Annotated in this window: 58 protein-coding genes and 2 tRNA genes (1 of these 60 running past the window's edge); 25 read left to right on the top strand and 35 right to left on the bottom strand. The window is 68.2% G+C overall.

The annotated features are described in order from the left end of the window. The 7 genes in view from ACZ5IK_RS15895 to ACZ5IK_RS15865 are tightly spaced (each overlapping or abutting the next) and all read right to left on the bottom strand, a layout consistent with a single transcriptional unit that may run on beyond the window. A protein-coding gene (locus tag ACZ5IK_RS15895; protein ID WP_465488316.1) for an SDR family NAD(P)-dependent oxidoreductase crosses the window boundary here: on the bottom strand, positions 1–6 show its start. Its footprint begins 753 nt before the window's first position; 6 of the gene's 759 nt are visible here — the first part of the coding sequence; the start codon lies at positions 4–6; its stop codon lies beyond the left edge, outside the window. Beyond that, a complete protein-coding gene (locus ACZ5IK_RS15890; protein ID WP_465488315.1) occupies positions 3–1424 on the bottom strand; it encodes an aldehyde dehydrogenase family protein in 1422 nt (473 codons plus the stop codon). The genes ACZ5IK_RS15895 and ACZ5IK_RS15890 overlap by 4 nt, the downstream gene beginning before the upstream one ends. Beyond that, complete coding sequence (locus ACZ5IK_RS15885) at positions 1417–2187, bottom strand: ABC transporter ATP-binding protein (protein WP_174720488.1); 771 nt, start codon at positions 2185–2187, stop codon at positions 1417–1419. Before ACZ5IK_RS15885 ends, ACZ5IK_RS15890 begins: the two co-directional genes overlap by 8 nt. Next, positions 2184–2930, bottom strand: a complete 747-nt coding sequence (locus tag ACZ5IK_RS15880) for an ABC transporter ATP-binding protein (protein WP_465488314.1) — start codon at positions 2928–2930, stop codon at positions 2184–2186. Before ACZ5IK_RS15880 ends, ACZ5IK_RS15885 begins: the two co-directional genes overlap by 4 nt. Next, positions 2927–3739 carry an ABC transporter permease gene (locus ACZ5IK_RS15875; protein WP_465488313.1) on the bottom strand — a complete coding sequence of 271 codons (813 nt, stop codon included), beginning with the start codon at positions 3737–3739 and terminating at the stop codon, positions 2927–2929. The genes ACZ5IK_RS15880 and ACZ5IK_RS15875 overlap by 4 nt, the downstream gene beginning before the upstream one ends. Next, positions 3739–4683: an ABC transporter permease gene (locus tag ACZ5IK_RS15870; RefSeq protein WP_465488312.1), complete on the bottom strand. Its 945-nt coding sequence runs from the start codon at positions 4681–4683 to the stop codon at positions 3739–3741. The genes ACZ5IK_RS15875 and ACZ5IK_RS15870 overlap by 1 nt, the downstream gene beginning before the upstream one ends. After that, positions 4680–6170 carry an ABC transporter substrate-binding protein gene (locus tag ACZ5IK_RS15865; RefSeq protein WP_465488311.1) on the bottom strand — a complete coding sequence of 497 codons (1491 nt, stop codon included), beginning with the start codon at positions 6168–6170 and terminating at the stop codon, positions 4680–4682. Before ACZ5IK_RS15865 ends, ACZ5IK_RS15870 begins: the two co-directional genes overlap by 4 nt. Positions 6171–6230: 60 nt before the next feature. On the opposite strand from ACZ5IK_RS15865, the gene ACZ5IK_RS15860 reads away from it, so the two are divergent. Then, the gene (locus tag ACZ5IK_RS15860) at positions 6231–6974 is read left to right on the top strand and encodes a FadR/GntR family transcriptional regulator (RefSeq protein WP_465488310.1); all 744 of its coding nucleotides are present in this window, start codon (positions 6231–6233) and stop codon (positions 6972–6974) included. 54 nt (positions 6975–7028) lie between these two features. Continuing rightward, positions 7029–8075: a patatin-like phospholipase family protein gene (locus ACZ5IK_RS15855; protein ID WP_465488309.1), complete on the top strand. Its 1047-nt coding sequence runs from the start codon at positions 7029–7031 to the stop codon at positions 8073–8075. A 252-nt stretch (positions 8076–8327) separates the two neighbouring features. Here ACZ5IK_RS15855 and ACZ5IK_RS15850 read toward each other — a convergent pair whose 3' ends face one another. From ACZ5IK_RS15850 to ACZ5IK_RS15835, 4 genes are all read right to left on the bottom strand, one after another. Continuing rightward, a complete protein-coding gene (locus ACZ5IK_RS15850; protein WP_465488308.1) occupies positions 8328–8927 on the bottom strand; it encodes a class F sortase in 600 nt (199 codons plus the stop codon). A gap of 3 nt (positions 8928–8930) precedes the next feature. Continuing rightward, positions 8931–9596 carry a hypothetical protein gene (locus ACZ5IK_RS15845; RefSeq protein ID WP_465488307.1) on the bottom strand — a complete coding sequence of 222 codons (666 nt, stop codon included), beginning with the start codon at positions 9594–9596 and terminating at the stop codon, positions 8931–8933. A 451-nt stretch (positions 9597–10047) separates the two neighbouring features. After that, complete coding sequence (locus ACZ5IK_RS15840) at positions 10048–10380, bottom strand: hypothetical protein (RefSeq protein ID WP_465488306.1); 333 nt, start codon at positions 10378–10380, stop codon at positions 10048–10050. Between the two features lie 18 nt (positions 10381–10398). After that, positions 10399–11439 (bottom strand): trans-sulfuration enzyme family protein, encoded by a 1041-nt coding sequence (locus ACZ5IK_RS15835; RefSeq protein ID WP_465488335.1) that lies wholly within the window; start codon positions 11437–11439, stop codon positions 10399–10401. Between the two features lie 72 nt (positions 11440–11511). Here ACZ5IK_RS15835 and ACZ5IK_RS15830 point away from each other — a divergent pair, with 72 nt between their 5' ends. After that, complete coding sequence (locus ACZ5IK_RS15830) at positions 11512–12423, top strand: oxidoreductase (protein ID WP_465488305.1); 912 nt, start codon at positions 11512–11514, stop codon at positions 12421–12423. Here the strand turns inward: ACZ5IK_RS15830 and ACZ5IK_RS15825 are convergent. Continuing rightward, on the bottom strand, positions 12420–15656 hold the full coding sequence (locus ACZ5IK_RS15825) for a penicillin acylase family protein (RefSeq protein ID WP_465488304.1): 3237 nt from the start codon (positions 15654–15656) through the stop codon (positions 12420–12422). The genes ACZ5IK_RS15830 and ACZ5IK_RS15825 overlap by 4 nt on opposite strands. A gap of 141 nt (positions 15657–15797) precedes the next feature. Between ACZ5IK_RS15825 and ACZ5IK_RS15820 the strand changes: the two genes are divergently transcribed. Further along, positions 15798–16172, top strand: a complete 375-nt coding sequence (locus tag ACZ5IK_RS15820) for an FKBP-type peptidyl-prolyl cis-trans isomerase (protein WP_465488303.1) — start codon at positions 15798–15800, stop codon at positions 16170–16172. Between the two features lie 193 nt (positions 16173–16365). On the opposite strand, the gene ACZ5IK_RS15815 is transcribed toward ACZ5IK_RS15820, so the two are convergent. Next, a tRNA-Leu gene (locus tag ACZ5IK_RS15815) sits at positions 16366–16448 on the bottom strand. A 130-nt stretch (positions 16449–16578) separates the two neighbouring features. On the opposite strand from ACZ5IK_RS15815, the gene ACZ5IK_RS15810 reads away from it, so the two are divergent. The 7 genes from ACZ5IK_RS15810 (at position 16579) to pknB (ending at position 26093) form a co-directional block, all read left to right on the top strand. Then, positions 16579–17847, top strand: a complete 1269-nt coding sequence (locus ACZ5IK_RS15810; protein ID WP_465488302.1) for a DUF3662 and FHA domain-containing protein — start codon at positions 16579–16581, stop codon at positions 17845–17847. Between the two features lie 159 nt (positions 17848–18006). After that, positions 18007–18474 carry an FHA domain-containing protein FhaB/FipA gene (locus ACZ5IK_RS15805; RefSeq protein ID WP_007030429.1) on the top strand — a complete coding sequence of 156 codons (468 nt, stop codon included), beginning with the start codon at positions 18007–18009 and terminating at the stop codon, positions 18472–18474. Further along, entirely contained in the window at positions 18471–19868 is a 1398-nt protein-coding gene (locus ACZ5IK_RS15800) for a PP2C family protein-serine/threonine phosphatase (protein WP_101611621.1), read from the top strand. Before ACZ5IK_RS15805 ends, ACZ5IK_RS15800 begins: the two co-directional genes overlap by 4 nt. Further along, entirely contained in the window at positions 19868–21346 is a 1479-nt protein-coding gene (locus ACZ5IK_RS15795) for an FtsW/RodA/SpoVE family cell cycle protein (protein ID WP_465488301.1), read from the top strand. The genes ACZ5IK_RS15800 and ACZ5IK_RS15795 overlap by 1 nt, the downstream gene beginning before the upstream one ends. After that, positions 21343–22806: a peptidoglycan D,D-transpeptidase FtsI family protein gene (locus ACZ5IK_RS15790; RefSeq protein WP_101611619.1), complete on the top strand. Its 1464-nt coding sequence runs from the start codon at positions 21343–21345 to the stop codon at positions 22804–22806. Before ACZ5IK_RS15795 ends, ACZ5IK_RS15790 begins: the two co-directional genes overlap by 4 nt. A 3-nt stretch (positions 22807–22809) precedes the next feature. Further along, positions 22810–24120, top strand: coding sequence for a protein kinase domain-containing protein (locus tag ACZ5IK_RS15785; protein ID WP_465488300.1), 1311 nt, complete (start codon positions 22810–22812; stop codon positions 24118–24120). Then, entirely contained in the window at positions 24117–26093 is a 1977-nt protein-coding gene (gene pknB, locus ACZ5IK_RS15780; RefSeq protein WP_465488299.1) for a Stk1 family PASTA domain-containing Ser/Thr kinase, read from the top strand. Before ACZ5IK_RS15785 ends, pknB begins: the two co-directional genes overlap by 4 nt. A 99-nt stretch (positions 26094–26192) precedes the next feature. Here the strand turns inward: pknB and ACZ5IK_RS15775 are convergent, their stop codons facing one another. From ACZ5IK_RS15775 to ACZ5IK_RS15765, 3 genes are read right to left on the bottom strand one after another with little or no spacing between them, the layout of a single operon-like run. After that, positions 26193–26837: a hypothetical protein gene (locus ACZ5IK_RS15775; protein ID WP_465488298.1), complete on the bottom strand. Its 645-nt coding sequence runs from the start codon at positions 26835–26837 to the stop codon at positions 26193–26195. After that, a complete protein-coding gene (locus ACZ5IK_RS15770) occupies positions 26825–27637 on the bottom strand; it encodes an ATP-binding cassette domain-containing protein (protein WP_465488297.1) in 813 nt (270 codons plus the stop codon). Before ACZ5IK_RS15770 ends, ACZ5IK_RS15775 begins: the two co-directional genes overlap by 13 nt. Then, entirely contained in the window at positions 27634–28278 is a 645-nt protein-coding gene (locus ACZ5IK_RS15765; protein WP_465488296.1) for an aminodeoxychorismate/anthranilate synthase component II, read from the bottom strand. Before ACZ5IK_RS15765 ends, ACZ5IK_RS15770 begins: the two co-directional genes overlap by 4 nt. Before the next feature lie 111 nt (positions 28279–28389). On the opposite strand from ACZ5IK_RS15765, the gene ACZ5IK_RS15760 reads away from it, so the two are divergent. Next, on the top strand, positions 28390–29709 hold the full coding sequence (locus ACZ5IK_RS15760; RefSeq protein ID WP_101611613.1) for an FAD-dependent oxidoreductase: 1320 nt from the start codon (positions 28390–28392) through the stop codon (positions 29707–29709). Between the two features lie 339 nt (positions 29710–30048). Here the strand turns inward: ACZ5IK_RS15760 and ACZ5IK_RS15755 are convergent, their stop codons facing one another. Further along, positions 30049–30702, bottom strand: coding sequence for a response regulator (locus tag ACZ5IK_RS15755; protein ID WP_465488295.1), 654 nt, complete (start codon positions 30700–30702; stop codon positions 30049–30051). After that, positions 30642–32492, bottom strand: a complete 1851-nt coding sequence (locus tag ACZ5IK_RS15750; RefSeq protein WP_465488294.1) for a sensor histidine kinase — start codon at positions 32490–32492, stop codon at positions 30642–30644. The genes ACZ5IK_RS15755 and ACZ5IK_RS15750 overlap by 61 nt, the downstream gene beginning before the upstream one ends. A gap of 132 nt (positions 32493–32624) precedes the next feature. Here ACZ5IK_RS15750 and ACZ5IK_RS15745 point away from each other — a divergent pair, with 132 nt between their 5' ends. From ACZ5IK_RS15745 to ACZ5IK_RS15735, 3 genes are all read left to right on the top strand, one after another. Further along, entirely contained in the window at positions 32625–33335 is a 711-nt protein-coding gene (locus ACZ5IK_RS15745; protein WP_465488293.1) for an ABC transporter ATP-binding protein, read from the top strand. A gap of 15 nt (positions 33336–33350) precedes the next feature. Beyond that, positions 33351–34085 (top strand): ABC transporter permease, encoded by a 735-nt coding sequence (locus ACZ5IK_RS15740; protein ID WP_465488292.1) that lies wholly within the window; start codon positions 33351–33353, stop codon positions 34083–34085. A 111-nt stretch (positions 34086–34196) separates the two neighbouring features. Beyond that, complete coding sequence (locus ACZ5IK_RS15735; protein WP_465488291.1) at positions 34197–34589, top strand: SCO5389 family protein; 393 nt, start codon at positions 34197–34199, stop codon at positions 34587–34589. Here ACZ5IK_RS15735 and ACZ5IK_RS15730 read toward each other — a convergent pair. Genes ACZ5IK_RS15730 through ACZ5IK_RS15720 form a run of 3 tightly spaced genes read right to left on the bottom strand, consistent with a single transcriptional unit; the run spans position 34586 to position 36644 of the window. Next, complete coding sequence (locus tag ACZ5IK_RS15730) at positions 34586–35563, bottom strand: LLM class flavin-dependent oxidoreductase (protein WP_465488290.1); 978 nt, start codon at positions 35561–35563, stop codon at positions 34586–34588. The two genes, ACZ5IK_RS15735 and ACZ5IK_RS15730, sit on opposite strands and share 4 nt — an antisense overlap. A 2-nt stretch (positions 35564–35565) precedes the next feature. After that, positions 35566–35721, bottom strand: a complete 156-nt coding sequence (locus ACZ5IK_RS15725; RefSeq protein ID WP_101611606.1) for a hypothetical protein — start codon at positions 35719–35721, stop codon at positions 35566–35568. Beyond that, positions 35721–36644 (bottom strand): class E sortase, encoded by a 924-nt coding sequence (locus ACZ5IK_RS15720; RefSeq protein ID WP_465488334.1) that lies wholly within the window; start codon positions 36642–36644, stop codon positions 35721–35723. Before ACZ5IK_RS15720 ends, ACZ5IK_RS15725 begins: the two co-directional genes overlap by 1 nt. 343 nt (positions 36645–36987) lie before the next feature. Between ACZ5IK_RS15720 and crgA the strand changes: the two genes are divergently transcribed. After that, complete coding sequence (gene crgA / locus ACZ5IK_RS15715) at positions 36988–37254, top strand: cell division protein CrgA (protein ID WP_101613637.1); 267 nt, start codon at positions 36988–36990, stop codon at positions 37252–37254. Between the two features lie 118 nt (positions 37255–37372). Beyond that, positions 37373–37750 (top strand): PH domain-containing protein, encoded by a 378-nt coding sequence (locus tag ACZ5IK_RS15710; RefSeq protein ID WP_465488333.1) that lies wholly within the window; start codon positions 37373–37375, stop codon positions 37748–37750. On the opposite strand, the gene ACZ5IK_RS15705 is transcribed toward ACZ5IK_RS15710, so the two are convergent. From ACZ5IK_RS15705 to ACZ5IK_RS15695, 3 genes are all read right to left on the bottom strand, one after another. Next, the gene (locus ACZ5IK_RS15705; RefSeq protein WP_101613636.1) at positions 37735–38223 is read right to left on the bottom strand and encodes a hypothetical protein; all 489 of its coding nucleotides are present in this window, start codon (positions 38221–38223) and stop codon (positions 37735–37737) included. The genes ACZ5IK_RS15710 and ACZ5IK_RS15705 overlap by 16 nt on opposite strands. A 100-nt stretch (positions 38224–38323) precedes the next feature. After that, positions 38324–39286: a rhomboid family intramembrane serine protease gene (locus ACZ5IK_RS15700; protein WP_465488289.1), complete on the bottom strand. Its 963-nt coding sequence runs from the start codon at positions 39284–39286 to the stop codon at positions 38324–38326. Between the two features lie 52 nt (positions 39287–39338). After that, positions 39339–39899, bottom strand: coding sequence for a peptidylprolyl isomerase (locus ACZ5IK_RS15695; protein ID WP_465488288.1), 561 nt, complete (start codon positions 39897–39899; stop codon positions 39339–39341). 89 nt (positions 39900–39988) lie between these two features. On the opposite strand from ACZ5IK_RS15695, the gene ACZ5IK_RS15690 reads away from it, so the two are divergent. Beyond that, positions 39989–40696, top strand: a complete 708-nt coding sequence (locus tag ACZ5IK_RS15690) for a hypothetical protein (RefSeq protein WP_465488287.1) — start codon at positions 39989–39991, stop codon at positions 40694–40696. Positions 40697–41120: 424 nt separating this feature from the next. Here the strand turns inward: ACZ5IK_RS15690 and ACZ5IK_RS15685 are convergent, their stop codons facing one another. Together ACZ5IK_RS15685 and ACZ5IK_RS15680 are read right to left on the bottom strand one after the other, a co-directional pair. Beyond that, a complete protein-coding gene (locus ACZ5IK_RS15685) occupies positions 41121–41573 on the bottom strand; it encodes a DUF6918 family protein (RefSeq protein ID WP_101611601.1) in 453 nt (150 codons plus the stop codon). A 168-nt stretch (positions 41574–41741) separates the two neighbouring features. Further along, positions 41742–42266: a DUF2020 domain-containing protein gene (locus ACZ5IK_RS15680; protein WP_465488286.1), complete on the bottom strand. Its 525-nt coding sequence runs from the start codon at positions 42264–42266 to the stop codon at positions 41742–41744. A 119-nt stretch (positions 42267–42385) separates the two neighbouring features. Here ACZ5IK_RS15680 and ACZ5IK_RS15675 point away from each other — a divergent pair, with 119 nt between their 5' ends. The 3 genes from ACZ5IK_RS15675 to ACZ5IK_RS15665 all read left to right on the top strand — a co-directional run bounded on the left by ACZ5IK_RS15675 (position 42386) and on the right by ACZ5IK_RS15665 (position 45111). Then, the gene (locus ACZ5IK_RS15675; protein WP_465488285.1) at positions 42386–43093 is read left to right on the top strand and encodes a hypothetical protein; all 708 of its coding nucleotides are present in this window, start codon (positions 42386–42388) and stop codon (positions 43091–43093) included. Between the two features lie 3 nt (positions 43094–43096). Then, complete coding sequence (locus ACZ5IK_RS15670) at positions 43097–43738, top strand: pyridoxine/pyridoxamine 5'-phosphate oxidase (RefSeq protein ID WP_465488284.1); 642 nt, start codon at positions 43097–43099, stop codon at positions 43736–43738. A gap of 95 nt (positions 43739–43833) precedes the next feature. Then, complete coding sequence (locus ACZ5IK_RS15665) at positions 43834–45111, top strand: M14 family metallopeptidase (protein ID WP_465488283.1); 1278 nt, start codon at positions 43834–43836, stop codon at positions 45109–45111. Between the two features lie 3 nt (positions 45112–45114). Here the strand turns inward: ACZ5IK_RS15665 and ACZ5IK_RS15660 are convergent, their stop codons facing one another. After that, the gene (locus ACZ5IK_RS15660) at positions 45115–46299 is read right to left on the bottom strand and encodes a DNA glycosylase AlkZ-like family protein (protein WP_465488282.1); all 1185 of its coding nucleotides are present in this window, start codon (positions 46297–46299) and stop codon (positions 45115–45117) included. A 54-nt stretch (positions 46300–46353) separates the two neighbouring features. On the opposite strand from ACZ5IK_RS15660, the gene ACZ5IK_RS15655 reads away from it, so the two are divergent. The 4 genes from ACZ5IK_RS15655 (at position 46354) to ACZ5IK_RS15640 (ending at position 49141) form a co-directional block, all read left to right on the top strand. After that, on the top strand, positions 46354–47358 hold the full coding sequence (locus ACZ5IK_RS15655) for a helix-turn-helix transcriptional regulator (RefSeq protein WP_465488281.1): 1005 nt from the start codon (positions 46354–46356) through the stop codon (positions 47356–47358). A gap of 9 nt (positions 47359–47367) precedes the next feature. Continuing rightward, positions 47368–48219: an ADP-ribosylglycohydrolase family protein gene (locus ACZ5IK_RS15650; RefSeq protein ID WP_465488280.1), complete on the top strand. Its 852-nt coding sequence runs from the start codon at positions 47368–47370 to the stop codon at positions 48217–48219. Between the two features lie 205 nt (positions 48220–48424). After that, positions 48425–48715 carry a hypothetical protein gene (locus ACZ5IK_RS15645; RefSeq protein WP_465488279.1) on the top strand — a complete coding sequence of 97 codons (291 nt, stop codon included), beginning with the start codon at positions 48425–48427 and terminating at the stop codon, positions 48713–48715. Between the two features lie 27 nt (positions 48716–48742). Further along, positions 48743–49141: a helix-turn-helix domain-containing protein gene (locus ACZ5IK_RS15640; protein ID WP_465488278.1), complete on the top strand. Its 399-nt coding sequence runs from the start codon at positions 48743–48745 to the stop codon at positions 49139–49141. On the opposite strand, the gene ACZ5IK_RS15635 is transcribed toward ACZ5IK_RS15640, so the two are convergent. The 8 genes from ACZ5IK_RS15635 to ACZ5IK_RS15600 form a co-directional block, all read right to left on the bottom strand. Then, entirely contained in the window at positions 49056–50516 is a 1461-nt protein-coding gene (locus ACZ5IK_RS15635) for an MFS transporter (RefSeq protein ID WP_465488277.1), read from the bottom strand. The two genes, ACZ5IK_RS15640 and ACZ5IK_RS15635, sit on opposite strands and share 86 nt — an antisense overlap. Next, positions 50513–50680 (bottom strand): hypothetical protein, encoded by a 168-nt coding sequence (locus tag ACZ5IK_RS15630; protein ID WP_465488276.1) that lies wholly within the window; start codon positions 50678–50680, stop codon positions 50513–50515. The genes ACZ5IK_RS15635 and ACZ5IK_RS15630 overlap by 4 nt, the downstream gene beginning before the upstream one ends. Beyond that, positions 50677–52008, bottom strand: coding sequence for an amidase (locus tag ACZ5IK_RS15625; RefSeq protein ID WP_465488275.1), 1332 nt, complete (start codon positions 52006–52008; stop codon positions 50677–50679). Before ACZ5IK_RS15625 ends, ACZ5IK_RS15630 begins: the two co-directional genes overlap by 4 nt. Before the next feature lie 84 nt (positions 52009–52092). Then, entirely contained in the window at positions 52093–52590 is a 498-nt protein-coding gene (locus ACZ5IK_RS15620) for a YbaB/EbfC family nucleoid-associated protein (RefSeq protein ID WP_465488274.1), read from the bottom strand. 9 nt (positions 52591–52599) lie between these two features. Then, complete coding sequence (locus ACZ5IK_RS15615; protein WP_465488273.1) at positions 52600–53640, bottom strand: hypothetical protein; 1041 nt, start codon at positions 53638–53640, stop codon at positions 52600–52602. 8 nt (positions 53641–53648) lie between these two features. Then, entirely contained in the window at positions 53649–54023 is a 375-nt protein-coding gene (locus ACZ5IK_RS15610; RefSeq protein ID WP_465488272.1) for a hypothetical protein, read from the bottom strand. A 167-nt stretch (positions 54024–54190) separates the two neighbouring features. Beyond that, positions 54191–54263 (bottom strand) — tRNA-Ala (locus tag ACZ5IK_RS15605). Between the two features lie 37 nt (positions 54264–54300). Next, positions 54301–54489 carry a DLW-39 family protein gene (locus ACZ5IK_RS15600; RefSeq protein ID WP_465488271.1) on the bottom strand — a complete coding sequence of 63 codons (189 nt, stop codon included), beginning with the start codon at positions 54487–54489 and terminating at the stop codon, positions 54301–54303. Between the last annotated feature and the right edge of the window lie 68 nt (positions 54490–54557).

Genomic DNA, 54557 nt, shown 5'->3' with positions numbered 1-54557 from the left:
ACTCAAGGTCGCAGCACCGCCATCCTCGTCACGGTCAGTTCTTCGACCGCGAACCGCGGCCCTTCCCGCCCGATCCCGGAGTCCTTCACGCCGCCGTACGGCATGGTGTCGGACCGGAAACCGGGCACCTCGTTGACCACCACGCCGCCGACGTCGAGCTCGTCGAGCGCACGGAACGCGGTCTTCAACGACGTGCTGAACACAGAAGCGTGCAAGCCGTAGCGCGACGCGTTGACCGCCTCAAACGCTTCATCCACAGAGGACACTCGACGGATGCAGACGACCGGGCCGAAGATCTCCTCGTCCCAGCATTCGAGGCCGTCGGGCACGTCGAGCAGCACCGTCGGCCGCAGCACGGTGCCGTCGACACCGCCACCGAACAACCGCGCCCCCGCCGAAGTCGCCTTGCCGACCCACTCCTGCACGCGCCTGGTCGATCCGGGGTCGATCAGCGCCGAGACCCGCGTCTTCTCGTCGCGGGGATCACCGGCGACGACCTCGCCGAGCCTGGCCAGCACACGTTCGGTGAACTCCTCGGCGACGGCGTCGACGACCAGCACCCGCTGCACCGAGATGCACGCCTGGCCGGACGCGTAGAACCCGCCACGCAGCACGGCGTCCGCGGCCGCGTCGAGATCGGCGTCCTCCGCGACCACCAGCGCGGCGTTGGAACCCAGCTCCAGCAACGTCTTCGTGGGTGCGGCGTCGCGCGCGATCCGGTGCCCGACCAGCGCGGATCCGGTGAACGACACCGCGCCCACCCGCCTGTCCGTGGTCAGCGCCGAGCCGACGGCCGCGTCCCCGGTGACCAGCTGGACCATCGCGGGCAGATCGGTCAGCGAGCGCACGAGGTGCACGAGCCACAACGTCGCGAGCGGCGTCTGCGGCGCGGGTTTCACCACCACCGGGCAGCCCGCGGCGATGGCGGGCGCGATCTTGTGCGACGCCAGGAGCAGCGGATAGTTGAACCCGGCGATCCCGACGACGACACCGATCGGCTTGCGTTTCCAGAATCCGACCAGGCCGTCGCCGGACGGCAGCAGATCGAGGGGCACTGTCTCGCCGTGCAGCCGCGAGACCTCTTCGGCGGCGGCCTGCCAGGTGACGATCGTGCGGGCGACCTCGACGCGGCAATCCACCAGCGGCTTGCCGGTCTCCAGGACCAGAAGCCGCTCGAAGTCCTCGCGGCGGGCTTCCAGAGCCGCGGCGACGTCGTTCAAAAGCGTGCGCCGGGCACGCGAAGGCAAGGCCGCGACCTGCTTGAACACCGCGACGGCCGCGTCGATCGCCCGCGTAGCCAGCTCCGGCGTCCCGACCGGCGCCCGGCCGATCTCGCTCCCGTCGTACGGGAACGTCACCGGCTCGGTGTCCACAGTGGACACCCAGCCGTCGCCGATCGGCAGTCCCTCCGGGTACTCAAGCATCGTCGCCTCCCCGCAACCTCGTCAGTTCGGCGCGCAGATTCGGCGCGGCCGCCAGCAACTCCCTGGTGTATTCGTGCTCCGGCGCGTCGTAGACCTGGTCGACGTCGCCCATCTCGACGATCTCCCCGCGCCGCATCACCGCGACCCGGTCGCATACGTGCCGCACCACGCCGAGATCGTGCGAGACGAAGATCAGCGTCAGCGAATACAGCTCGACCAGCGACGCGAGCAGGTCGAGGATCTGCTTCCGCACCGAGACGTCGAGCGCGCTCACCGGCTCGTCCGCGATGAGAACGCTCGGATTCGGCGCGAGCGCTCGCGCGATCGAGATGCGTTGCCGTTGCCCGCCGGAGAACTGGTGCGGATACCGGCCGGCGGCGTCTTCGGGCAGGCCGACGGCTTTCAGCAGCTCGGAAACCCGTGCTGGATCCCGGCGCCCCAAAGGCTCGGAGATGATGTCGCGTACCCGCATCCGCGGATCGAGCGAGCCCATCGGATCCTGGAAGACGATCTGCAGTTCCGACCGCAGGAAACCGAGTTTCCGTTCGGGCAGGGTGTCGACGCGCTTGCCCTGGAACGAGACGCTGCCCGCGGTCGGCTTGTCCAACGCGGCCAGCAATCTGACCAAGGTGGACTTCCCCGAGCCCGACTCTCCGACGATCCCGAACCGTTGACCAGCCTCGACGTCGAACGAGACGCCGCGCAACGCATGGACATCGCGCCGCGTGTAGCGGCGTTCGAGGTCCCGCACTTCGATCATCATCGGCTCGCCTCCAGATCCGAAGCGGCCAAAAGCTTCCGCGTGTACTCGTGCTTCGGCGCGGTGAGGACGTCGCGGGTGGTGCCGGCCTCGACGATCTCGCCGTCCAGCATCACGAGCACCCGCTCGCACACCGACGCCACCACGGCGAGGTCGTGCGTAATGAACAGCAGCGCGCTCTCCCGCTCGCGGACGCCGTCGAGGATCAGTTCGAGGATCTGCGCCTGCACGGTGACGTCCAGCGCGGTCGTCGGCTCGTCGCAGATCAACAGCTTCGGATCGTTGGCCAGCGCGATCGCGAGGACGACGCGTTGCCGTTGCCCGCCGGACAGCTGATGCGGATACGCGCGGAAAGTCCCTGGCAGGCCGACGGAATCCAGCAACGCCTCCGCCGCAGCGCGGTGATTCCCGCGATCGCGGTGGATCCGCATCGGCTCGGCCACCTGCGCGCCGACCCGCATCGCCGGGTTCAGCGCGGTCATCGGTTCCTGGAACACCATCGACAGTTCGTTGCCGCGCAGCCGCGACAGTTCCTTCTCCGGCGCGGTCAGCAACTCGCGACCGTCGAGCTTCACCGAGCCGGACGCGGCGAGTTCTTCGGGCAGCAGCCCCATGATCGACAACGCCGTCAACGACTTCCCCGAACCGGACTCGCCGATCAACCCGACGCGCTCACCACGCGCGATGTCGAACGAGACGCCGCGGACCAGGTCACCGATGCCGAGGCCGTGGACTTCGAGGGTCATAGCCGCGCCGCCAATCGGGGATCGAGACGATCGCGGAGGCCGTCACCGAGCAGGTTGAACCCGAGGACGGCGATGGCGATCGCGACGCCGGGCACGAGCGCGAGCCGAGGGTGCAGGGTCAGGAACACCTGGGATTCCTGCAGCATCCGGCCCCACGACGGCGTCGGCGGCCGCGTGCCGAACCCGAGGAACGACAACGCCGCTTCCGCGAGCACGGCGATCGCGAACGACACGGACGCCTGCACGATCAGCATTCCGGAGATGTTCGGCAGCACGTGCCGCGCGGCGATGTTCAGCCGCGAGCGACCGGCAGACCGCGCGGCCAGCACGAATTCGCTGCTCATCACCTGCAGCGTCCCGGAACGCGCGATCCGCGCGAAGGACGGGATGGTCGCGATGCCGATCGCCACCATCGCGGTCAGCGTGTCGGCCCCGAACACCGCGCCGAACATGATCGCCAGCAGCAACGCGGGGAACGCGAGCAGGAGATCGTTGACGCGCATGACGAACTCACCGAGCCACCGCGACGACATCCCGGCGAGGATGCCCAGCGGCGTCCCGATCAGCGCGGCGATCCCGACCGCGACCACGCCGACGTACAACGTGGTCCGCGCGCCGACCATGAGCTGGCTGAGCACGTCACGGCCGAAACTGTCGGTGCCCAACAGGTTGGCGCCGCTGAAGTCGTGCAGCCGGTGTGCCGCGTCGACCTTCACCGGATCGAACGGCGTCCAGACGAACGAAAGCAGTGCGGCGAGCACGATCAGCGCGACCAGGACACCGCCGATCACGAGACTGCGGTTGCGCATCAGGAACCCCGCAATCTCGGGTCGAGCACCGTGTAGAGGACATCGACCACGAAGTTCACCAGCAGTACGCCGACCACCAAGACCAGCACGATCCCCTGCACGGACAGCAGATCCCGCGAAGCCACCGAGTCGAGCAGCATGCTGCCCAGCCCCGGCAGGACGAACACGCGCTCGACGACGACGGCGCCGATCAGCAGCGTCGCCAGTTGCAGGCCGAGCACCGTCACCACCGGCACGGCGGCGTTGCGGAGACCGTGCCGGAACAACGCCTGGAAGGGCCTGAGCCCTTTGGACCGAGCGGTGCGCAGATAGTCCTGCCCGAGCGTGTCGAGCACGGCGGACCGCACGTACCGCGTGAGCACCGCGCCCTGCACCAAACCGAGGGACAACGCGGGCAGGACGAGGCCGCGGAGGAATTCGCCGGGATCCTGCACCGGCGGCGTCCAGCCACCGGAAGGCAGCCAGCGCAACTGCACCGCGAAGATCTGCACGAGGATGATGCCCGCGAGGAACGCGGGGATCGCGACGCCGATCTGCGAGAGCCCGGAAACCGCGGCGCCGCCCGCCTTCCGGTGCCGCACGGCGGCGAACGTCCCCGCCGGGACGGCGATCAGCAACGCCACCAGCATCCCGGCCCCGACCAGCCACAACGTGACTCCGAGCCGGTCGGTCAGCGCCGGCCCGATCTCCTCGCGGGTGACGTAGGAACGGCCGAAGTCGCCGTGCAGGACACCGCCGATCCAGTCGAAGTACTGCGTCGTCAACGGCCGGTCGATACCGAATTCCGCGCGCGTCTTCGCGACCAGCTCCGGCGTCGCGTTGACGCCGAGCGCGACCTGCGCCGGATCGCCGGGCAGGACGGCCATGAACAGGAAGACCACGATGGACGCGACCAGCACACTGGCCACGAGGATCGCCAGACGGCGCACGATCTTGATCGTCATCGCGGCGCCAATCCCGTGAGATCGAAGGACTCACTGACCTGGTTGCGCACGAACCCGGTCACCTTCTCCTTCGCCACGATCACGTTGGGGAACAAGAAGAGCCAGTCCGCGGCGGCGTCTTCGGACAGCTGCCGCGCGACCCGCCGCATCGCGTCGACCTGCTCCTGGGGCGTTCCGGCGTCGGCCTTCGCCAAGTCCTGCTGGACCGGCTTGCCGTCGTAACCCCAGTAGTACTTCGGCTTGCCGAAGGTGACGATGTCGCGCGCCTCGACGTGCTGGATGATCGACAGGTCGTAGTCGCGGTCGGTGAAGACCTGCTTGAGCCACACCGCCGGGAAGTCCAGCGGCTCGATCGTCACCGTGACCCCGACGTCCGCCAGTTGCGACGCCACCACCTGCGCGGCCGAGACGGCGTACGGCAGGTTGGGAATCCTCAAGCGCAGCGACGGATTCGGCTGTCCTGCTTCGGCGAGCAGCGCTTTCGCCTTCGCGGGGTCGAACGGATACGCGTTCGACAGGTCCTCGTACCAGGGATCCGTCGGCGGGACCATGCTGCCGATGAGCGTGCCTCGCCCGGCCCAGGCCGTGTCCAGCAACGCCTTCCGGTCGATCGCGTAGGACAGCGCGCGCCGCACGCGGACGTCGTTCAGCGGCGGGCGGGCGTTGTTGAACGCGAGCGTGACCTCGCTGTTCGTCGTGCCCTCGACGACGGTGAAGCGGTCGTCGCCCTGGAACTGCGGGATCGAATCCGGCACGGTGATCGCGGAGATGACGTCGATGCCGTTGCTGAGCAAGGCGTTGTTGAGCGCCGTCGGATCCTTGATGTACTTGAGGACCACCGTGGAGTACGCCGGTTTCCGGCCCCAGTACGCCGGATTCTCCTTGAGCACGATGGAATCACCGCGCCTGCGCGAGGACACCGTGAACGGCCCGGTGCCGACCGGTTTGTTCGCCAGATCCGCGACGCCGGTGGGGCTGAACATCGCGCCGAGCCTGCTGGTGAGGCTGAACAGCCAGCCGTTGCTGGGTTTCGTGAGCACGACCCGCGCGTGGTCCGGCGCGACGACGTCGACCCGCTCGACGACGTCCATTGTGGACTTGATCGACACGGTCCACTCGGTCTTCACACGCATCAAGGAGAACTTGACGTCCTCGGCCGTGAAGGGCGCGCCGTTGCTGAACTTCGCGTCCTCGCGCAGCTTGAAGTCGTAGGTCTTGCGGTCTGCCGAGACGGTCCACGATTCGGCCAGCAGCGGCACGATCTTCCCGTCCGCGTCGAGTTTCACCAGGCCCTCGTAGACGTTGTAGAGCAAGGCCTGCGGGATGGCGGCGCCGTCGGTGCGGGTGAAGTCGAAGTTCGCGGGTTCGGCGGTGTAGCCGACCGCGAGGGTGCCGGGGCCTTGAGCGACCGTGGCACTCGAACCGGCGGAGCAGCCGGACGTCACCAGCAGCAACGCGAGTGCCGCCGCGTGGATCCGGACTTTCATCCTGCCCCCTGACCGGTAGACTGGTCTGACCAGTAAACCAGACGAGACGGCAGGGTCAAGATGGAATTCGAGCCGGTCGCCCCTGTCCGCGCGTACCAGCGCGTCGTCGAACAGATCGAGGAAGCCGTGTTCAGCGGCCGGATCAAACCCGGCGACCGGCTGCCGAGCGAACGCGAACTGATGGTCCAGTTCGACGTCGGCCGCTCGACCGTGCGCGAGGCGCTGCGGGTGCTGCAAGCGGCGGAAATGATCCGCTCGCGGCCCGGCGATCCGCGCGGCCCCGAAGTTCTCGCCGCCTCCCCCGCCGTACTGCACCGGTCCATGCACCGGCTGGCGCGCGCCGACCACCTCGGCCTGTCCGAACTCCTGCAGTTCCGCATGATCCTCGACGGTTCCGCACATCTGCTCGCCGCGCAGCTCAGGACCGAAGACCATCTCGCCGAACTGGACGCGGCGCTGGCGGCGATGCGCGCGGGCGTCGCGAAGGGATTCGCCGAATTCAGTCACGCGGACGTCGCGTTCCACGAAGCCATCGCCCGTGCGACAGGGAATCCGTTGCTGGTGATCAGCGGCGAGGTCGTGCGCGGGGTCGTGCTGGAACTCATCGAGGACAAACTGGAGCACGCCGACGACCGGGCGGCGTTGATGCGCAACTGGCTGGCGCATCACGAAGAAGTACTCGGAGCGATCCGGGATTCGGACGGCGAGCGCGCGTCGCGGCTGGCGAAACAGGCGCTCTACGACAACTACGCCGAGTACGTCCCCGAAGAACAACGTCGTCTCTTACAGCCACTTCTTTCGTAACACTCTGTCGCACCGGGCCGACTCACTCCTACACTCGCTCAAGTGGGGGATGCCATGGAGCCTTCAACAGCCCGTAAGGGAGTCGGTCTCGCACTGTCCGGCGGTGGTTATCGCGCGATGTTGTTCCACACCGGAGCCCTGTGGCGGCTCAACGAACTCGGCTGGCTGTCGAAGATCTCGACGTTCTCCAGCGTCTCCGGCGGCTCGATCGCGGCAGGGGTGCTCGCGCACGCGTGGCCGGACCTGAAGTTCGAGAACGGCGCCGCGAACAACTTCTACGACGAGGTCGTCGTGCCGGTCCGGAACCTCGCGCGGACACGGCTCGACATCCCGGTCACCTTGCGTGCCATGGCCATTCCGTGGCGGAGTGCCGGCGAGGAACTCGCGCGGGTGTACGCGAAACACCTGTTCGGCGACTGCTGCCTCAAGGATCTGGACCCGGCGGGACCGCAGTTCGTCTTCACCGCGACGAACCTCCAGGACGGCGCGCTGTGGTGGTTCTTCCGGCAGCACGGGCCGCACGGGAACATCCCGCTCGCGACCGCGGTGGCCGCGTCGTCGGCGTTCCCTCCGATGCTCTCGCCGGTGGTCATCCACGACCCGCTTTCGGCCGAGGCGGGCAAGAAGATCGTGCTGAGCGACGCCGGCGTCTACGACAACCTCGGTCTGGACCCCGTCGAAGGGCAGTGCGCGACGGTGCTGGTCAGCGACGCGGGCAAGCGGATGAAGGTCAAGCAGAAGGTCCCCCGCGATTGGGGGCGGCAACTGTTGCGCGTCCTCGACGTGATCGACAACCAGGTCCGCGAACTGCGACGGGGCGCGTTGCTGAAGTCCTACGTGGAGAAGGCTTTCGCGGGAACGTACTGGGGAACCTACGTCGATCTGGAGAACTTCGAGCTGGAGGATTCGCTGACCGCGCCTGTCGGGCTCACGCACAAGCTGGCGGAAACCCCGACGCGGCTGACGAAGCTGCCGGAAGTGCTGCAGGAGCGGCTGATCAACTGGGGTTACGCGGCTTGTGACGCCGGGATGCGGAAGTGGGTCGAGCCGGAGGCGGCGGCTCCCGCGGGCTTCCCGTTCCCTGCCGCGGGTGTCGGCTGAGTGGTCCCTCAAGTGTCATGAAAGGGGCTTTCAGGACGAAATTCGTCCTGAAAGCCCCTTTCATGACACGCGCGGTGCTCGTCGGGTACGCCGGTCTCCCCAAGGGCGCCCCGCGCCCGACGGAGACTTCACCCGTCGCGCGCCCTCTTTCGGGCCGGAGGCCCACGAAAGCTCGATGAAGGGGCGCCCTCCGCACCACCTTGAGGTGGAAGCGGAACGACGCCCCTTCGGCGTGTTTTCGTCAGCGCGCGATCAAACGAGATTCGCGTAGACGATGATGTTGTCCTTGTAGCTGTGCTCTTCCTTGTCGAAGACACCGCCACAGGTGATCAGCCGCAGCTGCGGCTTGTCCGTGTTGCCGTAGACCGCGTCCTCGGGGAACTGGTCCTTGGGCACCTGGTCCTTCTTCTCGACCACGAACTTCAGGCTCTTGCCGTCGCTGCGGTCGACGAGGATCTCGTCACCCGGGTTGACGTCCTTGAGCTTGAAGAAGATGCCCGGCTGCTTGTTGCCGTCGACGTGCCCGAGCACGATCGCCGGGCCGACGTCGCCGGGCACCGGCGAAAGCTGGTACCAGGCGGCCTGCATCGGCTTCTTGGCCGAAGGGACGGCCATCTTGCCGTCCTTGTTGACCGCGACCGCGATCAGGTTCGACTCCGCGCCGATCTTGGGGATCTTCACGTTCGTCGGCCTGGTGCCGCTGAACGGCTTCGTGACCGGGACGGTCGATTCCGCCGGCGCCTGCTGTGCGGCGGGCGCGGGCTCGTCGGAACCGCAGCCGGTCAGTGCGAGGGAAAGGATCAGGGTGGCCGCGACCGCGCGGCCACCCCGCCTCAGAAACTTCGTCGACATCGATCAGGCCGCGGTGGCGCCGAAACCGGTCTCGATGCCGCCCTTGGGGGCGTACTTGACCTGCTTCTCCGGCTTGCCCGGGGTGCCCGCGCCGCCGCCGATGGGCGACTCGAACTCGATGTCACCCTTGCCCGCCTTGCCGGCGCAGGTCCAGGTGAAGGTGCTGGAGTTGCCCTTGAAGGACTTCTTCACCTTCACGATGTAGACCCAGTAGCGGCCGTCGTCCTCGGCCTGGTTGCTGTACAGGGTGTCGAAGTCCGGAGCCGAAACGGCGGCGGGCTCGCCCGACGCGCAGGCGATGACCAGGGCGCCGACACCGTTCTCGCCGATGTAGCCCGCGCCGACGTTGTCGACGTAGGGCTCCTCCGGCGGGGTGGTCGGCTTCTCCGAGGTGGAGGTCGGCGACGGCTTGCCGGAAGTCGGCTTGCCGCTGCTGCTCGAGGTCGGCTGCTGCGACGACGACGAGGCCGGAGTGCTCGTCTCGGGCGGAGCCGTCGTCACCTTGCCGCCCGTCCACGAAGGCTCGGGTGCCGAGGTGGGCGTCTCGCTCGAAGGGGCGGGAGGCGTGGTCGTCGTTTCGTCCTGCGCCATCGCGGCCGGCGTCACGGCCAGCGAGATGACGGCGCCGGCCAGCACCGCGCCCGCGAGGCGGCCCAACGTCTTCTTCAAAGTGATCTCCCAGTGGAAAGCATCGCAACGCACGGTGACCCCCACCATGCGGCCACCCGGGGGAAAATCCCACGTTCGGGTGACAGCGCGATACTGCCGGAAAATTGCAGGTCAGCTGTAGCGAATAGACAGTGACAAAAACCACTGTGAAAACCGGTAACAACGAGGTGGCCCCGCTCGATACAAGGGCCCGGAAGTCGCTCCACAGTAGGAAAACCTCGCGGCGACGAAGCAATGTTAACACCCGAACGGCCGGAACGGTTGCCATCCGGAAGCATTTTTTCCTCTTCCGCGGAACGCCGCGAAACCACCGTTCTTCTTGGGGAAAAGCCCACTTTCCGCGATTATGCTGCGCTTTGTTACCGGCCGGTTCACACGTTCGGAGTACTCCGCCGTGAAGTACCGACCATCCAAGGGCGGATATCGGTACCCCTCAACACGAAGGTCACGATTAGAGCACCAGGAACAGCGCCACCGCGAGGGACACCGCGCCGAGAAGGCCCGCGACGAACAGCCAGGGCCCCGGCGACGTCCGGTTCCGCACCGCCCGGCCGCCGCCCACCACCGCGACGAGGAGCCCGACGCCGAACCCGATCCCGGGGATGAAGGTGGCGAGCGTCCGGTTCTCGGCGTCACAGGCCCAGATCTCGTCACTCGGACAGGGCGTGGCCGCGAATTCGGCCAGTACGCCCGCCGCGACGATCGCGAGGAACCCGAGCACCAGGAGCCAGAACAGGCCCCACATCAGTTGACCCAGCCGCCGGGGCGCTTTCGTCTCCTCCACGCGCTTCAGGTTAGGGCGTCAGCCGAGCGCCGAAGCCAGATCCGTCCAGAGATCTTCGGGATCCTCGAGTCCGACGCTGAACCGGACGAGCCCGGCGGGCACGTGCGCGTCGCCTGCCAGCCACGCCCGCCGCTCGACCAGGCTCTCCACCCCGCCGAGGCTGGTGGCGGCGCGGATCAGCCGCAGCGAACCGATGACCTTGTCCGCGGTCTCCGCGTCCGGGAGTTCGAACGCGATCATCGTGCCGGAGCCGGGATACCGCACCCGGGTGATCGCGGGGTGATCCAACAGCCGCGCCGCCAGCAGCGCGGCCGTGCGCGTCTGCTCGGCGAGGCGGACCGGCAGCGTCCGCAAGCCGCGAAGGGCGAGCCAGGCTTCGAGCGCACCCGGCGTCGCACCCATCCGCGTACGCGCGTCTCGCAGGTCCTTCGCAACGCCTTCGTCGGCCGCGATCGTCAGCCCGAGCAGCAGATCGCTGTGGCCGCCGATGAGTTTCGTCGCACTGTGCACGACGATGTCGGCACCGAGCTCGAGCGGTCGCTGCCCGAGCGGGGTGGCGAACGTGTTGTCCACCGCGACCAGCCCGTTCGCGGCGGCGGCGATCGTCTCGATGTCGATGACGTCGAGCGTCGGGTTCGTCGGGGATTCGAGCCAGAGCAGGTCGGCGTCCGCGGCCGCGACCCAGGCGTCCGTGTCTTCCGGCGCGAGCTCGGTGACCACCAAGCGACCGGTCCGGTGCGCGTGCGCGAAGAGCCCGCGGGACCCGGCGTAGGAGAACGTCGGGACGCAGACCTTCGCGCCGACGGCCAGCGTGTCGGTCACCGCGGACAGCGTCGCGATCCCCGAGGCGAACGCGGTGGCGTGCCCGCCTTCGAGCGCGCCGATCGCGGCTTCGAGGGCTTCCCAGGTCGGGGTGCCGTTCTCCCGCGAATACGCGCGGTCGGCGCCGGCGTCGAAGGTGCTCGCCGCGACGATCGGCACGTTCAGCGGTTCGCCGGGGCCCGCCGGACGTCCGGCGGCGACGGCGAGGGTGCGGGGTGACCAGTCGTTCGTGTCCACCCCGCCACCGTAAAGGTCGCGGATGATCACGGAAACCGACCTGTTCGCGATCACACGTGGCAGGCTCCGGGCATGACTTCCAGAACGATCGACGCGGGAACCTGGACACTCGGCGATCTCACGGTCAACCGGGTCGGGTTCGGCGCCATGCGGCTGCCCCAGCGCGGCCAGGCGTTCGCACCCGGCGCCACCCCGGGCGACCGCGACCAGGCGATCAAGGTGCTGCGCCGCGCGGTCGAACTGGGCGTCAATCACGTCGACACCGCCGCGTTCTACTTCTCGTCGCTCCGGTCGGCCAACGAGCTGATCAACTCCGCGTTGTCGCCGTACGCGGACGATCTGGTGATCGCCACCAAGGTCGGGCCGCGCCGCGATCCGTCCGGTGAATGGCTGCCCCAGGCCACCCCGGGCCAGCTGCGTGGCGAGGTCGAAGAGAACCTGCGGCAACTCGGCCGCGACCACCTCGACCTGGTGAACCTGCGCCTGTCCGGGCCGGACTCGATCGCCGACCACTTCGGCGCGCTGGCCGAGCTGCGCGAAGCCGGTCTGATCCGGCATCTCGGCGTGTCCAACGTCAGCCTGGAGCAGCTGGCCCAGGCCAAGGCGATCGCGCCGGTGGTGTGCGTGCAGAACGCCTACGGCCTCGGCCATCGGCCCGAGCAGGATCGGCTCCTGCGCGCCTGTGGCGAGCAAGGGGTCGCGTTCGTCCCGTTCTTCGCCATCGCCGGAGCCGGACGCGAGGCGGGTCCCAGCGGCGCCGAGCAGGACGAGGTGCTCGCGATCGCCCGCGCGCACCAGGCCACGCCCACACAGGTCCGCTTGGCATGGACTCTGGAGCGTGGGCCGCATGTGCTGGTCATTCCGGGTACCGGCGATCTCGGCCACCTCGCCGACAACGTCGCCGCCGGAACGCTGCGGCTCACGTCCGAGGACCTGGCCCGCCTCGAAGCACTGCATCAAGGCGGGCCATCGCCCACGGCCTAGTGGGCGTACACCTCGAACTCGTAGAGGGAGTAGCCGTACTTCGTGCCTCGCTGAACTCCGGCCATCCGGACATAACGGCCATCCGTGGCCTCGAAGGCGACGTTGTCCTGCCCGCCGTCTCCGTCCACTGTGGACGCCACGTCGCGCCAGTTCGTCCCGTCGGACGAGACCTGCACCTTGTACGCCTTCCCGTACGCGGATTCCCAGTGCAGGACCACCCGGGAAACCCGCTGCGCGGAACCGAGGTCGACGGTGATCGACTGGTTGTCGCTCCAGTCGCTCGCCCAGCGCGTCGAGAGGTTGCCGTCGATCGCGTTGGACGGCGGCGAGTTGTACCAACCTGTCTCGTGGCTGCTCGCGCTGACCGACCGGCCGGTGGCGAGGTTGGCGATGTTGTCGCCGCGTTTCGCCGGGAACTCGACGACCTGCTGGAAGGTCGGCCGGTTCTGGGTGCTCATCTTGTCCTGCGTGATGCCGCCGAGCGCGCGGTGGATGATCGTGTCGGCGCACCACTGGTCGCCCGCGGAGCAGTCGCCGTCACCGGGGTACACGGTGTTGGCGGGCTGGGCGGCGGCCTGCGTCAGCGAGTCGAGCAGGATCTGACGGCAGGCGTTGACATCGCCGCCACCGCAGTACTTCACGGGTAGCGGACCGGCGACGTTCTGCCCGAGGACCGAACGGATGTCCTTGTGCACGTAGCCCCACCAGCCTGCCTGGTACGACGAACCCGCGTGCGACTGGCCGACGTGCTTGCCGGGCACCTCGTTCTGCCAGCCGGACGGCGACTCGTTGATCTTCAGCACGCCCACCATCGCGGCGTAGGCGGCGTCGCCCATGCCGGGTTTGAACTGGGCGTTGACCAGGAGCGGCCACCAGGCGTCCATCACGCGGATCGCGTCGGCGTTCGCGTAGGCCTTGCTACCGGGTGAGGTTTCCGAGCGCAGGGCGCCCGCGGCGAGCCAGGTCTTCAGCTTCGCCACCGCGTCCGCGGCCGGACCGGTCACGGGTGCCTTGTCGATCACCTTGAGCAGTTCCGGCAACACCTTCTCCGCGCGGAGGTCGGCCAGCGCCGCCTCCTCCATGGCCTGCGTGAGGTTCACTCGCGTCACCTTGGTGCCGCTCGAGACCATCTTCTTGACCCGCGCGTCGATCAGATCGCCGCGGTGCACGGAACTCTTGTCCGCGCCGCTGGCCGCGTAGCCGTTGGTCTGCGCGTTGTTCCAGCTGATGTAGTAGTCCTGGTTGATCGACTGGGGATGTTGCGAAGACGGCGTGTAGTTCGCGAGGTTGCCGTCGGGATTCCAGCCCTGCCAGTCGAATCCGGCGTCGGCCTTGACCGGCATCGCCGGGTCGACGTTCGGATTGCGGACCGGGTTCGAGCCGGAGTTGAAGTACGCGATGTCCCGGGAGTCGGCGTAGAACCAGTTGTAGGTCTGGTTGACGTCGGCCGCCGCGGCCTGGAAGTCCTGCGCGGACTTGATCGCGTCCGGGTCGTTGAACTTCTGGAAGCCGATGATCGTGTCGATCTCGTGCTGGAAGGTCGACCGCAGCGACGCGTACGCGACCGGCTTGCCGCCCACGAGCGCCCGGCTCGTCACCGGTCCGTATTTCGTGCGGAAACTCCGCAGGGTGTACGAACCCTCGGCCGTCCCATCGGCGATGGTGGGCTTCCAGGCGTTCTTGCGCTCGACGATCTCGAACGGCAGGCACTGACCGCGGAAGCGGTAGAAGTTCGAGTTCTTCGTCGGCGCGGAACCGTTCTGCTCGCACAGCTCGACGGCGTAGGTGTCGGTGATGTCCTGCGACGCCGAAGTCGCGCTCCACGAGTAGTCCTTGCCGCGGCCGAGCAGCACGTACATGCTGATGCCCGCGAAGGAGGCGCCCCGGGCGCTGATGCCCGGACCCTGGAGTTCCTGCAGCATCAGCAGTTGCGGCGCGAAGTACCCCGCCTGCGGGCCGAAGACGGCGACCGGGTGACCGCTCGCGGTCTTGGCACCGGAGACGACCAGCGCGTTGGACATGCCGTGCTTCTCGGACAGCATGTTGCCGGGCAGGACCCCGTCGTCGAAGATGCCGCGGACGGCCTTCTGGTCTTCGGGCGCGGGAACGGACACCTTGGCGGGCGTCGCCGTCCCGGCGGAACCGGTCGGATCGAAGACGAGCTGCTGACCGGAGACCGAACCCTTGTCCGGTATCGCGGCGCCCTGCGGGTTGGCCGGCGCCTTGCTGTAGTCGAAGTTCTGTCCATTGTGGAGGGTCTTGACGGTCTCGGGATCGTCCTCGGACCGGAGGCTCTTCCAGACCTTGTCGCCCTGTTCGAGACCGTACTTCTCCTGCATCGCCATCTTCGCGATGGCGTTCTGCACCTCACCGCCGCCGCCCGCGCCGAACTGCGCGCCGACCACCGCGGCGAGCACGACGAGGTCGGTCAGCTTGAACGGCTCGATGGTCCCGGCGTTGGTGATCGCGTCGACGTGCCCGGTGAGGACGTACTCGCCGGGGAAGTAGCGGCCGCTGTGCGAATCGGAGATGTACTTGTTGACGCCCTGCACGTAGGCCTCGGCGTCGGCTTTGCCCTGCGCGCCGCGCGGACCGCTGGCCGCGGCGTTGTCGATCTGCTTCTGCAGTTCCTGCTCGGTGTAGGGCGCCGAGGCGAAGAAGCTCTGCTCCAGCTCGCGGTTGCCCTGCGCGCCACCGGCGTACGACGTCAGCTGGCCGCGTCCGACGCGGCGCATGATGTCCATCAGCCACAGGCGGTCCTGCCCGGCGGCGTACCCGGCGCCGTACATCGTGCCCGGCCTCGTGGTGCCGACGATGCGGGGAACACCGGTCGCCTTGTCCCGGGTGATCGTCACGTCCGCACGAGGTTTGATCGTGCTCTCGACCTGCCCCGACTGGACGCCGAACGAGGCGTCGTTGAAGAACTGGTTGATCTTGTCCGTGGTCAGCGCCTTGTAGCCGTCGGCGAGCGAGGCGTACCTGCCGAGCTGGTCGGCGGAGTGCGCGGGACGGGTGCCGAGCGCCTTGTGCGCCAGGATTTCGGCGAGGGTGGCGTTCCCCTTGGTGCCGGGCGGCAGGATGTCGGAACACTGGCCTCCGCAGTAGTCGTCCAGCGCGGCCGCCACCACCGAGTTCGACGGTGGTTCAGCCGCGTTCGCCTGCAGGGCCGGAACGGTGCCCGCCACCAGCGTCAGCCCCGCCAGCGTCGTCAAGACCCGTATGCCTCGTCGCATGAAAGACCTCCGTCGTCGGAGAGTGACGAGGCGCACACTACCCACGGGTATCCAAATTTGTGAAGACTATTCGCGTTCTTGCCACCGTTCGGCGGAACACTCGTCCTGCGAACCCCGGACCAGCGGATGTAGCTTATGGACATGTCTTTGGAAAAGCCCCAGATCGACCGCCCCGAGGGGCCCGCGCCCACCGACCTGGAGAAGACCGACATCTCCGTCGGCGACGGCCAGGAGGCGAAGTCCGGCGACACCGTCTCGGTGCACTACGTCGGCGTCTCGCACTCGACCGGCGACCAGTTCGACGCCTCATGGGACCGCGGCGAGCCGCTTCGCTTCGGCCTCGGCAAGGGACAGGTCATCCCCGGCTGGGACCAAGGCGTCGCGGGCATGAAGGTCGGCGGCCGTCGCCAGCTGGTCATCCCGCCGCACCTGGCCTACGGCGAACGCGGCGCCGGCGGCGTCATCAAGCCGAACGAAACCCTGATCTTCGTCGTAGACCTCATCGGCGTGAACTGACCCACAGAACACAAAGACCCGGCCCCCAGCCGGGTCTTTTTCTTTGGCTTTCTTTGTTCTATCGGGAACCGACCGACAACCGCCGCCCTCACGCACCGTGGGGGTCCGGGGGGCTCGGCCCCCCGGGAATCGACGAGCGACGACCTCACGAAAGAGGCCCCCGACGCGGAGCGAAGGGGGCCTCGAACAAGAGTGGGCGAGGAGGGAGTTGAACCCTCACGTCCTTTCGGACACACGGACCTGAACCGTGCGCGTCTGCCATTCCGCCACTCGCCCGAGTGCTTCGTTCTCTGACAGCTCGCAAAGCGTAGCAGGCTGATTTCACGGGTTTCACCGGGGGCCGTGTCCGACTGGCCGTACCCGGATAGGATCGACGGGGAAAGCAGACGTGTGAGGAGGTTGCCCGGTGGGCCGCGTAGAGCGCTTCGATAGGCGGCTCGAGAACCTTGTGGGCAATACCTTCGCGCGCATGTTCGGTGGCAACGTCGTCACGCAGGAAGTGGCGGTGGCGCTTGAGCGCGAGAGCGAGGAGAACGTTCGTGAGCTGGCCGGTGGTCGACAGCTCGCCCCCAATCACTACATCGTGTCGTTGGGGCAGGCTGATCACGAGCGCATGGCCGGAGACGAGCGACGGGTCACGTCGGTGTTGGCGGGGGCGGTCAAGGAACACCTCGCCGAGCACGGTTGGGACACCTATGGTGACGTCGTAGTTTCGCTCGAGCGCAACGAGGCGCTGCATACTGGACAGTTCAAGACCCGTTCGTCCGTCGATCCCGACGTCAAACCACCTGGCGCCGAAGGTTCGTCACGGTCGGCACGACCCAGCAACGCAGGAGACCCAGCAATGAGCCAGCCCCCCGGCTACGGCCAATACGACCAGGGTGACCCGTACGGCCAGCAGCAGGGCCAGTACGGCTACGGACAGCAGGCTGGCCAGCAGCAGCCCGGGTACGACCAGGGTTATGGCGGCCAGCAGCAGGGCGGCTACGACCAGGGTTACAGCGGCGCCCAGCAGCCCGGTTACGACCAGTACGGCGGCCAGCAGCAGCAACAGCCCGGGTACGACCAGGGCTATGGCGGCGCCCAGCAGCCTGGCTACGACCAGTACGGCGGCCAGCAGCAGCAACAGCCCGGGTACGACCAGGGTTACGGCGGCGCCGCCCAGCAGCCCGGTTACGACCAGTACGGCGGCCAGCAGCAACAGCCCGGCTATGACCAGGGTTACGGCGGCGCCGCCCAGCAGCCCGGCTATGACCAGTACGGCGGCCAGCAGCAACAGCCCGGGTACGACCAGTACGGCGGTGGCCAGCAGCAGTACGGCCAGCCCGCCGCGGACCCGTACGCGCAGGGTGGCGGCTACGGCGGCCAGCCGGCGGCGGGCCGTCAGCTGGCCGCGAGCCTCCAGCTGGACGACGGTTCGAACCGCTCGTACTCGCTGAAGCAGGGCGGGAACGTCGTGGGCCGTGGCCAGGACGCCGACTTCCGGCTGCCGGACACGGGTGTCTCGCGTCGTCATCTGGAGATCACCTGGGACGGCCAGAGCGCGACGCTCGCGGACATCGGTTCGACGAACGGGACCACCGTCAACGGCACCCCGGTGCAGACGTGGCAGCTCGCCGACGGCGACGTGATCCGCGTGGGCCACTCGTCTCTCGTGTTCCGTACGCAGGGCTGATCGGCGGCGTCCGAAGGGGGTACCGCAGAATTGCGGTGCGGGACCTGTGGTGGATCGGCACCGCGGGTCGTAGCGGAGAGCAAGGCTGTTCGGAGCCGACCATCCCGGACGGCACGGGCTCTCCGCGGCGTACAGGAGAAACGGGAGCGGACACAACAAGTGCCAGAGCTGGTCGTTCAACTCACCAGAGTGGGCTTTCTCGTGCTGCTCTGGCTCTTCGTGTTCGCCGCGTTGCGTGTCGTCCGTTCGGATCTGTACGCGGCCTCCGGGCTGCGAGTCGCCGTCCCGACGTTCGGACGCAAGAAGAAGGAAAACAAGAAGCCGCGCGGCGGGAAGTCGCCGCAGCAGCTGCTCGTGACCCATGGCGCGCTGGCAGGCACCCGGATCGCCTTGGACGGCAGGCCGATCCTGATCGGCCGCGCCGACGACTCGACCCTGGTGCTGGACGACGACTACGCGTCGACCCGGCATGCCCGGATCGCCCTGCGCGGGGAGGATTGGTACGTGGAAGATCTGGGCTCGACGAACGGGACGTACCTCGACCGGGCTAAGGTCACGGCACCCCTCCGGGTCCCGCTCGGAGTCCCCATCCGGATCGGCAAAACGGTGATCGAGCTTCGCCCATGACTCTCGTCCTCCGCTACGCGGCTCGCAGCGACCGGGGCCTGGTGCGTTCCAGCAACCAGGACTCCGTGTACGCCGGACCCCGCCTGCTCGCCCTCGCCGACGGCATGGGTGGTCACGCCGCCGGTGAAGTGGCCAGCAAGGTCGTCATCGCCTCGCTCGCCCCGCTCGACGACGATGACCCGAGCGACGATCTCCTCGCCCAGCTGCGCGAGGCCGTCCAGAACGGCAACGCCGCCATCGCCGAACTCGTCCAGCAGGACCCGGACCTCGACGGGATGGGCACCACCCTGACCGCCGTGCTGTTCGCCGGTTCGCGGATGGGTGTCGTGCACGTCGGCGACTCGCGGGCGTATCTGATGCGCGGCGGGCAGTTCTCGCAGATCACGCGGGACGACAGCTTCGTCAACGAACTTCTCGAACAGGGCCGGATCACGCCGGAAGAGGCCGCGGTGCACCCGCAGCGGTCGCTGCTGTTGAAGGCGCTCACCGGTCACGAGGTCGAGCCGAGCCTGACGGTGCGCGAAGCCCGCGCCCACGATCGCTACCTGATCTGCTCGGACGGCCTGTCCGGCATGGTCAGCGACGAGACGCTCGCCGAGGCGATCCAGATCCCGGATCCGCAGGCCTGTGCGGACCGGATGATCGAGCTGGCGCTCAAGGGCGGCGGCACGGACAACGTCACGGTGATCATCGCCGACGTCGTCGACGTCGACTTCGGCGAGGACGCGCCCATAGTGGGCGGCGCCGCCGGTGACGGCAGTGACGAGTTCCACCAGGGCGACTCCCCCGCCGCCAGGGCGAGGGCGCTGACCCAGCCCGCGCCGCAGCCGCGTCCCGAGGTCCAGCCACCGGAGGAGGACCCGAAGGTCAAGCGCCGGAGGCGATTTCGCTGGCTGGCGGGAGCAGTGGTCGTCCTGATCGTGCTGGCCGCGGCGGCGATCGCCACGCGGTATTTCGTGCTGAGCCAGTACTACGTCGGCGAAGGTCCCGGCGAGGAGGTCGTGATCTACCGCGGCGTCCCCGGCAGCATCCTCGGCATCGACCTGCACTCCTACGAGCAGGGCTCGTGCCCGCCGGGCGGGCTGTGCACCGACAAGCTGCTGGTGCCCGCGCTCCAGGAGGACGCGCGCATCGCGGTGAAGAACGGCGTCAAGAAGGACAACCTCGACGACGCGCGCAAGTACATCGACGACTTCCTGCGGCCGCACAAGCAGCTGGCCGACTGCAAACCGAACACCAGCTCGACTTCCACGTCGCCTCCCGCGTCGTCGCCGCCTCCGGCGTCGTCCTCGGCGGCACCCCCTTCTACCCCCGCCTCGCCGAACTCGGCGAACCAGCCAGCGGGGAGGGACTGCTCGACGCCGGCCACGGCAGCACCAGGGGGCGGTAACTGATGAGCACGCCGCTCGCCGATCCGGCTTCGGCCCAGTTCGCCACGAACCCTCCGCGCGAGCTGCCCACCCGGCGCGGGACCGAGCTCGTTCTCCTGGCTTTCGCGACGTTCATCGTCACCATCGCGCTCGTGCTGGTGGAAGCGAACCAGGAGCAGGAGCTCACCAGCTCGATCATCTGGCTGGGGCTGTCCTACCTCGCGGTGCTGACTGCGGCGCATCTGGCGGTCCGCCGCTGGGCGCCGTACGCGGACCCGGTGATCCTGCCGTGCGTCGCGCTGCTGAACGGGCTCGGCCTGGTGATGATCCACCGGATCGACCTGGCGCTGGCGGAACGCGCCATCCAGCAGGGCAAGGAATACACCCCGGACGTCTCCAAGCAGGTGTTGTTCACCGCGATCTCGCTGGTGCTGTTCGTGGTGGTGCTGGTGGTGATCAGCGACCACCGCACGCTGACCCGCTACGGCTACATCTGCGGTCTGGTCGGCATCGTGGCGCTCGCGCTGCCCGCGGTGCTGCCGTCGTCCCTTTCCGAGGTCAACGGCGCGAAGGTCTGGATCAAGCTCCCGTTCTTCTCGATCCAGCCCGGCGAGTTCGCGAAGATCCTGTTGATGATCTTCTTCGCCTCGTTCCTGGTGACGAAACGGGACCTGTTCATGGTCGCGGGCAAGAAGATCGTCGGCGTCGAACTGCCGCGCGCCCGTGACCTCGGCCCGATCCTGATCGCGGCGGCCGCCTGCCTCGGCGTGCTGGTGTTCGAGAAGGACCTCGGGACGTCGCTGCTGTTCTTCGGCGTCACGCTGGTGATGTTGTACGTCGCGACCGAACGGGTCATCTGGGTGGTGCTGGGCGTCGGCTTCTTCGCCGTCGGCGCGATCATCGCCTACAACCTGTTCACGCACGTCCAGCAGCGGGTGCGGAACTGGATCGACCCGCTCGCCACCTACGACGACGCGGGTGGCGGCTACCAGGTCGCGCAGGGCCTGTTCGGACTCGGGACCGGCGGTGTCGGCGGGACCGGCCTCGGCGCCGGACGGCCGGACATGGTCCCCGAGGCAAAAACGGACTTCATCACCACCGCGATCGGCGAGGAACTCGGTTTCATCGGCCTCGCCGCGATGCTGATGCTGTACCTGATCCTGGCGATGCGCGGGATGCGCAGCGCCCTCGCGGTCCGCGACACCTTCGGCAAACTCCTCGGCGGCGGCCTGTCGTTCGCCCTGGTCATGCAGATCTTCGTGGTCGTCGGCGGCGTCACGAACCTGATCCCGAACACCGGGATCACCGCCCCGTTCCTCTCCCGCGGTGGTTCTTCACTGCTCGCGAACTACATCCTGGTGGCCCTCCTGCTCCGAATCTCCGACGCCGCCCGCAAACCCGCCGCGCGGCCGAAGCCGCAACAGCCGCAAGCGCCGCTCGCGGAAGCGCACACGGTGATGGTCCAGCGGCCGCCCGCGAACGGTGAGGGGAGCGCTTCGTGAACACCCCGCTCCGCAAGGTCGGCGTCGCCATGCTCGTCATGGTGGTGCTCCTGCTGGCCAACGCCACCTACATCCAGGTGGTCAAGGCCGACGACTACCGCACGGACTCGCGCAACCTGCGCGTGCTCTACGAGGAGTACTCCCGCCAGCGCGGCCTGATCGTCACTCCCGACGGTTCCGCGCTCGCGAAGGTCGACCCGTCGAACGACAAGTACAAGTTCATCCGGGCCTACGCCGACGGCCCGATGTACGCGCCGGTCACCGGCTACTACTCGATCAACTACGGCTCGGGCGGACTGGAGCGGTCCGAAGACGACGTCCTCAACGGTTCCGACCCGCGGCTGTTCGTCCGGCGCCTGTCGGACATGGTCACCGGCCGCGACCCGCGCGGCGGGAACGTGAAGCTGACGATCAACCCCGCCGTGCAGAAGGCCGCGTACGACCTGATGACGCAGAAGGGCTACACCGGCTCGGTGGTCGCGCTGGAGCCCAAGACCGGGCGCATCCTGGCCATGGTCTCGACGCCGTCGTACGACCCGAACAAGCTCGCCTCGCACGTCGGCAAGGAGCAGATCGCGGCGTGGGGCGAGTGGCGCGACGATCCGAAGAAGCCGATGCTCAACCGCGCGATCTCGGAGACCTACCCGCCGGGTTCGACGGCCAAGCTGATGGTGACCGCGGCCGCGCTCGAGAACGGCAAGACGGCGGACACACCGGTCAACACCGCGCCCAACGTCAAGCTCCCCGGCACGCAGACGACGCTGGAGAACTACGGCGGCGCGCCCTGCAAAGGCAGCACGCTGAAGGAAGCGCTGCGGTACTCGTGCAACGTGCCCTTCGCCGAACTCGCGGGCGAACTCGGCAAGGAGAAGCTGAACGCGACGGCGAAGAACTTCGGTGTGGGCGAGGACCTGACCGTGCCGATGCGGGTCGCCGGTTCGACCCTCGGCCCGCTCGACTCGAAGGCCGCCCTGTTCCAGAGCGCCATCGGGCAGCGCGACGTGCGCCTGACGCCGATCCAGGACGCCCTGCTTTCGGCGACCATCGCGAACAACGGGATGGCGATGAAGCCGCAGCTCGTGCAGTCGCTGCTGGCGCCGAACCTGTCGACCATCGAGGACTACACGCCGACCGAACTGACCGGCGACGCCGCGATGTCCAGCGCGAACGCCGCGATCCTGCGCGACATGATGCTGGCGTCGGAGGAGAACACGAAGGGCGCCGGCAAACGCGGCGACATCCAGATCGCCTCCAAGACCGGCACCGCCGAACACGGCAACGACCCGAAGGCCACCCCGCCGCACGCCTGGTACACCGGGTTCGCGCCGGCGATGGACCCGAAGATCGCCGTCTCGGTGATCGTCGAGTCCGGCGGTAACCGCGGGCTCGAAGCGACCGGTGGCACCGTGGCCGCGGAGATCGGCCGCGCCGCCGTCAACGCGATGCTCGGGGGTGGATAGCGCATGCTGTCCTCGGGTCAGCTGCTGGCCGACCGGTACAAGCTGACGAACCGGATCGCCGTCGGCGGGATGGGCGAGGTCTGGCAGGCCAGCGACACGCGGCTGGACCGGACGGTCGCGGTCAAGATCCTCAAGGCGGAGCTGTCCGGCGACGCCGAGTTCCTGCACCGCTTCCGGACCGAGGCCCGGATGACGGCGTCGCTGAACCACCCCGGCATCGCCGCGGTGCACGACTACGGCGAGACGGTCGCGGACGAGCTGTCGATCGCGTACCTGGTGATGGAGCTGGTCGAAGGCGATCCGCTGGCCGCGATCATCACCCGCGAAGGACGGCTGAACGCCGAGCGCACCCTGGACATCCTCGAACAGGCCGGGAACGCGCTGCAGGCCGCGCACGAAACCGGTCTGGTGCACCGCGACGTCAAACCGGGCAACATCATGGTCACCCCGGCCGGGCAGGTGAAGATCACCGACTTCGGTGTCGCGAAGGCCGCCGACGCCGCCCCGGTCACCAGGTCCGGCATGGTCATGGGCACCGCCCACTACATCGCCCCCGAACAGGCACTCGGGCACAATGCCGAACCGGCGAGCGACGTCTACTCGCTGGCCGTCTGCGGTTACGAATGCCTGACCGGGCACCGGCCGTTCCTTTCGGAGAACGCGGTGACGGTCGCGATGATGCACATCCGCGACCTCCCGCCGCCGCTGCCGCCGGACGTGCCACCGGGCACCCGCGCGGTCATCGAAGCGACCCTGATCAAGGATCCGAGACAGCGGTACAACAGCGGTGGCGAGTTCGCGGCCGCGGTGGCCGCGGTCCGCGCCGGCCTGCCGCTGCCCACGCCGTCGGGCCTGGTCAACGTGGCTTACGCCGTGGGCCAGCCGCCCGTGATGCCGCAGCAGGGACCGCCCGGTCCGCACTCGCCGCCGAACCCGATGGTGGCCGTCGGACCGGCGTCGCATCCGGCGATGCACCCGGTCACCGGCCCGCCCCCGATGGCGGTCCGCCGTCTGCCCGGCAAGCGGCCACAATGGGGCTGGTGGGTGCTCCTCGCGGTGATCCTGATCGCAGTACTGGTGGCAGGAGCCTTCCTCATCGCGAGACTGGTCGGTTCGGGCAACGGACAGCAGTCGGGCGGCGTGGACACGAGTGAACAGGCACCGGCTCCGGGTAAGAAGTCTGTAGGTCCTTCACCGACCTCCGCGTACCCCGCGGGGCCGACGGAGGGCAGCACCGAGGAGTCGGCCGGGCAGGCGAATCCAGGAATGATGAGCAGCAAACCTTGGACGGAATGGAACGGCACGCAGAGATGAGCACACCAAGACTGCTCAGCAACCGCTACGAGCTGGGAGACACGCTCGGCTACGGAGGCATGTCCGAGGTCCATCACGGCCACGACGTGCGCCTGGGCCGGGAGGTGGCGATCAAGATCCTGCGCGCCGACCTGGCGCGGGATCCCCAGTTCCAAGAACGTTTCCGTCGTGAGGCACAGAACGCGGCGGCACTGAACCACCCGGCGATCGTCGCCGTCTACGACACCGGCGAGACGAACACCGAGTTCGGCACGCTGCCCTACATCGTCATGGAGTTCGTCGAGGGACGGACTCTGCGGGACATCGTGAAGACCGAAGGCCCGATGTCGCAGAAGCGGGCGATGGAGGTCATGGCCGACGTCTGCGCGGCGCTGGACTTCTCGCACCGGCACGGCATCGTGCACCGCGACGTCAAACCGGCGAACGTGATGATCACGAAGAACGGCGCCGTCAAGGTGATGGACTTCGGCATCGCGCGCGCCATGCACGACGGGCAGTCCGCGATGACGCAGACCGCCGCGGTGATCGGCACGGCGCAGTACCTCTCGCCGGAGCAGGCCCGCGGCGAGTCCGTCGACGCGCGTTCCGACGTCTACGCCGCGGGCTGTGTGCTGTACGAACTCATCACCGGCGAGCCGCCCTTCACCGGCGATTCCCCGGTGGCGGTGGCGTACCAGCACGTCCGGGAAGACCCGAACCCGCCGTCGTCGGTGAACCCGGCCGTGGCGCCGGAGCTCGACGCCGTCGTGCTCAAAGCGCTCGCGAAGGGCCCGGCGAACCGGTACCAGTCGTCGGCGGAGATGCGTTCGGACCTGGTCCGCACGCTGTCCGGCCAGCGGCCCGCCGCGCCGATGGTGATGTCGGAGGACGAGCGCACCCAGGTCATGGACTCCGACCGCCGGGCGCCGCAGCGCTACGACCAGTACGAGGAAGAAGACGAAGACCCGGCCGCGAAGAAGAAGCGCCGCGCCTGGTTGATCGCCGGGCTCGTCGTCTCGCTGGCGGCGGTGGTGCTGCTGATCATGTGGCTGTCCAACGCCTTCAACAGCACCGGTACGGAGAGCAAGGCGATCCCGAAGGTCCTCAGTCAGTCCGAGGCCTCGGCGAAGGACACGCTCCGGGGGGCGGGATTCAACTCGTTCGAGCCCACAAAGAAAGTCCCCTGCACCGGTGCGCCCGCGAACGGTCTGCCCGCTTGCGACGAGAACGACATCGACAAGGTCATCGCGATCAGCCCGAGCGAGGGCCAGGTGACGCCGACCACGGAGAAGATCACGCTGACCGTCGGCTCGAAACCGGGCAAGGTCAAGACCCCGGACCTCAAGGGCAAGTCCCAGAGCGAGGCCGAGACGGCGCTGACCAGTGCGGGGCTGCTGCTCGGGGTGACCACCGAGCAGGAGACCGACGAACCGAACAACGCGGGCAAGGTCCTTTCGCAGAATCCGGGCGCGCAGGCCGATGTCGACCAGGGCTCCAAGGTCGACATCACGGTCGGGAAGTCGAAGGAACTGAAGACGGTCCCGAACTACAAGGGCAAGACGAAGTCCGAGGCCGACGCCGGGCTGAGGCAGGCCGGGTTCACGCCGAGCTTCAAGACCACCAGCTCCAGCGAGCCCAAGGACACCGTCGTCGAGCAGACCCCGAACGGCGGAAAGCTCGCCGTCGGTGGTGTGGTCACGGTGACCGTGTCGGACGGCAGCCAGGAGACCTTCGACATGCCGAACCTGAAGGGCATGACGGAGGACCAGGCCATCCGGCAGTTGCAGCAGCTGGGCTGGAGCGGTACTCCGAACACGCAGGCCGACAAGAACGGCGACCGGGACGACGCGGGCAAGGTCAGCAAGACCAACCCGCAGGCCGGTGCGAAGGTCGCGAAGAACGCCCCGATCACGCTGTTCATCGTGGAAGGCGACGAGACGCCGACAACGTCGAGTAAGTCGAACGGCTTCCCCATCCCGGGTAGCGGCGGATAGCAGGACTGATCGAGGAAGGGCCCCGCACGGTTTCGTGCGGGGCCCTTTTCTCGTGAGTGGTAAGGACGGTTAGAACCGCCCTCACCACTCACGAGGTGGTCAGGCGTTGCGGCGAAGCAGGTAGCCGACGGCCGTCGCGCTCAAGAACAACGCGGCGAAAGCCGCCACCACGGCCACCGTGAACGGACCGGCCACAGGTTGTTGCGAGGTCAAGGCGCGCAGGAGCGGATTGGCCAACGGCAGCCACTTCACCAGGAGCACGGCCGCGAGGACGAAGATCGCCGCCAGCACGGACCAGCCGACGCGCGGGATCAGCAGCCGCGAACAGGGCAGGCCGATCGCGATCCCGAACAGCGCGCACACCGCGTGAACCGCGGCGCCGAGAGCGAGGGTGCCGACCGGGAAACCACCGATCCGGAGGCCGGACCACAGCACCGTCACGAGGATCAGCACGACGGCACAACTGAAGACCGCCAGTGCGGCGCCACCGAGGACCGATCGCCAGCGCCGCGCGTGGCTGAAGGTCACCAGCCGCTGGACCGGGTCCTCGACGTCGAGCATCGCGATCGTCAGCCAGCACGAAACCACCAGGAGCGAACCCGCGCTGATCCCGTACTGCGGCAGCAACGGCGACTTCGGATCGGTGTAGAGCACGGTATTGACTGCGAGGTAGGCGAGGATGGCGGGGAGATAGCGCTGGGAATGGCCGAGCAGCGCCAGGTAGTAGCGCGTCATGGCGAGCACGGCGCCACCTCTCGGACCGAGAAGCCGCGGTTGAGCGCGCGCAGCAGGACGGCGTCCGTGTGCCCGGCTTCGACCGTCAGAACGACTCTTTCGTCCTCGGTCACGGCCTGGCTGACGCCGGGTTCCGACGACCAGTCACCGCCGGGTCCGTGGAGGACGATCCTGGTCGCGGTTTCGGCCTTCGCCGCGGATTCGACGCGGGTCAGGAGACCGGCGTCCATCCGGTGGACGTCGTCGGCGTGGGCGTGCACGGCGGCGGCCCGGTGGTCGGTGAAGACCACGCTCGCGCCGCGTTCCCTGGTCTCGGCGACTATCTCGCCGAGCACCGTGTGGGCTTCGACGTCGAGGCCGGACCAGGGCTCGTCGAGGATCAGCAGCTCCGGCCGGACGAGGACGGCTTGAGCGAGGCCGACCTTCTGGGCGTTGCCCTTCGACAGGGTCCGCAAGGGCGCGTCCGGCCCGCCGACCAGCGCGAGCCTGTCCAGCAAAGGATCGATGGCCGACAAGTCGACAAGGCCGTCGATGCGAGCCATGTGCCGCAGGTAGGCCCTGGCGCTCATCCGCTGCCCCGCCGGGAAACGGTCCGGCAGGTAGCCGACACGAGGGCTGCCGACGACGGTTCCCGAGGTTTCGCGGGAAAGCGCCGCGAGGATCCTGAGCAGCGTCGACTTCCCCGAGCCGTTCGAGCCGAGGATGCCGATCACGCGGCCTGCCGGGACGTCGAGGTCGACGTCGACGAGTACGGGTTCGCCGCGGCCGTAACGCTTACCGACTCCTTCGAGCCGGATCAGCGAGGTCACGCAGCAGCGGCCTTCTGCAGCGCGCGGGTCGCCTGTTCGAGTTCTTCGACCTTGGCGTCGGGGACCGGGTGCCCGGCGGAGGCCATCCAGTTCGCCAGCATCCGGTGCCCGCCCTGCGTGAGCACGGACTCGGGGTGGAACTGGACGCCTTCGAGCGGCAGCTCGCGGTGCCGCATGCCCATCACGACACCGGACTCGGTACGGCCTGTGATCTCGAACACGGCGTCGTCGATGGTTTCGGGCAAAACGGTCAGCGAGTGGTACCGCGTGGCGGTGAATTCACCGGGCAGTCCGGCGAGCACTCCGTCGCCCGAATGGTGGACTTGACTCGTCTTTCCGTGCAGCAGTTCGGGGGCGCGATCGACGGTGGCGCCGAAGACGACACCCAAGGCCTGGTGGCCGAGGCAGACGCCGAGCATCGGGATGCGCTCGTCGGCGCATTTGCGGATGACGTCCATGCTCTGACCAGCACGTTCCGGGGTTCCGGGACCGGGAGAGACGAGGACCGCGTCGAACTCGCCGAGCTTGTCGATCTCCACGACGTCGTTACGCCAGACGGTGCAGTCGGCGCCGAGCTGGGCCAGGTACTGGACCAGGTTGTAGACAAAACTGTCGTAGTTGTCGACGACGAGCACGCGCATGCCCTCAGCTTAGCGGCTCCCAGCAGGTGGACCGTACGCCAGATCACAATGATTGTTAGGGCAACCTAACTTACCGTGGTAGGGGTGAGCCGTTCTCTTCGTGTAGCCATCGTGGGTGCCGGTCCGGCCGGCATCTACGCCGCCGACATCCTCGACAAGTCCGACGCCGACGTGACGATCGACCTGTTCGAGCGCATGCCGGCGCCGTTCGGGCTGATCCGGTACGGCGTCGCGCCCGACCACCCCCGGATCAAGGGCATCGTCACCGCCCTGCACAAGGTCCTCGACAAGCCGAACATCCGCTTGCTGGGCAACGTCGACTACGGGACCGACCTCAAGCTCGACGATCTGCGCCAGTTCTACGACGCGGTGATCTTCTCGACCGGCGCCATGGCCGACCGCGCGCTCGACATCCCCGGGATCGACCTCGACGGCAGCTACGGCGCCGCGGACTTCGTTTCCTGGTACGACGGGCACCCGGACGTGCCGCGCACCTGGCCGCTGAACGCGACCTCTGTCGCCGTTCTCGGCGTCGGGAACGTGGCGCTCGACGTGGCCCGGATCCTCGCGAAGACCGCTGACGAGCTGCTCAGCACCGACATCCCGGACAACGTCTACCAGGGCTTGAAGGCCAGCCCGGTCACCGACGTGCACGTGTTCGGGCGTCGTGGCCCGGCTCAGGCGAAGTTCACGCCGCTCGAACTCCGCGAGCTGGACCACTCGCCGAACGTCGAGGTCATCGTGAACCCGGAGGACATCGAGTTCGACGAGGGCAGCATCACCGCGCTGCGGGCGTCGAAGCAGATCGACATGGTCGTGAAGACGCTGCAGGAGTGGGCGATCCGCGACCAGGGTGACCGGCCGAAGCGGCTGCACCTGCACTTCCTGCACTCGCCGTGCGAGATCGTCGGCGAGGACGGCAAGGTGACCGGCCTGCGGACCGAGCGCACCGAGCTGACCGGTGACGGCAATGCGCGTGGCACCGGCGAGTTCCACGACTGGGACGTCCAGGCCGTCTACCGCGCGGTGGGTTACCTGTCGTCTCACCTGCCGGAGATCCCGTTCGACCACACCACCGGGACCGTGCCGAACCAGGCCGGCCGGGTGCTGGACATCGACGAGGACCAGGTGCCGGGCGTCTACGTGACCGGCTGGATCAAGCGTGGCCCCGTCGGCCTCATCGGCCACACCAAGGGCGACGCGGCCGAGACGATCGCGAGCCTGCTGGCCGACGCCGACAATCTGACGGCCCCGGCCATCGACGATCCCGACGCGATCCTCGGCTTCCTCGCCGAGCGCGGCGTTCCCTTCACCACTTGGGAAGGCTGGGGCAAACTCGACGCCCATGAAAAGTCCCTCGGCGTCCCGCACGGCCGCGAACGCGTCAAGGTCGTGGAACGCGACGAAATGACCCACATTTCCCGCTCTTGACTCACCTACCCAGCCCCCCACCCGTCCCAGGGGGCGGCCCCGAACCCAGTCTACCGGCTGGAACCGGGAAAAGGGCTGGTCAGACGGGGTTGTCCACAGCCGGGAAGGGTTGTGGACAACTGTCGGGCAAGTCATGAAGGGCCTCACCGAGTGTGGGGTCCTTCTTGGCTCGCGATGAGCGGACTGTGTGGATTTTCGTGCGTTGGATGACCAGAAATCCACACAGTCCTGCGTGAACGGTCGAATCCGGAGAGGGTGTGTGGAAATAGGGACACTCAACGTCCCTATTTCCACACACCCCCACCCTGAGCGGCTCCCGCGAACCAACAGCCCGCCAGGTCAGGAACCCAGGTACGCCAAGACCGCGAGCACCCGGCGGTTCGTGTCGTCCGAAGCGACGATGCCGAGTTTCGCGAAGATGTTCGCGGTGTGCTTCCCCACCGCCCCTTCGCTGAAGTGCAGCCGCCCGGCAATGGCGGCGTTGGAACAGCCCTCGGCCATCAGTTCGAGCACTTCGCGTTCGCGCGGGGTCAGGGCCGCCAGCGGGTCGGAAGCGTTGCCCGCCACCAGTTTCGCGATCACCTCGGGATCCATCGCGGTCCCGCCGCCCGCCACCCGCCGCACCGCGTCGATGAACTGGTCGGCGTTGAAGACCCGGTCCTTCAGCAGATAGCCGATCGCGCCGGCGCCGTCGGCCAGCAGTTCCCGCGCGTAGAGCTGCTCGACGTGTTGCGACAGCACGAGAATCGGCAATCCGGGGATGTCGCGCCGCACCGCCAACGAGACCTGCAGGCCCTCGTCGGTGAGCGTCGGCGGCATCCGGACGTCCACGACCGAAACTTCCGGCCGGTGCGCCCGCAGCGCCCGCTCCAGTTCCGGTCCGGTCCCGACCGCCTCGACGACGTCGAAACCGTGCGCGGTCAGCAAATGCGTCAATCCGTCTCGGAGGAGGTACTGGTCCTCGGCGACGACGCATCGGGGTCGAGCTGACACGGGATCTCCAGGGTCGCCTTCGTCGGCCCGCCGGGCGGGCTGGTCAGAGCAAAAGTACCGTCGAAGGCGCCCAGCCTGCGTTCGATCCCGCGAATCCCGCTGCCCCGTGCCGCGTTCGCGCCGCCTTTCCCGTCGTCGGCCACCTCGATCCGCAGCACACCGTCGTCGTAACCGAGCTCGATCGACACTTTCCGCGCTTCACCGTGCTTCGCCGCGTTGCCCAGCAACTCGCTGACCGCGAAGTACGCGCACGCCTCCGCGGGCTGTTCGAGCCGAGGCAGCAAACCGCTCACGGAAGCCCGCAGCGGACTGTCCAGCGCCATCGCCCGCACCGCGTCGCCGAGACCGCGCTCGGACAACACCGGCGGGTGAATCCCCCGCACCAGCAGCCGCAATTCCGTCAACGTTTCGGACGACGTCTGCCGCAATTCGGCGGCGAGCCGTTTCGCGGCGGCCGGATCGGTGTCGATCAGCGCTTCGACCGCACCCAGCTTCATCCCCATCGCGACCAGCCGCGACTGGACCCCGTCGTGCAGATCCCGTTCGATACGCCGCATCTCGGCGGCCTGCGCCGCCGACGCGTCCGTCCGCGTCTGCTTCAGCCGCGCGACACGTTGTTCCAGCCGCGAAGCTTCTGTCGGCCCCAGAAGCAGCTTCGCGAAGCGAGCCTCCTGACGCGCCAGCCACGGTGTCGCGATCAGGCCCACCACGAAAGCCGCCACCGCGACCGGAGTCAGCGCGAGCGCCTGCCAGTGCGTGGTCGCTTCGGGCAACCCGATCATCGAGAACCACTGCGTGGTCGACCAGGAGGTTTCCGTCCACTGGGCGATCGGCCGCCACACCCAAAGTGCCAGGAATCCCATGAACCCGAAGAGCACCAGAGCGGCCGTCGGCAGCATCATCAGCAGCAGGACGACGGAGTTGACCACGGCGCCCGCCAGGTCACGCCAGGTCGCCCTGTCCCGCATCACCCAGCGCAAACGGCCCAGCCGTGCGGGCCACCACGGCGTGTCGTACAGCTGCCGCCGGTACTGGTACATCCCGTCCGGCCGCGGGGCGGGGAACGGCGGCTCCGGCAGATACGGGCGGTCGATCCGCACACCGGTCCAGTTCCTGGCCTCACGGCGCAGGGTGTCGGTCACCGTCCGGCCCGCGATCACCAGCGTGGGGAACGCCGGCGCCGGCCCGATCAGCACGAGCATCGTCGGGACGGACATCCCGAGCTGCGCGACCGAAAGCCCGAAGAGGCCCATCTGGTGGCCCAGCGCCTTGAGATGCCGCCTGAGCCAGCCTTCGGCGCTCTGAGACGCGCGAGGTCCGAGCCACCATCGGGTCCAGTGGCCGTACACCCGCAGCGCACGCGGTCCGGTCAGCAGCACGGCAGGCACGAGCAGCAGACCCGCGAACGGATTCCACAGCTGCCAGCCCAGGTCGCGGCCGGTCGCCGTATCGTCGGAGATCCACTCGAACCGTTTGGTCCACTTGATGAACCAGGACCGCTTGAACAGGCTGTTCCCTTCGCGATACCAGCCATCTCGCTCGCGTTCCGGCTCCGGCGGGGCGGGCCGATAGGGCGGCTCGACCTCGATACCGCACCAGCGTCCGGACAGCCGCCGGGTGAGCGCGGCGCGCGGGCGCATTCCCTCCAGGGCCAGCGTGTACGCGAAGACCAGCCCCAGGCAGAGCAGGCAGAAACCCACCAGTTCGACGAGGAGGTCCAGCCAGCTCACCAGGGCGAGCCCCGCGAGCACGAGGCCGCGGCGCACCGAGATGAGGTACTTGCGGATCATGCGAGAAGTCTCGCTCACCGTCAGGTACGGACGCAGTGGCCACAGCGCCCCGACCGGGGTGGGCCCAGCCCCACCCCGGTTGGGGTCTCAGCGCCATTCTGGCCGAACCCCTTGCGCCATAACGTTTTTCGCATGCCACTCATCGAAGTCACCAACCTCCGCAAGACGTACGGGGAGCACGTCGCGGTCGACGACGTTTCGTTCCACGTGGAACAGGGCGAGATCTTCGGGATCCTCGGGACCAACGGCGCGGGCAAGACCACCACCGTCGAATGCCTCCAGGGACTGCGGACGCCGGACTCCGGCGGCATCTCGGTCCTCGGCCTCGACCCCGGCAAGGACCACGCCGCTCTCCGGCAGCGCCTCGGCTCCCAGCTCCAGGAGAGCCGCCTGCCGGAAAAGCTCAAGGTCCAGGAGGCGCTCGACCTCTACGCGTCCTTCTACGCGAACCCCGCCGACACCGGTGACCTGCTCGCGAAACTGGGACTCACCGACCAGCGGAACAAGTACTTCGGCAAGCTTTCCGGCGGGCAGAAGCAGCGCGTCTCGATCGCGCTCGCGCTGGTCGGCCGCCCCGAGGTCGCCGTCCTCGACGAGCTGACCACCGGACTCGACCCCCACGCCCGCCGCGACACCTGGAAGCTCGTCGAGGGCGTGCGCGACACCGGCGTCACCGTCCTGCTCGTCACGCACTTCATGGACGAAGCCGAACGCCTCTGCGACCGCCTCGCCGTCTTCGACGCCGGGCGCGTGGTCGCCACCGGCACCCCCGCCGAACTCCGTGACCGGACCGGCAAGACCTCTTTGGACGACGCCTTCGTGACCCTGACCGGCCGCGACTGAAACGGGAGACGAACCGTGAACACCCTCACCAAGATCACCGTCACCGAAACGAAGCTCTCCCTGCGCTCGCCGGTCTGGGTCCTCTCGGGGCTGCTGTCGCCGACAGTGCTGTTGCTCGGCCTCGGCGCCATCCCGGCGCTTCGGACGGAGAGCGAGAAGACCCCGGGCATGAGGTTCATCGACGCCTGGGTGCCATCGCTGGTGGTCCTCAGCATCGCCCTGATGGGCCTGCAGGCGATCCCGACCGTGATCGCGGCCTACCGCGAACAGGGCATCCTCCGCCGCTTCGCCACCACACCGGTACATCCGGCGAAATTGCTGGTGGCGCAGCTGATCATCAACGTCACCGTCACGATCGCCGGGATCGGCCTGATGATCGCGCTCGGCTCGGCCGTCTTCGACGTCCCCGGACCGCGGCATCCGCTCGGCTTCCTGCTCGCGTTCGTGCTCGGCACGACCGCGATCTTCGGGTTCGGGCTGATCGCCGCGTCGGTCGCCAAGACCGGCCGCGCGGCCGGCGGGATCGCGATGATCGCCTACATCCCGATCATGTTCCTCGGCGGCGTGTACCTGCCGCGGCCGCTGTTGCCGACGGTCATCCAGGACATCGGCGCGTACGTCCCGCCGGGCGTCAAGGCCATGGAGGACGCCTGGACCGGCGCCGGCGCCCAGCCGCTGCAACTCGCCGTCTTGGCGGCTTTCGCGGTGGGCAGTTGTGTCCTGGCGGCGAAGCTTTTTCGCTGGGAGTGACGACGGCTTCCGCCAAAGTGGTGATGATGATCGTTTTCTCTTGTGGGCCGAGCCGCAGGTGAGTAGTCAGGAAGACGGCCCACGTTCACCTGCGTCTCTCTCGGAGGTTCGATGTCTCTGGATGTATCGCCCGCGCTGCTTGAGAAGGCCGAGCGCGGGGAGGTCTCCGACGCCGAATTCGTCGCCTGCGTCCGGGAATCCCTGCCGTACGCCTGGACCGTGATCACCGGTGTCATCGCGGAGGCCGAGGGTGCGGCCGACGGGTTCGCCGACAACGAGACGCCGCCGCCGAGCGAGGCCGAACGCGGTCAGCTGCTGCGGGCGCTGGCCTCGGATTCCATCCGCGGCGGACTGGAACGGCACTTCGGCGTGAAGCTGGCGTTCCAGAACTGCCACCGGGTCGCCGTGTTCAAAAGGTCCCAAGTGGACAGTGACCGGTACCGCGCGTTCGTTTCGGTGCGCGGCCAGCTGCTGAACCAGAGCCCGGAACTCCGCGACTGCTAACCGTTCCGCAACGCGGGTAGTACCTCTTCCCCGATCCGCGCGATGTTCTCGAGTGTTCCCTCCGGCGTACCGGACGCTTCCACCATCATGATCACGTGGGAGACCCCGGTACGCCGGATGCTCGTTCCCAGCCTGTCGACGCAGTACTCCACGCCGCCGATCGGATGCATCTCGCACAGCCGGTCGGTGTAGGAAACCGGATCCTTTTCCAGCCCCCGCCGGCCGTCGAGGTACACGTGGCCGGCGAACCCTTCCTTCAGCGAACCCGGCAACGCGGACCGCACCACGTCCAGCGCGTCGTCCCCCACCTGGCACATCACCGTCGAGACATGTCCGACGGCGGGATCCCCGTACGCGGCAAGGGTTTCGATCTTGCCTTCGTCGTCGGTGTGCAGACCGAGCAGCATCGGCAGGCCGCGGTCGGCGGCGAGCCGGACCGAGCTCGATCCGGCGTCACCGCAGGCCACGACCACGCGCGGAGCGCGCTGTGGCCGCGGCACCATCGGCACTTCACGGAACGCGAAGTGGTCGCCATCGGCTGAGACGGTCTCCGAGGTCATCGCGGCGAGCAGCAGATCGAGGCTCTCCTCGAACCCCGTTTCGTAGCGGGACGCTCCGGTGCCGAACACCTCGAGGTCCTGCCACGGGCCGCCACGACCGACGCCGATCCGCAGCCGTCCGCCGGAAACGGCGTCGAGCAGCGACCACTGCTCCGCGAGCGCCACCGGATGCGCGATCGACAGCACGCTCACCGCGGTGCCGACCGCGATCCGCTCGGTGCGGCCGAGCACGTGCGCGGCGAGGGTGATCGCGGACGGGCAGACGCCGTACGGCATGAAGTGGTGCTCGGCGAACCAGACGTCGTCGAACCCGGCGCGCTCGGCGGCGACGGCGGCGTCGACCGACCTGCGCAGGACGTCGGCGTCCTCCTGCCCGGGGAACCGGCCGGAAACGAGGAAGACGCCGAACCGCACGCCTACTGGACGCTCACTTCGTTGAACCACAGTCGTGGCTCCAGCCACGGGAAGACGACGAACATCAGCAACGCCACGATCCCGAGCGCCAGCACGACCGCCATGGTCAGCTTCGCCGCGAAGGGGCCCGGCAGCTTGCGCCAGATCCAGCCGTACATCAGCGCGCCTCCGAGATCTTGGGCAGCAGTTCGGCGTAGGTGCCCACCTGGTTCTTCGGCACCTGCTGGGCCAGCACCGAGTGGATGATGAGGCGCTCGCGCGCCGAGAACTTCGGGTGACACGTCGTCAGCGTGAGCAGCGAGACCTGATCGGCCTTCGGCAGGATCTCCGGATCCTTGTACGGCACCGGGTTCACCGTGTCGCCCTTGGTCGGGAACACGATGCGGCGGCCGTTGGTCTCGCCGTAGGCGCCGCCGTCGACGGCGTTCGGGTCACGCAGCGTCCCGACGTTCTTGCACTTCGGGTCGGCGCCCTTGCCCGCGGCCCAGCCCTCGACCTCGTCCTTGTAGGGCAGCACCTTGTAGATGTAGAAGTCGGTCTGCGTCTCGATGATGATCTGGTCGCACGAGGTGAGGTTGTCCAGATCGTTGAACGGCGCGCCCTTGCCGACCCGGTGACCGGCGATGGCGAAGTTGCCCGGCTCGCCCGGCAGCGCGGTGCCCTTGTAGTGGCCCGGCCCGACCTCGAGCGCGGCCTCGGTGGTGCCTTCCTGGATGGTGAAGTTGAAGTCGGCGCCGAACACCGGGATGTGGATCCTGGCGAACGCCTTCCCGTCGACCAGATCCGGATGCAGCTGCCGGTCCTTCGACCAGTCGCCGTCCAGCTCCGAACTCGCCTCCGACTGCTTGCCCGCGGAGAAGAGGTCGGTCACGTAGACCTCGTAGACCATGAACAGCAGCACCACCAGCCCGGCGGTGATGAGGAGCTCCCCGACGGTCCGGACGGCGACTCCGCCCTTGCCCAGTTCCCGGGGCGGGCGTTCCTCGGTCGCGACGCCGCCACCGACCGGCTCGAAGATCACGGTCTCCTCGGTCGACCCCGGCGGCGGCACGGGACGACGGCGCGGCGGAGGCCCGTCCATCCGGCGTCGCGGCGGTGGCCCGTCCGGTGACCTGCCCTCTTGCGGCCTCCGGTGCGGCACCGGACGGCCTTCACCGGGTGGTCGTTCGGAGTACCGCCGACGGTCCCCGCCCGGCTCTTCCCGCTCAGCCACGCAAAGCTCCTCAGTCTCGAACCAAGCCGCAGTGTCGAACCAGCACAGTGTCGAACCGTGTGTGACACCATTGTCACAGTGCGGGAAATCGACCGGTCCCGGACGGTGCCCAGCGGCGCTCGTTTACGTTAACGTGTGCACGTGGCGCTGGTTGCGCACCCGAAAGCGGGTCATCGCCACCAGGGAAGCCGAACAGTACGCGAGGAACACGATGCCTAAGTCCAAGGTCCGCAAGAAGACGGCGTACACCCCGCCGACCGACCGCCGCACGCCGGTGAAGGTCAAGGCCGCTGGCCCGTCGAACCTGTTCTACAAGATCGTGATGTTCGGCCTCATGCTGGTCGGCCTGATGTGGCTGGTCGTCAACTACATCGCGGGCGACAAGATCCCCTTCATGGCGGATCTGGGCAACACGAACTTCGCGATCGGCTTTGTGCTGATGATCGCCGGGTTGCTCATGACGATGCGGTGGCGGTGAGCATTACCCCGGTTGGCGGCTTGACGCCGAATTACACCGGTGTGACTCATCCCCAGTGTGGATAACCCCTGTGGATAACTACCCCACCTCGTGGGCGCCGCAGCAGAACGTTGTGGTAGTGGCCTGGGTGATCACCCTGTTGTTGCTGGCAGGCGTGGCGTGGCTGGCCATCGGCGGCGACGTCGGCGGCACCGTGCTGACAGGGGTCGCGATGCTCTCCGTGGGCGCGCTGGCGCTGCACGGGACCCTGCTCCGGCCCCGGCTGGCCGCGGGTCCCGACGGAATCCTGGCCAGGACCGTCGGCGGCGCGCACCGCTACTCCTGGACCGAAGCCCGGCTCCGGCTGCGCACGACGCGCCGTCTCGGCCGGGACAGTCTGACCCTCGAGGTCGAATCCGGCGAACACCTGCTGGTGTTCGGCCGGATCGACCTCGGCGAGGACCCCAGGGACGTCCTGGACGTCCTCACCGCCCTCAAGGGTCAGGCGTTGTCGTAGTAGTGGACGTCGCCGTTCGGGCCGTGTGACCAGCCCGGAACGGCCGGTCCGACCGCGGGCGGCGCGTACTCGCCGAAGATCTCGTACGGCGACGCCGGCGAGCAGATCGGGTTGATCTTCACGACGCAGGTCCGCAAGGACCCGCTGAACTTCGCCTTGACGTGCCGCGGCCGCTGGTCTTCCACCACCGCCTGGCCGGCGGTGACCTCCCAGCCGCTCGCCGCGCCCGGCCCCGTCGTGCCGACGGTCTGCGTCGCCACCGACGAGGTGACACCGGGATCGCCGAAGCAGATTTTCAACGCCGCATCGACGTAGGCGACACGCAGCGTGATCGCACTGCCCGAGCCGAGGAAATAGCGTTTGGTGTAGGTCTGGCAGGTTTCCGCGGCCTCGCCTGCTTGCGCGACCGAGGGCACCAGCGCCGAAGCCAGCGCGGCGACGGCGGTGATCAGGACTGCCTTGCGAATCTTCATCTCAACCCCCACGGTGATGATGTTGCCGATCAACGTGAAAGTACCCAGTTATGTTGCTTCTCCACCGGGTAATCGCATAACCCACTTGGGGGAAGCGGGACTACGCCGGGTAGCACCTGTAGACGAGTCTGCCGGCCTCGGGGACGCCCCCGCAGACGCTGGAAGCCGTCTGTACGTCCCGCCAGACCAGCAGCCCGATCAGCGCGACGACCACGATCGCGATCCCGCCGATCTGCCACATGAGGCGGTTCTTCTCCGGCGCGTAGAGCAGCGCGAAGGTCGTCACCAGACCGGCGATGAAACCGCCCGCGTGCGCGAGGACGGAGATCCCCGGGACCTGGAACGTGATGAAGACGTTGAGCCCGAGCATGACGAGCAGCCACGTCGGATTGAGCCGCAGCCTGATGACGATGACCGCGTACGCGCCGATGAGCCCGAAGATGGCGCCCGAGGCGCCGATCACCGGGGGTGCGTTGAGGTCCGTGAACACCAGGTTCGCGACCGAACCGCCGAGCATCGAGACGAAGTAGAGCGCGACGAACGGGATGCGGCCGAGCGCGGTCTCCAGCGGGCGGCCCACGAACCACAGCGAGAAGGCGTTGCTCGCGATGTGCAGGAGGCCGAACTGCAGGAACCCCGAGGTGAAGATCCGCCACCACTCGCCGTCCACCAGCGCCGCCGAATTCGACAACTGGCCGTACTGGAAGACCTCCGAGTAGAAGTTCTCGGAGATGCTGCCCGCCTGGGCGACGGTGATGAAGAAGATGATGACGTTGAGCGCCAAGAGGACCGGCGTCACGACAGCCGTCCGAGGCTGCTGGGCGCCGGCGAGGGTGCGCGCGCCGTAGCCGGCGTCGCGGTACTGCTTCTGCTGGACGCGGTCCTGCTGTCGGCCTGCCTGCACGCAGTCGGTGCAGTGGAAGCCCACGGCCGCTTCGCGCAGGCAATCCGGGCAGGCCGGACGCTCGCAGCGTGAACAGCTCAGCCCGGTCGGCCGGTTCGGGTGCCACCAGCAGCCGGGCATGGCGGCCTGCTGGTACTGGGGATTCGGTGGTTGGCTCACGATGCCACCAACCTACCGAAATCCCCCGTACCAGGCCGTGTGATCAGCGTTGTCAGCCCTCGCGGCTGATGCTGACCTTCTCGATGACGACGTCCTGCAGCGGACGGTCGGCCGGACCGGTCGCCGTGCGCCCGATGGCGTCGACGACGTCGCGGGAAGCCTGGTCCGCCACCTCGCCGAAGATCGTGTGCTTGAAGTTCAGGTGCGTCGTCGGCGCGACGGTGATGAAGAACTGCGAGCCGTTGGTGCCGGGTCCGGCGTTCGCCATCGCCAGCAGGTACGGCTTGGAGAACTGGAGCTCCGGGTGGAACTCGTCGCCGAACTTGTAGCCGGGGCCACCGCGGCCGGTGCCGGTCGGGTCGCCGCCCTGGAGCATGAAACCGTCGATGACGCGGTGGAAGATCGATCCGTTGTAGAACGGGCCCGAGTTCTCGCCCTGAGCGTTGGGCTGCGTGTACTCCTTGCTGCCCTCGGCGAGCCCGACGAAGTTCGCGACCGTTTTGGGCGCGTGGTCGGGGAACAGGTTCAGGGTGATGTCACCCTGGTTGGTGTGCAGAGTGGCCTTCAACGCGCCACCAATGAGGGATCCCTTGCTTTCAGTCACGAGCTTCATCGTGCCATCTGCGGCAAGATCTGGGGAAAAGGGGCACGATAGGTTACAAGCAACGAAGCAGAATCAAAACGATTGATGAGGTGAAGGCCATGACCCGGGCCGCAGATTCGGTGAGCGAGTCGGCGAAGGCCGGCGCGCTCGGCCTGCGCAAACGTGCGGTTGAGGCGGGTAAGGAAGCCACCGCCCACGCCGTCGAGGTAGCCGAGCAGAAGCTCTCCGAGAGCGCCGGTGAGATCGCTAAGACCAGCCGTCGGGCACGCAAGAAGCTCGCGAAGAAGACGGAACTGACCCGCAAGGAGCTCAAGAAGAGCTCGAAGGCGGCTCGTAAGGAGGCGCTGGCCAGGCTTTCCGAGATGCGGAAGCCGGGCCGCAAGGCGCGCAAGGCCGCGATCCTGGCCGCGAAGTCCGCCGGCGAGTCCAAGCGCCGGGGCAAGAAGGACTTCAAGGCCGCGAAGAAGGACTTCAAGGCCGCGGTCGTCGAGGCGAAGTCCGCTGCCAAGGGGACGCGCAAGCGTCGTCGCTGGCCGTGGGTCGTCGGCATCGCGGTGGTCGGCGCCGGTGCCGCCTACGCGTTGCGTTCCAAGCAGGAGCCGCCGGTCGCGCCCGCGCCGCCGAAGGCTCCGCCCGCTCCCCCCGCGAAGCCCGCCACTCCGGCGGCGGCCGCGCCGAAGCCCCCTGCCGCGAAGCCTGCCGCTTCCGGTCCGGCTCCGGCTCCGGCGAAGCCCGCGGCCCCGAAGCCCGGTACCCCGAAGAACGGGCACCAGGCCTCGACCAGCTCCGCCGACAAGAAGAACTGACGCCCAACCTTCGTCTTTCTGCTTGTCGCCAGGGCCGTCCAGTGACCCACAAGGCCACTGGACGGCCCTTTCACGTCCAAGCCCCGAAGATCATCTTGGTGCCGAAGGCCCCTTCCAGCCCCTCAGGACCGGCGGCCACCTACTCACATGTCATGAAAGGGTCGTTCAGGACATACGAAACGTCCCCACCGACACGCGCCAGACCGACCGAAGATCAACGCGCCCAACGACAGCACCGGCGGACTCGTCTCGCCGAAAGCGCGCCAGCGCGACGGCGAGACTTCACCGGTCGCGCGCCCTCTCTTGGGCCGAAGGCCCACGTAAACGCGATGAAGGGGCGCCTCTCCGCCCCACGTGAGTGGGAAGCGGATCGACGCCCCTTCGGCGCGTTTACGTCAGCGCGCGATTAGATCGCGCTGCGCGATTAGACAGCAGCAGCGTGCTTGTCGATCAGCTGGCCGAGGCGGGGAAGGGCCTCCTCGACGTTCTTCTTGCCGTTCGGGCGCAGCTTGCCGTAGACCTTCTTGATGCTGTCGCGGCTGCTCTTGTCGGCGCGCGCGTCGGTGACCGACAGGAGCGCGTCGGCGGCCTCGTCGCCGCGGCCGACCAGGTAGGCACCGAAGTCGTTGCCACCCTTGGCCTTGTAGTCGCCGTAGAACGGCTCGAGGGCGCCGGTGAAGTCGTCGAGCAGCGCGTCGACGGCGGAGGGGATGATGCCCGGCTTGATCTTCTTGACGGCCGCGAAGCCGGTCTTCACGACGGCACCCGAAACGCCGCCCTTGTCCGAAACCTCGGCGTCGACGAGACCTTCGAAGTCGCTCACGACCGCCGGGCGACGGGTGGAGTCGAGCAAGATTTCCTTGAGGGTGTCAGCCACGAAACCTGTCCTTTTGTCTTATGGGGAGAAATGATCTTTTGTGCCGCCGAGCCACACCGCAAGGCGGCCTCCGCCGGATCTGGCGTTGCGCTGGGTCCCGCGAACCCTCGCGCGTGCGGCACAGGGTAGTACAAGATCAACTTCACTCTGACGTGTGGATACCACTACCTAGAGCTGCAGCTCACCGATAGCCTCCTTCGCCACCGTACGTGCCTTGACGCTCTGCTTCTGGTTGGTGGTCACGACTACCGCGTTCCCGCCCTTCGCGACGGCGTAAACGGCGCCGTCGCCGGACGGCTGGTAGCCGCCTTTCCAGCCCGCCGGTTCGTCGGCCGGGTTGGACGTGTCGATGGGGGCGGCCTGGTCGACCAGTGCCTTGGCGACGGCGGGTTCTCCGACGTACACGCGCACGGTGAGCTGCAGTTTCCCGCTGAGCGCGTAGAAGAAACAGGTCGGATGCGGCTGGTCGGCCGAGGTCTTGACCTTGGAGACCTTCTGCCCGTTGGCGTCCGAAACGCGGTCGGCGCTGAGGTACGGGCAGGGGCCTTTGCCGGTCGGTTCCGGCGAGGGTGGGATCTGCGGCGCCGGAGTACTCGACGGCGCGTGCGAGCTCGCCGCAGGCTGCGGCTGCTCCGTCGGCCCGCAGGCCGCCAAGAGCGGCACGACGAGCGGCAAGATCAGAAGACGTCGCATGATGGTGTCCAGTGAAGCAGAGCGGCGTCCAGTGAAGCAGAGCGGTTCACCGCGTCGCCGCAACCATCCGCCCTGTTCATGCGACGATGGCGGTGCGTAGCGGTCTTCAGGAGGCATCAGTGCTCAGCAAAGAGCAATACCTGGGTGCGGTGGCGGAACGCATCCAGCGCAGCGGCGGCCGGTTGAACACGGTCCAGATCGGCCCCAGCGCGGCCGTCGTGGGCCTGTTCACCGAATCCGTGATGATGTCGACGATGAACTACTGCGTGGTCGCCGCGGCGATCCCGGAGGTGACCGCTCCCGCGTTGTACGACTTCACCGGCCTGGCGACGCAGCACGCGCGCGCGAACGTGATGGGGACCGTCGGCTGGACGGCGGCTTCGGTGGTCATCGCGGGCCTGATCGGTGACCGGGTGTATCCGGACGCCGCGCAGGCCGCGTCGGCGAAGTCCGGCAACCAGTTCGGCGGCGAGACGCGCATGGTGGCCGTGGACGTTTCCGCCGCGCAGATGTACGCGTTCGTCGGCGGGAAGCTGTGGGGCGCGGCGGTGCAGGGTTCGGTCAACGCGAAGCTGACGTTCTGTTTCCCACAGCCCGCCGAGGTCTATCAGCAGGTGCAGTGGGCGCAGTCGCAGGGCCAGCAGCCGCCGATGCCGCCAGGACCGCCGATGCCGCCGCCCGGTCAGCAGCCGCCTCCCGGCTGGCAGCCGCAGTATCCGGTCGGGCCGCCGCCCGCGCAGGGTCCGCCGCCCGGCCAGCATCCGCCGCACTATCCGCCGCCCGCGCCCGGCTATCCGCAGCACGGCCAGCGCCCGCCGGGGTACTGACCGGTGACCGACAAGTTGCGTGGCTGGCCTTCGTTTCCCGAAGAACTGCCGGAGTTCGATCCCGGGAACACTCCGGACACTCCCCGCGAGCTGTTCCTGGAATGGCTGTACGAAGCCGGGGAGCACGTATTGGCGCCGCACGCCGTCACACTGTCCACAGTGGACGCCGACGGGGTGCCGGACGCGCGGGTCGTGATCCTCAAGGCCGTCGACGGAGACACCTGGGCGGTCGCGACGAGTTCCGAAAGCCCGAAAGGCGTTCAGCTGGCGAAGAATCCGCACGCCGCGCTGACCTGCTTCTGGCCGGGACGAGGCCGTCAGGTCCGCCTGCGCGGCCCTGTCTCGCCCGCCGATCCCGAGGTCTCCTCGGCCGATTTCACCGCCCGGCCGCCGGCGTCCCGGATGGAGGCGTTCATCGGCAGGCAGTCCCAGGTGCTCGAAGATCCGGCCGACCTCGACGACGCGGCCGAGGAAGCGCGCCGCTGGGTCGAGGAGAATCCGGGCGTGGCACCGGAAACCTGGACGCGCTATCTGGTGACGCCGTCCGAAGTGGAGTTCTGGCAGGCCAGCCATGACCGGCGGCACCAGCGTCTCCGCTATCGGCGCGAGAACGAACTCTGGGTCAAAGAACGCCTCTGGCCGTAAACGGCAATTGGGAACGACGATCGTCGGGTTGTCGTGGATGATTCACTTCGGCGACGGTGAACGGCACCCAAGTCCCCAGATCGTTCGGAGGCGAAATGTCCACACGCCGTCGCATCGGGGGCGCCTTGGCCGCCACAGGGCTCGCCCTGCTGGCCGTCACGACGCCCGTCGCGAGCGCCCAGACCGGCGACCCGGCGAGAGGGCTGTATTCGGTGGAGGGTGCCTCCACCCCCGACAAACGCACCGCCGTCAACCGCACCGGCGTCGACGTCGCGGGCTCGCGCGGCGACGCGCTGACCGTGGTCGCCACCCCCGGGCAGGCCGCGAGCCTGCGCGCGGAAGGGTTCAGCCTGAAGCCGCTCGGCGACTTCGACAGCATGCTGAAACAACGGAGCGGCCGGGCGGGCACCGCGGCGGTCGCCGGCGACTTCCCGCCGGGCGACGAGGCGTACCACACCTACGCCGAAACGACCGCTGAGCTGCAGAAAGCCGCGAAGGACCACGGCGACATCGCGACGCTGTCCAGTGTCGGCAAGTCCTACGAAGGCCGTGAGCTGAACCTGCTGAAGATCAGCGACAACGCGGGCACGGACGAGAACGAACCCGAAGTCCTGTTCACCTGCAACCAGCACGCGCGCGAGCACCTCACCACGGAGATGTGCCTGCGGATCGTGCAGCGCTTCACCAGCGGGTACGCGACCGACCCCGCCATCAAGAAGATGGTCGACGAGCACGAGATCTACGTGATCCCGAACGTCAACCCGGACGGCTCCGAGTACGACATCACCGGTGGCGAGTACCAAGGCTGGCGCAAGACGCGGAAGCCGGTGCCGGGCAGCAGCGCCGTCGGCACCGACCCGAACCGCAACTGGGACTACAAGTGGAACTGTTGCGGCGGGTCGAGCAACAGCCCGTCCGCCGAGGACTACCACGGCCCGTCGGCGTTCTCGGAGTCCGAGACCAAGGCCGTCGCGGAGTTCATGAACTCCCGGGTGGTCGGTGGCGCGCAGCAGATCAAGACGCACATCGACTTCCACACCTTCTCGGAACTCGTGCTCTGGCCGTACGGCTACACGAAGGCCGAGACCGACACCGGCCTCAACGAGGAAGAAGCGAAGCGCTTCGCCGACGTCGGCAAGAAGATGGCCGCCACCAACGGCTACACGCCCGAGCAGTCCAGCGATCTGTACGTCACCGACGGCGACGTCAACGACTGGGCGTGGGGCAAGCACAAGATCCTCAGCTACACCTTCGAGATGTACCCGAAGGACGGCGGGATCGACGGCTTCTACCCGCCCGCTTCGGTGATCCCGGAGCAGACCGCTCGCAACGACAAGGCCGTCGACATCCTGATCAACGAGGCCGGGGCCTGACGGTCAAGCCCTGAGATCGGCCACTCGCGACGCCCGGCTCTTCGGCGAATCCAAGCTGAAGCTCCGGGCGTCGCCCAGCCGGTCGCGGACGAATTCCTGGGTCTCCGCGACCGTCTCGCGCAGCGCGGCGTCCTCGTCCCCGAACACCTTGTAGACGATTTTGTTCGTCTCGGTGTCGAACTCCCACAAGCCGGCGAAGCGCCCTCGATCGACGATCAGATGGCTCGGCGGATCCGCCTGCCCGCCCAGCGTCTCCCCCGCGCGGCCACCGGGCACCGGCCGCCCGGCGTCGGCGTCGTCGAGCAGCCGTGACATCTCCCGGTGCAAGAGGTGGATGCCGTCGACCCCGGCGAGCAGCGCGTACGACGATTCCGCCGGAACGGTGAACGCGGCGAACTCGTCCGTGAGGTCCTTGGGCATCAGCAGATCGGTACCGTCGAGCGGCACGAGGTCCAGCTGTGCCACGGCCTTCTTGGCGTTCGCCGCGGTGAAACCGGAGAACCAGCGGAAGTGCTTGAGCGACGCGGGGGCCGCCCACGAGAAGTACCGCCTGGCCAGCTCGGTCTGCGCGGTGTCCATATCGGACAGTCCGCCGCGCGGGGACGGCGTCCAGCGGACATAGCCGTAGCGCTGCTGGTCCAGCCGTCCGTTGACCGGGACCCGGCGGATTTCGCCGCGGACCTGGAGCAGGCCGAGCGCGAGCGGCAACGTCGTGGTGGTGCCGCGTTTGCGGCCCGCCTCACCGAGGTTGCGCACCGCGGGCCCGGCGGCGTCCTTGATCGCGGCCGGGTCGAGCGGTTCGGCCGACGCGTCGAGCAGGTCGGCGACGGTGACGCACAACTGCTCGATCTCGGCCTGCGTGACACCGAGGTACTTCTCGGCGGCCGCGAGTTCACCCGCCGGTGCCCCGGCGCCGACGGTCAGGCCGAGTTCGAAATCCGCCGACGGCAGGACGTAGGTGCAGCCGCGGGCCGAGGGCAGTTCGTGGATGGCGAGCCGGGCGACGTCCGCGTCGACCGTCTCGCGATCGAGGCGGGCCCTGGCGAACAACCCGAGGTAGGGCGCCGAACCACCGACCGAACGCATCCAGCCGGTCCGCTCCAGCACGTCGGGCGCCGGCGCCCCGTGCAGCGATCCGTCGAGACCTTGCCGATGTGCCCACCACGCGCGCAGCTTGTCGGTCGCCATGACTCCCACGGTATGGGCATCACACGCCATCTCGCAGCCTGGCACGATCGACAGGTGCGCAAGCGGTTCTCGGACGGGTCCCCGATCGCGTCGACGGTGGTCACCGGCGACGACTTCGACGAGCTCGAGCACACTTTCCAGGCGTTCCTCGCGCCGGACACGGTCAAGCTGCACACCCCCGCGCCCACCGGTTCCTTCGACATTTCCCAGCTCAGCGGCCTGCGTGTCCCCGGGATCGACCCCTGCGGCCTCTCGGTCTACGAGCTGACGCTGGACTCCGACGTCATCCTGCAGGGTGAAGAGACCCCGGACGCGTACACCGTGGTCGTGACCCTCGGCGGCCGGAGCCAGGTCAAGATCGACGGCGAGGTCATCCCGTCCCGACACGTCGTGACTGGTCCGGACACGCCGTTCCAGACCAGGTACGACCATCCCGACATCCTGCTGCTCCGCCTGGGCAAACAGCTGGTGGCGGACACGATGCGCGAACGGCTGGGCGAAGCGCCGACGTCGGCCCTGCACTTCGATCCGGCGATCGTCGAGACCTCGGGCATGAGCCAATGGCTCACCTTGCTCCACACCTTCGGCGAGACCGCCGCGTCCGGGCTGTTCGACCGGTCGCCGCTGGCCGCCTCCCATTTCGAGAAGCTGCTGCTGCACGGGTTGCTCGACACCCAGCCGCATTCGCAGTCCGGCGAGCTCGCCGAAGAACGGTCCCGGCCGAGGTCGACGGCGGTCCGCCGCGCGATGACCTACTGCGAGGAGCACGCCGCCGAACCGGTCTCGATCGGCGAGCTGGCGATGGCCGCGCGGATCAGCGTCCGCGCGCTGCAGCAGGCTTTCCGCACCGAAGCCGGGATGACGCCGATGGAGTACCTGCGCCGCGTCCGGCTCGACAACGTGCACCAGGACCTGCTCGCGATCGCGCAGGGGCGCGCCGAAGGCACCGTCACCGACGTCGCGCTGCGATGGGGCTTCACGCATCTCGGCCGGTTTTCCGGTCTTTACCGCGACACCTACGGCAAACTTCCCTCGGAAACGGCACGACTCACGGCCTGAGGGAGACGGATGCTGGTCGAACTGGCCATCGGCGACGCGTACGGAGGCTCGTTCGAGCACGCGTACCCGAGCTTCGTCGCCGAGCACAACACGCTGGCAGGCTACGTACGCCATCCCGGCTATCTCGCCGTCCCGGCCGGTCGCTACACCGACGACACGCAGATGACGATCGCGATCGCCGAACTGCTCGTCTCTGGCCGCCGCTGGACGCCCCTGCTGCTCGCCGAGCAGTTCGTCCGCGCGTACCACCGCGATCCGCACGAGGGTTACGCGCCGCGGTTCCACCAGCTGCTGAGCGAAGTCCAGGACGGCGAAGAGCTGCTGCGACGGCTCCAGCCGCAGAGCGACAAGAGCGGGGCGGCGATGCGCGCCGGGCCGATCGGGGTCCTGCCGACCGTCGACGACGTCCTCTACCACGCGAAACTGCAGGCCAGGATCACGCACGACACCCCGGCCGGGATCGCGGCGGCGCAGGCGGCGGCGCTCGCCGTCCACTACTGCCACCACCGGCTCGGACCGACTGCCGAGGTCGCGCGATGGATCGACGGGATCCTTCCCGAGGACGTCGGGCACGGCGGCTGGGCGCTGCCGTGGTCGGGCAAGATCGGGCCGCAGGGCTGGATGAGCGTCCGTGCCGCGCTGACCGTGCTCGCCGGCGGTGGCGGGCTCGCCCGGATGCTCCACACCTGCGTCGCGTTCACCGGCGACGTCGACACCGCGGCGACCATCGCACTGGCCGCCGCGTCCCGTTCGCCCGAGGTGGCGCGGGATCTTCCGCCGGTGCTGTGGCGCGACCTGGAGAACGGCGAGTTCGGCCGCGACTACCTCGCGGGACTCGACGAGCGGCTGCTGCACATCTGACGTAGGCGAACTCCACGGAACGCGGACGTGCCCGCGGGCCGGTTTCGGCAGACTGGGCCGGTGAAGTGGCTGATCAGGACCGGAGTGGTGGCCGGATGGCTCGCTCATCGTCGGCACGGCGAACCTCGAGCCCGATCACGGGGAACGCCCGGTCGACGCGTTCGCGCTCGCCTGTGTCGCGCTCGCCGGTGTCCGGCGCCGGCCAGTGGCGACAGCGGGGACGGAAGCGTTTGCGCTCCTGCTCTACCTGGGGTTCGGCTATCCCGACGGTCCGGTGTTGTTCGCCGCTCTCGTGCCGTTGTTCGCTCTCGGAACCCTTCGCCCGCGAAGGGCGTACGTACTCGGCGAGCACGACACCCTGGTCTGCGGAAACGGCGACTGCGGTGCCGACAAGATCGTGCGCGGCAGCGGCCACTCGATCAACACCAGCCTCGCCGCGCGGAGCTTCTACCGGTGGACCTTCGACTGGCTCGCGTCGAAAGTTAGGGTTGCCTAACCTCGGCTGAACCGGTGAAATGATCACATGAAGTCCTTGACGCCGGTTCGCGAGGCCGCCGACCATTTCGGGCTGGCGATCTCGACCCTGCACTACTGGGAGCGCCGTGGCCTGATCACCGCCTTCCGCCGCTCGGGCCAGCGGTTCTACGACGACGACCAGCTATACCGCATCGCCCTCATCAAGCATTGGCGCCAGATCGGCGGGCTCGGCCTGAGCAGGATCACCGAACTGCTCGCCGAGCAGCACCGCTGGCGGGAGGTCGTGGTGGGCCAGCTCGCCGAGATCGAACGGGAGCGTGCGCGGCTCGACACCGCGCACGACTACCTCGTCGAACTCCTCACCTGTCGTCGAGAGGGGAGCCTGGAGGACTGCCCCTGGTTCCGCGACCGGGTCCCCCTGCCCGCCCACGCGGCCGCGAGCTGAGTCCCGGCATCGTCACCGCCGCGACCACGGCCGCGGCCGCGAGGCAGGCGGCGGACGCGAGGAACGCGGCGGTGTAGCCGTGCACCAGCGCCTCGTCCCTCGGTGAGCCGGTCTGCCAGGCCGCGGTCACCGCCGCCGCGAGCGCGGTCAACGCGGCGAGGCCGATCGCGCCGCTGGTCTGCCGGACGGTGTTCAGCAGGCCGGCGGCCAGGCCGTTCTGCCGTTCCGGCACCCCGCTGGTGGCGGCCACGGTGATCGGTGTGAAGGCCGCGGCCGTCCCGAACCCGAAGACCATCCCCGGCAGCAGCACGGAAACGACGTACGAAGCGTGCGCACCGGTCAGCGCGGCGACACCGGCGAAGCCCGCCGCGCCGATCGCGCAGTACAACGCCGTCGCGCGCCGAGGTCCCAGCCGGACCGACAACCCGCCCGCCGTCCGTGCGCCGGCGAACATCGCCACCCCCACCGGCAGGTAGGCAAGCCCGGCCTGCAGCGGCGAGTAACCGTGGACGTCCTGCAGGTACAGCGAAAGCAGGATCGGACTGGCCAGGAAACCCAGCCCCAGCAGGAAGATCACCACGTTCCCGCTGCGCACCGAACGCAGCCGGAAGATCCCGAGCGCGACCAGCGGCTCGTTCGCCCAGCGATGCTGGTGCACCAGGAAGACGCCGAGCAGGACGAGCCCACCGACCAGCGGAAGGACCCAGCCGTCGGCCGAAGAACGCATCACCGCGTAGACCACACCGACGAGTCCCGCCGTCGACAGCACCGCGCCGACGACGTCCAGCCTGCCGCGAGGACGGCTTCGGTCCCGGTGCGGCAACACCGCTCCGGCGGCGAACACGGCCACCACGCCGATCGGGACGCTGACGAAGAACACCCAGCGCCAGCCGGCCCACTGGGTGAGCAACCCGCCGATCACCGGCCCCGCCGCGGCACCGGCCGCGCCCACCGCGCTCCACGTGCCCAGCGCCCGCGCGCGACGAGCGGGTTCGGTGAACATGGTGGTCAGCAAGGACAACGTCACCGGCATCAGCAGCGCGCCGCCGAACCCCTGCACCGTTCTGGCGACCAGCAGCGTTTCCGGCGAACCGGCCAGCCCGGCGGCGAGCCGCGCGACGGTGAACAGGCTCATCCCGAGCACGAACATCCGCCGTACCCCGAATTCGTCGCACAACCGGCCGCCCAGCAACAGGAAACCGGCGAACGCGAGCGTGTACGCGTTCACCACCCAGGTCAGCGCGCCGGACGAAAACCCGAGGCCGAACCGGATCGCGGGCAGGGCGACGGAAACGATCGTCGCGTCCAGGATGACCACGAACGAACCCGCGCAGGCCAGCGCGAGGACGGTGCCTTCACTCGGGCGGCGCGTCACGACGGCTCTCCGTTCGAGAACGGTGCGACCCAGCGATCCATCGGCACCGCGTACAGCGGTTCCATCGTGAACAGCCAGCGCAGTCGTGCCAGCGCTCGCTTGTCGGACTCGGTCGCCGGGAGTTTCGCCTGAGCCAGCAACAGATCGATCAGTTCCACGGTCATCGCGCCACCCGGCGCTGGAAGGCGTCGCCGACGCGCAAGAGCGCCGCCTCGGCGAAGAGGTCACCGGCCAGTTGCAGTGAGAGCGGCATACCGCCACCGGATTCGCCCATCGGCACCGCGAGGACCGGGTTGCCGACGCCGTTCCAGTACGGCGTGTTGACCTTGCCGAACACGTCGTCGTTCTGCTGGCCGAACCCGTCGGCCACCTCCGTCAGCAGCGGCGCTCCGATCGAACTGACCGGAGAGGCGACCACGTCGACGTCGTCGAACAGTCGGGCCAGTTCCCGCCGCGCGACCTGGCGAACCCGTTGCGCCTGCACGTAATCGGCACCGGAGATCACCGCGCCTGCCGCGAAGATCGCCCGCGTCGAGACGCCGTAGTCCTCCCACCGCGCGATCAGCTCCGACCGGTGCTGGGCCAGTGCTTCACAGCTCGCGGTGACCAGCACCGCTGTCGTCAGCTCGCTCCAGAACGGCAACGCGACCTCGACGAGCGTGGCCCCGAGACCCTCCACAACGGACAGCGCTTCATCGAAAACGCCCGCCAGCGCCGGGTCGGCGTCCTCGGGGAAGTGGTGGTCCCGGACGACACCGATCCGCAGGCCCGTGAGGTCGTCGGTGAAGTCCGTTGCCACGAAAGGAATTTCGGCGATGACCTCCAGCAGCGCGGCGCAGTCGCGCACGGTGCGGGCGAGCGGGCCGATCCGGTCGAGGCTGTAGGCGAGCGGCAGGCAACCCGCCCCGGAAACCCGGCCGTAAGTCGGCATCAACCCGGTGACCCCGCAGAACGCCGCGGGCATCCGGATACTGCCCGCGGTGTCCGAACCGAGCCCGGCGAAGAACATCCCGGCGGCGATCCCGCTCGCCGTCCCCGAACTGGATCCGCCCGCCCAGCGCTCGGTGTCGCCGGGATTCCGCGGAATCGGGAACGGCTTGGTCTCGTCGGGCACCCCGCAGCCGAACTCCATCGTCGAGGTCTTCCCGACGATGACGGCGCCCGCTTCCTTGAGCCGTTTCGTCACCGCGGCGTCGACACCCGCACCCCAGTCGAGCACCAGACTCTGCGCGGTCGTCGGCCCTTCCGCGACGGCGATGAGATCCTTGACCCCCAAGGGAATCCCCTGCACCGGACCGCGATCCACCCCGGCCGCGAGCTCTCGGTCCGCCCGCCGCGCCGACGCCAGCGCGGCCTCCGGGAACCGGGTGACGTACACCCCGAGTCCGTCGGCGACGGCCAACGCGCGTTCCGTCAATTCGACGCTGGTCACTTCTCCACGACGCAACGCCTGCCCGGCTTGGAGCACCGAGCCGCCGTGTTCTTTTCGCACCACAACCCCTCCAGTCCGGCGGCGCCGGACGGGCGCCGCCGAAACCAGGGTGCAAACTGAAGCGCGGTTGAGTGCAAGCCCGCGCTACCAGGAAGGGTTGTACCGCAGGCCTTGCTCGTAGTACTGGTCGTCGGTTTCCGCCGGTTCGGTCTGCTCCGCGGGCCCGGCCGGTTCGGCCGAACGATCCTTGAGCACCACGTTCTCCGTGCCCGCAGGCGTCCGGGGCTGCACCGGTGAAACCGGTTCCGCGCTCTGCTGGAACGACGGAGTGAACCCGAGCCGCCAGCGAAGCCTGTCAGTGATGTAGCCGGCGTTGCCGATCGGCGCCATCAGCTCCGCGCTGCGCTTCGCGGATCCTTGCTGCGCTTCCTGATAGGTCCGCATCACGGCGTCCGCGATCTCGGCGGGCGAGAGCCGCGACGCGGCTTCACTCACTCTGAGCCGGGTCATCACGCCGTCGGTGTTGACCGAAACGGAAACGGCACCGTCCGGTGAGGACGCGTCCACCGACAGGGTGGCCAACGCCTCGAGCATCGCTTCCCGGTCGTTGGCCGGTTTCTTGGGCGCCGGTTTGTCAGCCACGATCCTCCGTCAGTCGGCCGGGAGCGGGGACAGCTCCATCGGCGGCTGCTGGACCCTGCCGTCGTTCGAGATGTCGACGTTCCTGTCCCGGACCCGCTTTTCCGTTCCCTTGTCCGTGTTCTCCGTTTCGAAGTTGCCGGGATCGAAGGTCTCACCAGGGCTGACGTCCGGCGGCTCGGGGATGATCGGCAGGTTGTTGATCTCGACGTTGATCTTCGAGATCAGCGATTCCGTCGCGCGGAACATGCCTTCCCGGATACCGACCACGCCGTCGTGGAAGCTGTTGTAGATGGTTTCGGGGCTGTCCCCGACGATGTCGGCCTGCACGGTGGCCGCGGTGGCGAGCCCGGCACCGGCCGCGGCGCCCGCGACCTGGACTCCGTTTGCGGTGGTGAAGAACGCCGCCGCGGTGAGCCCGCCGGCCGGCGGCACCGCCGCCACGAGCAAAGCGGTGACAGCGGCGGCGAAAGTCGCCGCCAGCGCCTTCGACAAAGCGGATTCGTCTTGCCGTTCCTTGTCGTCGAGGTACTTTTCCGCGGCGGTCAGGAAGGAAGCGGCGAGATTGCTCAGGTCGGCGCGGGCGGTCGCGATGGCGTCCCGCGCGGCCACGATGTCGGCTTCCAGCACGGTGAGTTTGGTGCCGACCCTGGCGTAGGTGTTCACCAAGCCCTGGATGTAGCTCTTGGCGCTCTCGGCCCCTTCGCCGCGCCATTTGAGAAGCAGGACCAGAGACCGGTCAAGCGGCGCTTTCGTGTCCTGGAAAGCATTCCAAAGACCTTCGTAGGCCTCGATCATGGTCTGCAGGCTGTTCTCGGCTCCGACGAGCTCCGCGTCGGAGAACTCGACGAAGAAGTCGCGGACCTGTTCCTTCCGCCCGCCGCTGAGGTCCTCGTCGATGCCCAACCAGGGTTGCTGGAAAAGGAAGTCCACCGCCGCGAGGGCCTTTTCGGCCCCCGTGGTGAGGTCGTCGGAGATCCCCTCGAGGAGTTTGGCGTTGCCGTCACTCTCGGAGGCGGTCTCCGCGTCGAGTGCGTTGAAGTATCCGTCCATCCCCGCCGCTACCCCTGTTCCCCGTAAACCGCGCGGTTCATCCGCTGCTTGTTGTCCTCGTCGACGGATTCGTACAGTTCGGCGACGCGCTGCAGAGCTTGGCTGGCGTCCTGCGTGCTGCGGTGCAGCTGCGCGAGCATCTTCTCGACGGCCGCGCGGTGCTCCTCGTAGGCCGCCGCGACCCCGCGCATGCCCAAGGTCTCCCCGAACGCGGTGCTCGGCCCGAAAATGCCGGGAAGAAGGGCGCCGCCCGAAAGCGGGTCGGGAACAGGCACGTCCTGCCCTCTCACACCGGCATGGGCGGTACTGACGATGTCGGCGGCTTTCCCCAGTTCCTTGCTCGACGCCCTGAGATCGTCGAGGTCGGTTTCGAAATCGATCATGATTTCACCTCGCTCTGTCCGGAATTCCAGCCCTCATGTAAGCAGCGTTGACTTGGCTGGGAGCGATGTTCGCGCACATCGTCCTCGTGACGAGGGTCACGCCGGGAGACAATACGAAAAAGCCCCGTTCGCGTTGTCGGCGAACAGGGCTTTCTCGGGGAAACTTGTGGAGCTGAGGGGAATCGAACCCCTGACCCCTGCCTTGCAAAGGCAGTGCTCTACCAATTGAGCTACAGCCCCGGGTCGCAGGCGATCAGGATAGCCGCCTGCGGAAACCTCAGTTGTTGCGGGACGCGTCCGCGGCCTTGGCCGGGGCGCTTCCGTTCGTGGAAACGGCGCCGAGCGGACGCTCGGTCGGCGCGGTGGCCTCACGCCAGAGGTCGGCCTCGGCCTTGGCGGCCTTGTTGCGCTTGATCACGAACAGCACGCCGCCCGCGATGACCGCGAGTGTTAACAGCTTCTTCATCAGAAGCCCCCTCTTTCCGCCGAGTTGCTCCGCTTACCCACCGATGTTACTGCACGCCGCTCCCCGGA

This window comes from Amycolatopsis sp. NPDC031561 (assembly GCF_055580625.1).
This window is presented reverse-complemented; position numbering and strand designations above follow the sequence as displayed.

Excerpts from the sequence above, each read along its gene's own strand:
- ACZ5IK_RS15885 (WP_174720488.1), bottom strand. The coding sequence starts at position 2,187 with ATGATGATCGAAGTGCGGGACCTCGAACGCCGCTACACGCGGCGCGAT.
- ACZ5IK_RS15765 (WP_465488296.1), bottom strand. The coding sequence starts at position 28,278 with ATGCGCGTGCTCGTCGTCGACAACTACGACAGTTTTGTCTACAACCTG.
- ACZ5IK_RS15870 (WP_465488312.1), bottom strand. The coding sequence starts at position 4,683 with ATGACGATCAAGATCGTGCGCCGTCTGGCGATCCTCGTGGCCAGTGTG.
- ACZ5IK_RS15735 (WP_465488291.1), top strand. The coding sequence starts at position 34,197 with ATGTCTCTGGATGTATCGCCCGCGCTGCTTGAGAAGGCCGAGCGCGGG.
- ACZ5IK_RS15875 (WP_465488313.1), bottom strand. The coding sequence starts at position 3,739 with ATGCGCAACCGCAGTCTCGTGATCGGCGGTGTCCTGGTCGCGCTGATC.
- ACZ5IK_RS15705 (WP_101613636.1), bottom strand. The coding sequence starts at position 38,223 with ATGAAGATTCGCAAGGCAGTCCTGATCACCGCCGTCGCCGCGCTGGCT.
- ACZ5IK_RS15800 (WP_101611621.1), top strand. The coding sequence starts at position 18,471 with ATGACTCTCGTCCTCCGCTACGCGGCTCGCAGCGACCGGGGCCTGGTG.
- ACZ5IK_RS15695 (WP_465488288.1), bottom strand. The coding sequence starts at position 39,899 with ATGAAGCTCGTGACTGAAAGCAAGGGATCCCTCATTGGTGGCGCGTTG.
- ACZ5IK_RS15890 (WP_465488315.1), bottom strand. The coding sequence starts at position 1,424 with ATGCTTGAGTACCCGGAGGGACTGCCGATCGGCGACGGCTGGGTGTCC.
- ACZ5IK_RS15725 (WP_101611606.1), bottom strand. The coding sequence starts at position 35,721 with ATGTACGGCTGGATCTGGCGCAAGCTGCCGGGCCCCTTCGCGGCGAAG.
- ACZ5IK_RS15660 (WP_465488282.1), bottom strand. The coding sequence starts at position 46,299 with ATGGCGACCGACAAGCTGCGCGCGTGGTGGGCACATCGGCAAGGTCTC.
- ACZ5IK_RS15640 (WP_465488278.1), top strand. The coding sequence starts at position 48,743 with ATGAAGTCCTTGACGCCGGTTCGCGAGGCCGCCGACCATTTCGGGCTG.
- ACZ5IK_RS15855 (WP_465488309.1), top strand. The coding sequence starts at position 7,029 with ATGGAGCCTTCAACAGCCCGTAAGGGAGTCGGTCTCGCACTGTCCGGC.
- ACZ5IK_RS15785 (WP_465488300.1), top strand. The coding sequence starts at position 22,810 with ATGCTGTCCTCGGGTCAGCTGCTGGCCGACCGGTACAAGCTGACGAAC.
- ACZ5IK_RS15865 (WP_465488311.1), bottom strand. The coding sequence starts at position 6,170 with ATGAAAGTCCGGATCCACGCGGCGGCACTCGCGTTGCTGCTGGTGACG.
- ACZ5IK_RS15600 (WP_465488271.1), bottom strand. The coding sequence starts at position 54,489 with ATGAAGAAGCTGTTAACACTCGCGGTCATCGCGGGCGGCGTGCTGTTC.
- pknB (WP_465488299.1), top strand. The coding sequence starts at position 24,117 with ATGAGCACACCAAGACTGCTCAGCAACCGCTACGAGCTGGGAGACACG.
- ACZ5IK_RS15745 (WP_465488293.1), top strand. The coding sequence starts at position 32,625 with ATGCCACTCATCGAAGTCACCAACCTCCGCAAGACGTACGGGGAGCAC.
- crgA (WP_101613637.1), top strand. The coding sequence starts at position 36,988 with ATGCCTAAGTCCAAGGTCCGCAAGAAGACGGCGTACACCCCGCCGACC.
- ACZ5IK_RS15860 (WP_465488310.1), top strand. The coding sequence starts at position 6,231 with ATGGAATTCGAGCCGGTCGCCCCTGTCCGCGCGTACCAGCGCGTCGTC.
- ACZ5IK_RS15830 (WP_465488305.1), top strand. The coding sequence starts at position 11,512 with ATGACTTCCAGAACGATCGACGCGGGAACCTGGACACTCGGCGATCTC.
- ACZ5IK_RS15680 (WP_465488286.1), bottom strand. The coding sequence starts at position 42,266 with ATGCGACGTCTTCTGATCTTGCCGCTCGTCGTGCCGCTCTTGGCGGCC.
- ACZ5IK_RS15720 (WP_465488334.1), bottom strand. The coding sequence starts at position 36,644 with ATGGACGGGCCTCCGCCGCGCCGTCGTCCCGTGCCGCCGCCGGGGTCG.
- ACZ5IK_RS15630 (WP_465488276.1), bottom strand. The coding sequence starts at position 50,680 with ATGACCGTGGAACTGATCGATCTGTTGCTGGCTCAGGCGAAACTCCCG.
- ACZ5IK_RS15795 (WP_465488301.1), top strand. The coding sequence starts at position 19,868 with ATGAGCACGCCGCTCGCCGATCCGGCTTCGGCCCAGTTCGCCACGAAC.
- ACZ5IK_RS15615 (WP_465488273.1), bottom strand. The coding sequence starts at position 53,640 with ATGGACGGATACTTCAACGCACTCGACGCGGAGACCGCCTCCGAGAGT.
- ACZ5IK_RS15750 (WP_465488294.1), bottom strand. The coding sequence starts at position 32,492 with ATGATCCGCAAGTACCTCATCTCGGTGCGCCGCGGCCTCGTGCTCGCG.
- ACZ5IK_RS15665 (WP_465488283.1), top strand. The coding sequence starts at position 43,834 with ATGTCCACACGCCGTCGCATCGGGGGCGCCTTGGCCGCCACAGGGCTC.
- ACZ5IK_RS15825 (WP_465488304.1), bottom strand. The coding sequence starts at position 15,656 with ATGCGACGAGGCATACGGGTCTTGACGACGCTGGCGGGGCTGACGCTG.
- ACZ5IK_RS15690 (WP_465488287.1), top strand. The coding sequence starts at position 39,989 with ATGACCCGGGCCGCAGATTCGGTGAGCGAGTCGGCGAAGGCCGGCGCG.
- ACZ5IK_RS15820 (WP_465488303.1), top strand. The coding sequence starts at position 15,798 with ATGTCTTTGGAAAAGCCCCAGATCGACCGCCCCGAGGGGCCCGCGCCC.
- ACZ5IK_RS15650 (WP_465488280.1), top strand. The coding sequence starts at position 47,368 with ATGCTGGTCGAACTGGCCATCGGCGACGCGTACGGAGGCTCGTTCGAG.
- ACZ5IK_RS15850 (WP_465488308.1), bottom strand. The coding sequence starts at position 8,927 with ATGTCGACGAAGTTTCTGAGGCGGGGTGGCCGCGCGGTCGCGGCCACC.
- ACZ5IK_RS15880 (WP_465488314.1), bottom strand. The coding sequence starts at position 2,930 with ATGACCCTCGAAGTCCACGGCCTCGGCATCGGTGACCTGGTCCGCGGC.
- ACZ5IK_RS15610 (WP_465488272.1), bottom strand. The coding sequence starts at position 54,023 with ATGATCGATTTCGAAACCGACCTCGACGATCTCAGGGCGTCGAGCAAG.